The organism is Cupriavidus pauculus (genome assembly GCF_002858765.1).
In the GTDB taxonomy this organism is placed as follows: domain Bacteria; phylum Pseudomonadota; class Gammaproteobacteria; order Burkholderiales; family Burkholderiaceae; genus Cupriavidus; species Cupriavidus pauculus_B.
Genome location: NZ_PJRP01000017.1, coordinates 57,125 through 114,180, shown reverse-complemented (window position 1 = coordinate 114,180; position 57,056 = coordinate 57,125). Strand labels below are relative to the sequence as shown.

Annotated in this window: 51 protein-coding genes and 2 pseudogenes; 25 read left to right on the top strand and 28 right to left on the bottom strand. The window is 62.7% G+C overall.

Annotation, left to right across the window (positions count from 1 at the left end):
• Positions 1 to 409: 409 nt before the first annotated feature.
• Together CYJ10_RS27015 and CYJ10_RS27010 are read left to right on the top strand one after the other, a co-directional pair.
• Positions 410 to 649 (top strand): annotated as a pseudogene (locus CYJ10_RS27015) (ATP-binding cassette domain-containing protein); the annotation flags it as partial.
• A gap of 156 nt (positions 650 to 805) precedes the next feature.
• Entirely contained in the window at positions 806 to 1,177 is a 372-nt protein-coding gene (locus CYJ10_RS27010; protein ID WP_101684511.1) for a single-stranded DNA-binding protein, read from the top strand.
• A 290-nt stretch (positions 1,178 to 1,467) separates the two neighbouring features.
• On the opposite strand, the gene CYJ10_RS27000 is transcribed toward CYJ10_RS27010, so the two are convergent.
• Together CYJ10_RS27000 and CYJ10_RS26995 are read right to left on the bottom strand one after the other, a co-directional pair.
• Positions 1,468 to 2,586, bottom strand: coding sequence for a dipeptidase (locus CYJ10_RS27000; protein WP_257993562.1), 1,119 nt, complete (start codon positions 2,584 to 2,586; stop codon positions 1,468 to 1,470).
• A gap of 73 nt (positions 2,587 to 2,659) precedes the next feature.
• Positions 2,660 to 2,914: a hypothetical protein gene (locus CYJ10_RS26995; RefSeq protein ID WP_101684510.1), complete on the bottom strand. Its 255-nt coding sequence runs from the start codon at positions 2,912 to 2,914 to the stop codon at positions 2,660 to 2,662.
• Positions 2,915 to 3,105: 191 nt separating this feature from the next.
• Here CYJ10_RS26995 and CYJ10_RS26990 point away from each other — a divergent pair, with 191 nt between their 5' ends.
• Entirely contained in the window at positions 3,106 to 3,522 is a 417-nt protein-coding gene (locus CYJ10_RS26990; protein WP_101684509.1) for a hypothetical protein, read from the top strand.
• A gap of 351 nt (positions 3,523 to 3,873) precedes the next feature.
• Positions 3,874 to 4,338, top strand: a complete 465-nt coding sequence (locus tag CYJ10_RS26985; protein ID WP_101684508.1) for a YaiI/YqxD family protein — start codon at positions 3,874 to 3,876, stop codon at positions 4,336 to 4,338.
• Positions 4,339 to 4,548: 210 nt separating this feature from the next.
• Here CYJ10_RS26985 and CYJ10_RS26980 read toward each other — a convergent pair whose 3' ends face one another.
• Together CYJ10_RS26980 and CYJ10_RS26975 are read right to left on the bottom strand one after the other, a co-directional pair.
• Entirely contained in the window at positions 4,549 to 6,063 is a 1,515-nt protein-coding gene (locus tag CYJ10_RS26980) for an N-acyl-D-amino-acid deacylase family protein (protein ID WP_257993561.1), read from the bottom strand.
• A gap of 209 nt (positions 6,064 to 6,272) precedes the next feature.
• Positions 6,273 to 6,623 (bottom strand): hypothetical protein, encoded by a 351-nt coding sequence (locus CYJ10_RS26975; protein ID WP_101684506.1) that lies wholly within the window; start codon positions 6,621 to 6,623, stop codon positions 6,273 to 6,275.
• 146 nt (positions 6,624 to 6,769) lie between these two features.
• Between CYJ10_RS26975 and CYJ10_RS26970 the strand changes: the two genes are divergently transcribed.
• The 3 genes from CYJ10_RS26970 to CYJ10_RS26960 all read left to right on the top strand — a co-directional run bounded on the left by CYJ10_RS26970 (position 6,770) and on the right by CYJ10_RS26960 (position 10,399).
• Complete coding sequence (locus tag CYJ10_RS26970; protein ID WP_101684505.1) at positions 6,770 to 8,155, top strand: GntP family permease; 1,386 nt, start codon at positions 6,770 to 6,772, stop codon at positions 8,153 to 8,155.
• Between the two features lie 207 nt (positions 8,156 to 8,362).
• On the top strand, positions 8,363 to 8,578 hold the full coding sequence (locus CYJ10_RS26965; RefSeq protein WP_146002128.1) for a hypothetical protein: 216 nt from the start codon (positions 8,363 to 8,365) through the stop codon (positions 8,576 to 8,578).
• 582 nt (positions 8,579 to 9,160) lie between these two features.
• A complete protein-coding gene (locus tag CYJ10_RS26960) occupies positions 9,161 to 10,399 on the top strand; it encodes an NHL repeat-containing protein (RefSeq protein ID WP_219621531.1) in 1,239 nt (412 codons plus the stop codon).
• Positions 10,400 to 10,474: 75 nt separating this feature from the next.
• Here CYJ10_RS26960 and CYJ10_RS26955 read toward each other — a convergent pair whose 3' ends face one another.
• The 5 genes from CYJ10_RS26955 to CYJ10_RS26935 are packed head-to-tail and all read right to left on the bottom strand — an operon-like array spanning position 10,475 to position 16,618.
• Complete coding sequence (locus CYJ10_RS26955) at positions 10,475 to 11,293, bottom strand: enoyl-CoA hydratase (RefSeq protein ID WP_101684503.1); 819 nt, start codon at positions 11,291 to 11,293, stop codon at positions 10,475 to 10,477.
• A 17-nt stretch (positions 11,294 to 11,310) separates the two neighbouring features.
• Positions 11,311 to 12,738 carry an aldehyde dehydrogenase family protein gene (locus tag CYJ10_RS26950; RefSeq protein WP_101684502.1) on the bottom strand — a complete coding sequence of 476 codons (1,428 nt, stop codon included), beginning with the start codon at positions 12,736 to 12,738 and terminating at the stop codon, positions 11,311 to 11,313.
• Complete coding sequence (locus CYJ10_RS26945; protein WP_101684501.1) at positions 12,735 to 13,505, bottom strand: enoyl-CoA hydratase/isomerase family protein; 771 nt, start codon at positions 13,503 to 13,505, stop codon at positions 12,735 to 12,737. The genes CYJ10_RS26950 and CYJ10_RS26945 overlap by 4 nt, the downstream gene beginning before the upstream one ends.
• Position 13,506: 1 nt before the next feature.
• On the bottom strand, positions 13,507 to 15,597 hold the full coding sequence (locus tag CYJ10_RS26940; RefSeq protein ID WP_101684500.1) for an acetate--CoA ligase family protein: 2,091 nt from the start codon (positions 15,595 to 15,597) through the stop codon (positions 13,507 to 13,509).
• Positions 15,590 to 16,618, bottom strand: a complete 1,029-nt coding sequence (locus tag CYJ10_RS26935; protein WP_101684499.1) for a Bug family tripartite tricarboxylate transporter substrate binding protein — start codon at positions 16,616 to 16,618, stop codon at positions 15,590 to 15,592. The genes CYJ10_RS26940 and CYJ10_RS26935 overlap by 8 nt, the downstream gene beginning before the upstream one ends.
• A gap of 127 nt (positions 16,619 to 16,745) precedes the next feature.
• On the opposite strand from CYJ10_RS26935, the gene CYJ10_RS26930 reads away from it, so the two are divergent.
• The 3 genes from CYJ10_RS26930 (at position 16,746) to CYJ10_RS26920 (ending at position 20,132) form a co-directional block, all read left to right on the top strand.
• On the top strand, positions 16,746 to 17,672 hold the full coding sequence (locus CYJ10_RS26930) for a LysR family transcriptional regulator (protein ID WP_101684498.1): 927 nt from the start codon (positions 16,746 to 16,748) through the stop codon (positions 17,670 to 17,672).
• Positions 17,673 to 18,471: 799 nt separating this feature from the next.
• Positions 18,472 to 18,912: a helix-turn-helix transcriptional regulator gene (locus tag CYJ10_RS26925; RefSeq protein WP_219621529.1), complete on the top strand. Its 441-nt coding sequence runs from the start codon at positions 18,472 to 18,474 to the stop codon at positions 18,910 to 18,912.
• Complete coding sequence (locus CYJ10_RS26920) at positions 18,909 to 20,132, top strand: type II toxin-antitoxin system HipA family toxin (RefSeq protein ID WP_101684496.1); 1,224 nt, start codon at positions 18,909 to 18,911, stop codon at positions 20,130 to 20,132. Before CYJ10_RS26925 ends, CYJ10_RS26920 begins: the two co-directional genes overlap by 4 nt.
• Before the next feature lie 346 nt (positions 20,133 to 20,478).
• Here CYJ10_RS26920 and CYJ10_RS26915 read toward each other — a convergent pair whose 3' ends face one another.
• Positions 20,479 to 21,702 (bottom strand): glycosyltransferase family 87 protein, encoded by a 1,224-nt coding sequence (locus CYJ10_RS26915; RefSeq protein WP_101684495.1) that lies wholly within the window; start codon positions 21,700 to 21,702, stop codon positions 20,479 to 20,481.
• 298 nt (positions 21,703 to 22,000) lie between these two features.
• Between CYJ10_RS26915 and CYJ10_RS26910 the strand changes: the two genes are divergently transcribed.
• Both CYJ10_RS26910 and CYJ10_RS26905 read left to right on the top strand, forming a co-directional pair.
• Entirely contained in the window at positions 22,001 to 22,423 is a 423-nt protein-coding gene (locus CYJ10_RS26910; protein WP_101684494.1) for a hypothetical protein, read from the top strand.
• Positions 22,424 to 22,488: 65 nt separating this feature from the next.
• Positions 22,489 to 22,833: a hypothetical protein gene (locus CYJ10_RS26905; protein ID WP_101684493.1), complete on the top strand. Its 345-nt coding sequence runs from the start codon at positions 22,489 to 22,491 to the stop codon at positions 22,831 to 22,833.
• A gap of 101 nt (positions 22,834 to 22,934) precedes the next feature.
• On the opposite strand, the gene CYJ10_RS26900 is transcribed toward CYJ10_RS26905, so the two are convergent.
• Positions 22,935 to 23,339, bottom strand: a complete 405-nt coding sequence (locus tag CYJ10_RS26900) for a hypothetical protein (protein WP_101684492.1) — start codon at positions 23,337 to 23,339, stop codon at positions 22,935 to 22,937.
• 910 nt (positions 23,340 to 24,249) lie between these two features.
• Here CYJ10_RS26900 and CYJ10_RS26895 point away from each other — a divergent pair.
• From CYJ10_RS26895 to CYJ10_RS26865, 6 genes are all read left to right on the top strand, one after another.
• A complete protein-coding gene (locus tag CYJ10_RS26895; protein WP_101684491.1) occupies positions 24,250 to 24,663 on the top strand; it encodes a hypothetical protein in 414 nt (137 codons plus the stop codon).
• Positions 24,664 to 25,346: 683 nt separating this feature from the next.
• Entirely contained in the window at positions 25,347 to 25,661 is a 315-nt protein-coding gene (locus CYJ10_RS26890; protein ID WP_146002127.1) for a hypothetical protein, read from the top strand.
• Complete coding sequence (locus tag CYJ10_RS26885; protein ID WP_257993560.1) at positions 25,658 to 26,242, top strand: RNA 2'-phosphotransferase; 585 nt, start codon at positions 25,658 to 25,660, stop codon at positions 26,240 to 26,242. The genes CYJ10_RS26890 and CYJ10_RS26885 overlap by 4 nt, the downstream gene beginning before the upstream one ends.
• A complete protein-coding gene (locus tag CYJ10_RS26880) occupies positions 26,217 to 26,540 on the top strand; it encodes a hypothetical protein (RefSeq protein ID WP_101684488.1) in 324 nt (107 codons plus the stop codon). Before CYJ10_RS26885 ends, CYJ10_RS26880 begins: the two co-directional genes overlap by 26 nt.
• 548 nt (positions 26,541 to 27,088) lie before the next feature.
• Positions 27,089 to 27,535 (top strand): hypothetical protein, encoded by a 447-nt coding sequence (locus CYJ10_RS26875; protein WP_101684487.1) that lies wholly within the window; start codon positions 27,089 to 27,091, stop codon positions 27,533 to 27,535.
• 1,469 nt (positions 27,536 to 29,004) lie between these two features.
• A complete protein-coding gene (locus CYJ10_RS26865) occupies positions 29,005 to 29,748 on the top strand; it encodes a phosphatase PAP2 family protein (protein ID WP_101684486.1) in 744 nt (247 codons plus the stop codon).
• Positions 29,749 to 29,774: 26 nt separating this feature from the next.
• Here CYJ10_RS26865 and CYJ10_RS26860 read toward each other — a convergent pair.
• Positions 29,775 to 30,128 (bottom strand): annotated as a pseudogene (locus CYJ10_RS26860) (GntT/GntP/DsdX family permease); the annotation flags it as partial.
• Between the two features lie 404 nt (positions 30,129 to 30,532).
• Between CYJ10_RS26860 and CYJ10_RS26850 the strand changes: the two are divergent.
• Complete coding sequence (locus CYJ10_RS26850; RefSeq protein ID WP_257993559.1) at positions 30,533 to 31,801, top strand: right-handed parallel beta-helix repeat-containing protein; 1,269 nt, start codon at positions 30,533 to 30,535, stop codon at positions 31,799 to 31,801.
• 64 nt (positions 31,802 to 31,865) lie between these two features.
• Here the strand turns inward: CYJ10_RS26850 and rfbA are convergent, their stop codons facing one another.
• From rfbA to CYJ10_RS26795, 11 genes are read right to left on the bottom strand one after another with little or no spacing between them, the layout of a single operon-like run.
• The gene (gene rfbA, locus CYJ10_RS26845; RefSeq protein WP_101684484.1) at positions 31,866 to 32,753 is read right to left on the bottom strand and encodes a glucose-1-phosphate thymidylyltransferase RfbA; all 888 of its coding nucleotides are present in this window, start codon (positions 32,751 to 32,753) and stop codon (positions 31,866 to 31,868) included.
• Complete coding sequence (locus CYJ10_RS26840) at positions 32,750 to 34,042, bottom strand: oligosaccharide flippase family protein (protein WP_101684483.1); 1,293 nt, start codon at positions 34,040 to 34,042, stop codon at positions 32,750 to 32,752. The genes rfbA and CYJ10_RS26840 overlap by 4 nt, the downstream gene beginning before the upstream one ends.
• 18 nt (positions 34,043 to 34,060) lie before the next feature.
• Positions 34,061 to 35,362, bottom strand: a complete 1,302-nt coding sequence (locus tag CYJ10_RS26835; protein WP_180863071.1) for an oligosaccharide repeat unit polymerase — start codon at positions 35,360 to 35,362, stop codon at positions 34,061 to 34,063.
• An 8-nt stretch (positions 35,363 to 35,370) separates the two neighbouring features.
• Complete coding sequence (locus tag CYJ10_RS26830; protein ID WP_101684482.1) at positions 35,371 to 36,615, bottom strand: glycosyltransferase family 4 protein; 1,245 nt, start codon at positions 36,613 to 36,615, stop codon at positions 35,371 to 35,373.
• On the bottom strand, positions 36,597 to 37,706 hold the full coding sequence (locus CYJ10_RS26825) for a glycosyltransferase family 4 protein (RefSeq protein ID WP_101684481.1): 1,110 nt from the start codon (positions 37,704 to 37,706) through the stop codon (positions 36,597 to 36,599). The genes CYJ10_RS26830 and CYJ10_RS26825 overlap by 19 nt, the downstream gene beginning before the upstream one ends.
• A gap of 11 nt (positions 37,707 to 37,717) precedes the next feature.
• The gene (locus CYJ10_RS26820; protein WP_101684480.1) at positions 37,718 to 38,749 is read right to left on the bottom strand and encodes a glycosyltransferase family 2 protein; all 1,032 of its coding nucleotides are present in this window, start codon (positions 38,747 to 38,749) and stop codon (positions 37,718 to 37,720) included.
• A gap of 24 nt (positions 38,750 to 38,773) precedes the next feature.
• Positions 38,774 to 39,787, bottom strand: a complete 1,014-nt coding sequence (locus CYJ10_RS26815; protein WP_101684479.1) for a glycosyltransferase — start codon at positions 39,785 to 39,787, stop codon at positions 38,774 to 38,776.
• Positions 39,788 to 39,801: 14 nt separating this feature from the next.
• Complete coding sequence (locus CYJ10_RS26810) at positions 39,802 to 42,003, bottom strand: GNVR domain-containing protein (RefSeq protein ID WP_101684478.1); 2,202 nt, start codon at positions 42,001 to 42,003, stop codon at positions 39,802 to 39,804.
• A gap of 29 nt (positions 42,004 to 42,032) precedes the next feature.
• The gene (locus tag CYJ10_RS26805; RefSeq protein ID WP_101684477.1) at positions 42,033 to 43,232 is read right to left on the bottom strand and encodes a polysaccharide biosynthesis/export family protein; all 1,200 of its coding nucleotides are present in this window, start codon (positions 43,230 to 43,232) and stop codon (positions 42,033 to 42,035) included.
• On the bottom strand, positions 43,213 to 43,959 hold the full coding sequence (locus CYJ10_RS26800; RefSeq protein ID WP_101684476.1) for a sugar transferase: 747 nt from the start codon (positions 43,957 to 43,959) through the stop codon (positions 43,213 to 43,215). The genes CYJ10_RS26805 and CYJ10_RS26800 overlap by 20 nt, the downstream gene beginning before the upstream one ends.
• Before the next feature lie 44 nt (positions 43,960 to 44,003).
• A complete protein-coding gene (locus CYJ10_RS26795; RefSeq protein WP_101684573.1) occupies positions 44,004 to 45,515 on the bottom strand; it encodes a mannose-1-phosphate guanylyltransferase/mannose-6-phosphate isomerase in 1,512 nt (503 codons plus the stop codon).
• Positions 45,516 to 46,196: 681 nt separating this feature from the next.
• On the opposite strand from CYJ10_RS26795, the gene CYJ10_RS26790 reads away from it, so the two are divergent.
• The 5 genes from CYJ10_RS26790 to rfbC are packed head-to-tail and all read left to right on the top strand — an operon-like array spanning position 46,197 to position 50,474.
• Positions 46,197 to 47,081: a helix-turn-helix domain-containing protein gene (locus tag CYJ10_RS26790; protein ID WP_180863070.1), complete on the top strand. Its 885-nt coding sequence runs from the start codon at positions 46,197 to 46,199 to the stop codon at positions 47,079 to 47,081.
• 12 nt (positions 47,082 to 47,093) lie between these two features.
• Positions 47,094 to 47,897, top strand: a complete 804-nt coding sequence (locus CYJ10_RS26785; protein WP_101684474.1) for a 2OG-Fe(II) oxygenase — start codon at positions 47,094 to 47,096, stop codon at positions 47,895 to 47,897.
• Positions 47,898 to 47,915: 18 nt separating this feature from the next.
• A complete protein-coding gene (rfbB, locus tag CYJ10_RS26780) occupies positions 47,916 to 48,995 on the top strand; it encodes a dTDP-glucose 4,6-dehydratase (protein WP_101684473.1) in 1,080 nt (359 codons plus the stop codon).
• Complete coding sequence (rfbD, locus tag CYJ10_RS26775) at positions 48,985 to 49,926, top strand: dTDP-4-dehydrorhamnose reductase (RefSeq protein ID WP_101684472.1); 942 nt, start codon at positions 48,985 to 48,987, stop codon at positions 49,924 to 49,926. The genes rfbB and rfbD overlap by 11 nt, the downstream gene beginning before the upstream one ends.
• Positions 49,923 to 50,474: a dTDP-4-dehydrorhamnose 3,5-epimerase gene (gene rfbC, locus CYJ10_RS26770; protein WP_101684471.1), complete on the top strand. Its 552-nt coding sequence runs from the start codon at positions 49,923 to 49,925 to the stop codon at positions 50,472 to 50,474. Before rfbD ends, rfbC begins: the two co-directional genes overlap by 4 nt.
• Positions 50,475 to 50,603: 129 nt before the next feature.
• On the opposite strand, the gene CYJ10_RS26765 is transcribed toward rfbC, so the two are convergent.
• Entirely contained in the window at positions 50,604 to 51,851 is a 1,248-nt protein-coding gene (locus CYJ10_RS26765; protein ID WP_101684470.1) for an MFS transporter, read from the bottom strand.
• A 34-nt stretch (positions 51,852 to 51,885) separates the two neighbouring features.
• Positions 51,886 to 52,899, bottom strand: a complete 1,014-nt coding sequence (locus CYJ10_RS26760; protein ID WP_101684469.1) for an aldo/keto reductase — start codon at positions 52,897 to 52,899, stop codon at positions 51,886 to 51,888.
• A 107-nt stretch (positions 52,900 to 53,006) separates the two neighbouring features.
• Here CYJ10_RS26760 and CYJ10_RS26755 point away from each other — a divergent pair, with 107 nt between their 5' ends.
• Positions 53,007 to 53,903 (top strand): LysR family transcriptional regulator, encoded by an 897-nt coding sequence (locus tag CYJ10_RS26755; protein WP_101684468.1) that lies wholly within the window; start codon positions 53,007 to 53,009, stop codon positions 53,901 to 53,903.
• Between the two features lie 394 nt (positions 53,904 to 54,297).
• Here CYJ10_RS26755 and CYJ10_RS26750 read toward each other — a convergent pair whose 3' ends face one another.
• From CYJ10_RS26750 to CYJ10_RS26740, 3 genes are all read right to left on the bottom strand, one after another.
• Positions 54,298 to 55,287 carry an alpha/beta fold hydrolase gene (locus CYJ10_RS26750; RefSeq protein WP_101684467.1) on the bottom strand — a complete coding sequence of 330 codons (990 nt, stop codon included), beginning with the start codon at positions 55,285 to 55,287 and terminating at the stop codon, positions 54,298 to 54,300.
• A gap of 54 nt (positions 55,288 to 55,341) precedes the next feature.
• Positions 55,342 to 55,692, bottom strand: coding sequence for a hypothetical protein (locus tag CYJ10_RS26745; RefSeq protein WP_101684466.1), 351 nt, complete (start codon positions 55,690 to 55,692; stop codon positions 55,342 to 55,344).
• A gap of 152 nt (positions 55,693 to 55,844) precedes the next feature.
• Positions 55,845 to 57,056, bottom strand: a 1,212-nt coding sequence (locus CYJ10_RS26740; RefSeq protein ID WP_101684572.1) for a catalase, incomplete at its 5' end; no start/stop codon positions are given.

Here is a 57,056-nt window from a genome sequence, read left to right as displayed (position 1 = left end):
TATAGAAACCAAAGGTATCGCCGGCTACGGAAGCACCTTCATACCTGCTATCTCCTCATGTCATGGTTTCGTCGTTCGCCTATAATCTGCGCCGACCATATTCCCACACAGAGTTTTCGCCTTAATCATCATATTACTTTGAATCGCAATATCACACGATAATCTATACGTATAAATAGCCGCCTCAATACGTATATCGAATTAATTCGGAAAATAGTCGTTGGCCGTTGTGTTGCCTGAAGAATCACCGCACGGGTCCGAACTATCCATGGGGCTCTCTACCCGTTCTGACCACCCATGGCGCGGCAAATGCTGAGAAGCGGACCCACCACCATTGTCGTGGCCGGCGCCTCTAGCGGCATCGACAGGCTCCGGCGGAGGTGTTTGCGTGCTGTGGTCCTGGTTTTGCGCCGATGGACTATCGGGGGGCGAGGCGCAGCGTATCAAGCTGGCCACCGAGTTGCAGCGCGCGCAGCGCGGCGCCACGCTGTACGTGCTCGACGAGCCACCAAATGGCTTGAATCCGGCCGATGTGCACCGCCTGCTCGCGCAGTTGCAGACGCTGGTGGACGCTGGCAACACCGTGGTTGTGGTCGAACACGATATGCGCGTGGTGGCGCAGGCCGAATGGGTCATCGACATCGGACCCCGGGAAATCCTTTGAGCATGGTAGTCTGCCGCGGAAATCGGGTGCACCCACCCCGTTGCGGGGCGTGATAATCGACAACTGCCCCATGCACCGGCGGTTGCGGTTAAGGTTCAATTGAAACCTGGGCGGTAGTCGCCCGGGACAGCGAGGTGAAGAATGATTGATGGTCTGATTGGTGGAAAGGTTTACGGAAAGTCCGCAGAGCGCCAAGGGCAAGGCGGCAAGGCCTATGTCACAACGAAGGTGCTCGCCCCCGCTGGCGACGGCGAATCGCTGTTCGTCAACGTCATTGCGTTTAGCGACGAAGTACGGGCAGCCCTGCTCGCGCTGGATGACGGAGATTCAGTTGCCCTGTCTGGCACGCTCACACCGAAGGTATGGACTGACAAGAACGGCGATACACGCCCAGCGCTGGACATGGTGGCCCATGCAGTGCTGACGCCCTACCACATCAACCGAAAGCGGGAAGCTGTCCAACAGCAGTCAGCACCGACTGGCGCAGAAGGCCTGGAGGACAGGTCTGTCTAAAGCAGCGGCGAATAGATAAACGGCGGGGAGTCAGCCCCGCGTTTTGGAATGCGAATCTGCCAGTCGATGATCGTCAAGAACGAGGCCGTCGTGATCAAGCGCTGTCTGCGCGCGGTGCGTCCGCATATCCACGCCTGTCGATTTCGGATACGGGATCGACAGGTCGCACGCAAAACACCATCCGAACCATGCTGGCGGACCTGCCGGGAGAGTTAGTCAAGCGGCCATGGGTCGATTTCTAGACCAACCGCAATGAACTTGGCATCCGCGCTGGCGTAGCACTGAAAAACTCAGCCCGAGACTGAAGTCTCGAACACGCGCCGATAATTGCCGCCGAGCATCTGCTCGGTTTCTGATTGCGAGAAGCCTGCCTTGAGCAAGGCGTTGCCCAGCGTCGGCAATTGCTCGTAACTTTGGAATACCGGTGGGGAAATAAAGCCGAGCATGTCCGTGCCGAGTCCCACGTGATCTACACCCACAATATCGGCCAAGCGTTTGAAGCCGTTGGCCATGTCCTGCAGATCGCGAAACGTACCGGCGTTCGGCCAGATGCCGATGACCCCGCCGCTAGACGCGACAACACGCGCATGATCGGGCGTGATCAGACGACTGCGCGTGCCTGGATGCGTGGCCAGCGCCGTATGCGACAGCACCAACGGCTTGGTCGTCACCGACGCAGCGCGCTTCACCAGATCGTACGTGCCGTGCGCCACATCGATGACGATGCCCAGCGTATTGCAACGGCGAATTACATCCGCACCGAAATCGGTCAAGCCGCCATGAACGGGCGTTTCCGTCTGGATGTCACCGACTTCGTTGACCCGATAGTGGGTCAGTTGCAACTGCCGCAACTGGTGCTGATGGAAGGCTTCATCAACGCGATCCAGCCGACCCTCAATAAAATCGGCACCTTCCGACGCGATGATGGCGCGTGGCGCAGCGACATCCGCAGACCGCAACGCGCTGCCCTGCGTGATAACGTCGAGCCCTTCATGCTGAACGAGTGCCTTCGCACGCTCGAATGCCTGCTGCGACATCCGGTACAACTCGCCAGGCTCCGGCTGACGCCACGCTTCGAAACGCTTGCGATCGGACGAGACACGCGTGACAGGCGTATCCATGACCACGGCAAAGCAGACCACGTTCATGCCGCCCGCCCGCATCTGCGCACCGACAGGCAGGAACGGACGGTTACCCCCCAGAGCCGGATCACGCGACATCGTCAACCGTCCCGCATGGCTATGCATGTCGATGGTCACGGCGCCGGCAGAGGCATGCCAAGGCGTGTCGCTTCCCATGCGCCCGGAGGTGCAAGCAGCAACTCCCGCCGCCGCACCCAATGCCAGAAACGCGCGACGGCTCATGAGCATCGATGATATCGGGCAAGCACTGGGGTTGTCGTTTTGCATGGGGCTGGACGCAAATCGGTTGAGCAAGAGGTATGGCTTCCTCCGGGAATATCGCCAAGGCCGAGATCAGCCGCTAGCGATCGTCTTCTGTGTCACGTCGATTAGCGCCTTGCAATTGCGCTTGCGCCAGATTGACCATCCGCAATGCCTCCGAAAAGACCGAATCAAGTCTCTTCCCGCTTTCGGTCGCGGACGCCGCTGCCTGGTCTGCCGAAATGCCTTCTGTCATCTGCAGCAGCATCCCCGGCCGCTGGGACTCCAGTCGCTGTAACAACATATGCAGAATATAGACACAGGCGCCGACTTGATCGTCCTTCGTGGAAGTCATGAATCGACATCATATGGTAGTTGAATCCTGAATCGTAACGCGGAACTCGCTTCCAAGTTTGTAAGGACAATGATTGGATAGAGTGGGTGGCAGTTGGCACGTGTCGCGGAGGGGGACGACTGAGGACGGCCAACGGGCGGTCGGGATAAACTCCGGCTTTCGCGCCTGAACGACCGAACGCCTCTCTCGCTATGCCTCGGACTACCGTCGAAATCGCTGATGACATCGCCGCCTTTTTACCCAAAGACGACAACTGGCTTCCCTTGGATTCGCTCGTTGCCGAACTCTGGCAGGCAGGGTATCCCGAGCAAGCAATACCCCAGCTTCTGAGCGTATTTGAGCGCTACCCAGAGGAAGACGGCTCCGGCGTGGCATGGACCGTTCTCCACGGACTTGAGTCGTTGCGAAACTATGAGCCGGAGCTACTTCGCTCCCTTGCTCGGCAGCCCAGCGAATTCGGCATTCTCATGGTTGGGCGGCTGATCAATGCAGGCATACGGGAGGTTGACGGCGTTTCGTTGAGCGATACGCTGCGAGAGTTGTCTGCAACAGCGAGGTCCCAGCGACTCCGCAAGACCGCAGCAAGCTTTGCATCCCGAGGCGACTGACTCGTCGTGCCATCGAAGCGGTTTCGGGGCACTGCCGCTGAGGGCTCAGTTCCGATCGAACTTCCGAGGTCGGCCAACAACAGTCGACGATATATGGACACTGGCTTCCGACGTCGACCCTTGGGCCACTGCCACGATGGCTGGGCCCTTATTTTCTCCGTGCGCCGTTCTCGTCACTGAGCGTGGCGCCTCCGAAAGGCGTTTCGTCATACAAGTCGGTAGCGAGTTCCGAGCGTCCCAAGTTTCCCCGCCACGCGCCGGCCAATAAACGGGATAGCGCAACCGCCAGGTAATCGTGCCTTGAAGGCATTATCATGGTGCACCCTGCCTTTCTCACCTGGAACCCTTGCGATGCAAATACTAGTTGACGCCGATGCCTGCCCCGTTGTCGTCAAGGACATGTTGTATCGGGCCGCGCAGCGCGTCAGCGTATGCGTGACACTTGTGGCGAACCAATACCTCCGTACGCCGCCCTCCCGTCACATCAAACTCGTGCAGGTGCCAGCGGGATTTGACAGCGCCGATGACCGTATCGTGGAGTTGGCCAACGCCGGTGACCTCGTGATTACCGCCGACATCCCGCTGGCCTCTGCTGCCTTGGCGAAGGGGGCCCAAGTGCTGGATCCCCGAGGGAACTGGTTCAGCCTAGAAAATATCCAGGAGCGCCTGACGATGCGTGAGGTCATGGACCAACTACGGGCCTGTGGCATTGACACCGGAGGGCCTGCGCCGTATGGGCCACAAGACAGCAAGGCCTTTGCTGCTCGGTTGGACCAATTTCTGGTGCGCCATGCCACGCCAAAGGCCGCGCCCTGACACTTACCCAATGGCTTATTGAGACACGACTTCCCGAAACGCGCCGATCAGCCGTCCCGCGACGGTCGCTGCGATTCCAACAAGCTGTTGCATCGACCGCTTGAACTCGCAGACCATGAAAAGACGTTTGACCCCTCGCGTGCGCCGCCATAGAGAAGGCCGGCACGCCCATCGCGTCGCCGGCCCCATCTCGTTTTACTTAACTGCCGATCAAGCCGCCGGACATAGCTTCGCATCCACCGTGCGCAGCAGCGGGCGTCCCGAAGCCTTGCCGGTCGTTGCGCCGTTCTCCACCGTCGGCTGGCCGTTGACTAACGTCATTACCACGCCCACCGACAACTGCGCCGGTGAGGTGTAGGTGGCCATGGCCTTGTACTTCGCCGGGTCGAGCACTACCACATCGGCAAAGTAATCCGCCTTCAACCGCCCACGCCCTGTCAGCCCCAGCGTGTCGGCGGTGAGCGCCGAACTGCTGTGGACGAACTGGGCTAGCGTGATGGTCTTCTGCCTGACCACATACTCGGCGTACTTCTGCGCAAACGATCCATAGGCGCGCGGATGGCCGGTCGAGGAATCCGATGAGGTGATGACCCACGGTTGCACCATGAAGGTCCGCACGTCAGCGTCGCTCTGGTTGAAGTTGGCCACCAACATTTCTGAGCCGCGCAGGACCGTCATCACCGCGTCCACCGGCGCCACGCCAGCGGTCGTTGCCACATCCGCCAGCGTCTTGCCGACGTACGCCGGATTGCCCGCCGCGAACAGCAGGGCCGCCGCACCGCCGCGCACGCGGATATTCTCCGCGATATCGGTCTTGAGCTGGGTCAGCACGGTTGCATCGTTGAAGCGGGCGAGCATCGCGGTGCGTCCACCGGCCAGCGCCCAGAATGGGATCACGGCCGCTGAGAAATACGTGCTTGACGCGAGCCACGGGTACTGGTCTGCCGTGATCTTGCGGCCCTTGGCCTGCTCGGCCTGGATCAGCTTGATGATATCCGGCGCCTGCCCCTGAACGTCCACGCCCAGCGCCTTGATATGCGAGATGTTGACAGGCATGCCGGCCTCGGCGCCGATGCGCAGCGCTTCGGCCACGGCCGCCTTCAGGCCGATGTTGCTGGAGCCTTCATCGCGCATGTGGGTGTCGTACAGCCCACCGAACCGTGCGGCCACCTTCGCCACCTCAATCACCTCTTCGGTCGTCGAGAAGTTCTGCGGCGTGTAGTAGAGCCCCGCCGACAAGCCCAGCGCGCCTTGGCACATCGCATCGGCCACGTGTCCCTTCATGATCTCGAGCTGCGCTGCCGTGGGCGCCACGTTATCATCGGCCAACTGGCTTTGCCGCACTGGGCCGAATCCCACATACATCGCGATGTTGGTGCCCGGCGGCGCCGCACGCAGCTTGGCGGCCTGCGCGGCAATATCGTAGCCGCCGTAGCCATCGTTGCCGATCACCGCAGTGGTCACGCCCTGCGTGGTGAACGGCGCGTTGAGGCGCTTGGCGGCGTCGGTGGAGAACACATCGGTGTCTACGTGCGAGTGGGCGTCGATAAACCCTGGCGCCACCACCATCCCCTGCGCGCTGACCGTGCGCGCCGCCACCACCTTCCGTTGCGTCGTCCCCACGAACGCAATGCGGTCGCCCACGATGCCCACATCACCCACCACAGGCTGGTCCGAATCGCCGTCATAGATCATCCCGCCCTGGATCAGCAGTTCAACAGCCAACGGCTCCGCTGCGGGCGCGGTCGTCGCGACCGCATCGGATTCGCTTCCTCCACAACCCCCGAAAATCACGATTGCCGCGACTGCCGACGTCGCTGCCAACTTTCCCTTCTTGTTCTTCATCTAGCTCCCCTGTGTCGATCAAGTTGAATGACTGCGGTGCCGTGGGTAAATCACCGAATTCGCAAGAAATGCGGTGCGGCGCGAGGATTCTAGGTTTCGGACAAAGTTGTCTGCAAATAGCAGGAAGTCGAAAGGTATGCCATCGCGACATGGGACGGCGTCATCCCGGTGCAACACCCTGCCGGCATGGCACTGCAAGCCGGGAAAAGCTGCACCAACACGATGATTCCGGCCGCTGCGTACTGCAAGGCAGCGCAATGGACCCGTGTTAAAGCACGGTAGAGCAATTGCTCTAGTGCTTGAGCGTCTATGGCACTGAACGTGGTCCAGGCGTGCGAGAAACACTGGCAGCCGCGGTAGAAGTGAACCAGCCCGCGAATATGGTTGCTGACCATCGTGGTGGAAATGTCCAATTGGTCGGCGGCCGTGGTGAACTTCACACAACCGACCAGGCGGACGCGTAGACCGTCATGCGGTTCATCAGATCCACGGCGACGGCTTGTTTGGGCGTCCTATGAGGCGAACGTTCCTCGCGAATGACAATGGAACGATAATGGATACCTTTGCGGTCTCGCCTTTAAACCTCATGACGTCCCTGGATCTACAACTCTTGCTGACCGCCCTCGTCAGCGTGCTCGCGCTCGTCGCCCTAATCGTGTCGCGGATTAGAATGCATCCGCTATTGGCGCTCCTCATCGTTTCCGTTGGCGTTGGTTTCGCGACTGGCATGGCCCCGGAAAGCATCGTCAAGCATCTGGTCGATGGTGCAGGCAAAACGCTCGGCGCGGTCGGTGTCGTGATTGCGCTCGGTGCGATGCTCGGCAAGATCCTTGCCGATGCGGGGACCACCGAGCAGATTGCCGATGCGATTCTGAAGCGTGCCTCCGATCGGATGATCCCGTGGGCGATGACGCTGGTTGCCTTTGTGGTCGGGATTCCGATGTTCTTCGAAGTCGGACTAGTGGTGATGCTGCCGTTGATCTTCAGTGTTGCCCGCAAACTCGAGGACAAGGGCCGCTTCAAGGGTTCGGCCTATGTCTATGTGGGCGTCCCGGTCATTTCCGCGCTGGCCGCGATGCATGGCATGGTACCGCCCCACCCGGGTCCGCTAACAGCGATCGCCAGTCTGAAGACGTCCGTGGGCCCCACGATGCTGTACGGCTTTCTCGCGGCGATTCCCGCAATGATTCTTGGCGGCCCACTCTACGGCGCCTTCATGTCACCCCGCATGAGCACGCGGCCCGATCAAGCCCTGCTGGACCAGTTCACCCTCGCGGAGCAACCCGAGGCCGGCCGGCAGCCTGGCGTCGCGACCGGCGTGCTGGCAGCATTGCTGCCCGCGATCCTGATGCTTGTGCATGCCATTGCCGAGACGTTGCTGCCCAAGGGAAGTGCCGCGCTGCACGTGGCAAGTTTTCTCGGCAACCCGTTGATCGCCATGTTGTTGGGCGTGCTGTTCGCGATCGTGGCGCTGGTGATTTCCCGAGGCGGTGATGCGGAGAAACTGCGGAGCGCGCTGGGCAACAGCCTCAAGCCCATTGCCTCGATCATCATGATCATCGCAGGCGGCGGCGCGTTCCAGCAAATGCTCACCAGCGCCAAGGTGGGTGATGCCATCGTGCATCTGACGCAGCAGCTCGCATTTCCGCCACTGGTCCTAGGCTGGCTGATCGCGATGCTGCTATCGGTCTCGACCGGGTCGGCCACCGTGGGCATCGTCGGCGCGGCGGGCCTGCTGGCGCCGCTGGCTGGCAGCGATCCGAACCTCAACCTGCCGTTGCTGGCATTGTCGATCGGCTGCGGATCGCTGTTCTTCAACTACGCCAATCACGCGGGGTTCTGGATGGTCAAGGAATCGTTCGGCATGACCATGAGCGAAGCGACCAAGACCATCTCGGTGGTCCAGTCAATCGTTGCGGTCGTAGGATTGATTATGGTACTGATATTCAATGCGATGATTCCCGTGCATTGAAAGACGTGCGGCGGTTCGGACCGCCGCACGTGGCCCCGGGATTGCCTTGGTGGGCCGCGCTTCGGCAACGCGCTGGTCGCGCGCAATATTGCCACTGCGGGGGGAGCGTCCATTTACGCGCAGAATGTCCAACTGGCCAACAGCACAGTCACCGCGAACCGGAGTGAGGGATTGCGCATTGAGGCGGGAGGGACGAGCGGCGCGCGCATGGCGAACGTGATTCTCTCGGGCAATGCGAAGAACTGCGCTGGCATGTTCGCAAAGCTGGGGCTGGACGGCGCGAACGTTCAATACCCGGACGGGAGTTGTGGCGCGGCAATCTCCATTGCTGATCCGGCGCTCGACTCGCGCTTCGCGCCGGCGATCTTCAGCGCGGCGCGCAATGCGGGTACGGTGCGTTTCGAAGGCGGGTCTCGGCCATGAGCGGACGTTTACGGTGGCGGTCCAAATGAGCGAAAGCAACGAGCGTCCGCAAGCGGGTCCTCCCAACCGCCCATACCTCGCCCCTCGTTCGAGGGGTTCAGCCCCAGTGGCTTTCTGCCGTTTTACGCGGGATTACGTCTGATATTCACCAACGTCGCATTGGCTGACGATGGGCTCCTCCATCGCTGACAAAGTTCTTGGTGCGACGGATACCTATGCCTCTCCGACGGCGAGGGCAGGGTAAAGGCCCCTCCTTGATTGAAGGATGGCCTGAATCGCCAAGGTTATATAGGTTTCGACCCAAACTAAGCAAAAACCTATAGGGGTCGGGATTGAATCTATACGCCATCCGTGCGTGGTGGGTAGCAGCAGGTGAGGCGGCGGACACGGCAGCGACAACCCCAAGCATAGGCGCGCCCAACCGGACCCATTGCACAACTCCCAATCCACATCGAACCGCTGACCATGATCATACCCACGACGTCTTCCCTGCGCCCCCTGGCTGCCACGATCCTCTCACTGCTCCTCGCCGCCTGTGGTGGCAATGATTCAGGCGCGCCGGAAACTGGGACTCCCGCAGTCGTGGCCAGCTATACCATCGGCGGCACGGTGACCGGCCTGCCCGCCTCCGAAAAGCTGACGCTGCTGAACAACGGCGCCGATTCCCTGACGCTGGGCGCCCCGGGGCCCTTCACCTTTGTCATGCCGGTCGCGCCCAGCAACGCGTATGTGGTCACGGTCGGCACACAACCGCTGTGGCAATACTGCACGGTGGCCAATGGCACCGGTACCGCCACGGCAAATGTGTCGAATGTGGGCGTTGCCTGCACGACCGCCAACGCGAAGGTCTCGACCTTGGCCGGCTCCGGGTCGTCCGGCGCGGCCAACGGCATCGGTGCCGCCGCCTCGTTTTACTTCCCGTTCGGCGTGGCGGTCGACGCCAGCGGCAACGTCTACGTGGCCGATCAAGGCAACAACTTGATCCGTAAAATCACGCCGACAGGGGTGGTAAGCACCTTGGCCGGCTCCGGGTCGTCCGGCTCGGCCGACGGCACCGGTGCCGCCGCCTCGTTCAGCTACCCGTACGGCGTGGCGGTCGACGCCAGCGGCACCGTCTACGTGGCCGACACATTCAATCACGAGATCCGCAAAATCACGTCAACCGGTGTGGTGAGCACCTTGGCCGGCTCCGGGTCGTCCGGCTCGGCCGACGGCACCGGCACCGCCGCCTCGTTCAGCACCCCGTTCGGCGTGGCGGTCGACGCCAGCGGTAACGTCTACGTGGCAGATCAAGGCAACCAATTGATCCGCAAGATCACGCCGACGGGGGTGGTGAGCACCTTGGCCGGCTCCGGGTCGCTCGGCTCGACCGACGGCATCGGCACCGCCGCCTCGTTCAACGCCCCGTCCGGCATCGCGGTCGACGCCAGCGGCAACGTCTACGTCGTCGATCAAGGCAGCCATGCGATCCGCAAGATCACGCCGACCGGGGTGGTGAGCACCTTGGCCGGCTCCGGTTCGTCCGGCTCGGCCGACGGCATCGGCACCGCCGCCTCGTTCAGCTCCCCGTTCGGCGTAGCGGTCGACGCCAGCGCCAACGTCTACGTCGCCGATCAAGGCAGCCATGCGATCCGAAAAATCACGCCGGCGGGGGTGGTGAGCACCTTGGCCGGCTCCGGGTCGGGCGGGGCAGCCGACGGCATTGGCACCGCCGCATCGTTCAACCTCCCGCTCGGCGTGGCGGTCGATGCCAGCGGCAACGTCTACGTGGCCGATACACGCAACCACGAGATCCGCAAGATCACGCCGGTTGTACCGTAGGCACGCCAGCGCAAGACGGGGCCTGCCAGGGCCCCGCCCCTAGCGGGCAGCCAGGTTGGTTGAGGAGATTCACCGTCACCGCCCACTGAACCGTGCCTGGCGGCGTTCGATGAAATGGGCCACACCTTCGGTGAAATCCTCGCTCTGGATACTCTCAAACATCTCGGCATTGGCCATTTGCGTGGCGTCGGCCAGCGTCTGGAACGGCTGCTCCCAGAGTTGGCGCTTCATGACACGAATCGAGCGCGGCGAGACATTCTCCGCCAGGTCGGCCGCGTATTCCAGCGTGTAGGCCATGAGATCGTCGGGCTCGCATACGCGGTCCACCAGCCGCATTTGCAGCGCCTCGTCGGCCAGCACCTTGCGCGCGGAGTAGAGCAGATCGGCCGCATGCCCTGGGCCCACCACGCGTGGCAGCAGCCATGAGATACCATGCTCCGCAATCAGGCCGCGTCGCGCGAAAGCGGTGCTAAAAGCGGCCTTGCTGCTGGCAAAGCGCATGTCGCTGTACAGCGCAAAGACGAGTCCTAGACCTGCTGCCGCGCCATTGATGGCTGAGATCACGGGCTTGCGCATTGCGGGAAAGTAGCCGTAGCGGGTCTGATAGTCGGCCCGGCGGTTCATGTCGTAAGGGCGCATCCACTGGGCCGCCCGGATGTCGCCTGGCGGCAGAATTTCAAGCTCGTTGATGTCCATGCCCGCACAGAAGCCCTTGCCGGCGCCGGTCAGCACCACCACGCGGATGGTGTCGTCGCGGTCAGCGGCTTCCATCGCCTCGCGCAGTTCGGCTTCCATGACCTTAGTCAGAGCGTTGAGTTTGTCCGGGCGGTTCATCGTCACGATAACAACGTGCGGATTGCGCTCCGACCGGGTCACTGAAATTTCTCGGTACATACTGAATATCCTGAAGATCAATCGGATGAGCGCGGCAGTTGGACAGCACGTGGCTCCAGGAACTCTTCGAGTCCGTAGATGCCCCCTTCGCGACCCACGCCAGACATGCCAAAGCCACCAAACGGTGCCGCCGCATTAAACCGGGCGCCATTGACATCGACTTGTCCGGCGCGCAGCGCATTGGCCACGACCTCCCCGCCGAATTCGTCGGCGGCCCAAACCGCAGCAGCCAATCCATAGCGGGTGCCATTGGCCAGCGCGATGGCCTCCTCCACCGCGTCGTAACAGAGCACCGCCAGCACGGGGCCAAAGACTTCTTCGTTGGCGAGCCGGCTTTCTGCCGACACATTGCCGTAAACCGTAGGCGCAACGAAGTAGCCGCGTGCAGGCACCACCGCGTCCAGGCCGCCCGCGATGCGGTCGAAGCCGGCCTGCTCGGCATCAGCGATGTGGGACAGCACGCGTTCGCGTTGCAATGCCGACAGCAGCGGCCCGATGCGTGTTGATGCATCGGCCGGATCGCCCATCGGCATTGCCGCCACAGCCTCGGCGACAAGCTCGCGGCATTTCGGGTAGTCTTCCCGCGACACGATCAGCCGTGTGATGGCGCTACACGTCTGTCCGGAGTTAAGAAAGCAGGAGGCCACCGTGGCCTTGACCGCACGACTCAGATCCGCGCCAGGCAGCACCACTGCAGCCGATTTCCCGCCCAATTCCATCGACACCCGTTTCATTTCGCCCGCCGCCAGTGCCGCCACCTTGCGCCCCACTGCCGTCGAGCCGGTAAACGACACCATCTGTACATCGGGATGAGTCACCAGTGAGTGACCCACCTCAGCATCGCCTTGCACGATATTGACCACACCCGGCGGCAGGCCCGCCTGTTCGCAGGCTGCCATCAAGCAAGCCGACGCGGCGGGTGCCAGCTCCGATGGCTTCAGCACGACGGTGCAGCCGGCCAGCAACGCTGGCGCCAGCTTGCCCGTGATCTGGTGCAGCGGATAGTTCCACGGCGTGATCGCCGCGACCACACCTACCGGCACCATCGTTACCCGCGAATTACCCATCTCTCTGACAAACGTAAAGGTGTCCGCGAGCGCGGCTGTCGCCCGCCATGCAGCAACCGGCGCATCCACCTGGATGCGTTGCGACAACTTCAGCGGCATGCCGACTTCGCGCGAGATGTCTCGCGCAAGCGCCTGGCCCATGCTCTCCAGCGCGTCGGCCAGTGCGTACAGCATTGACGCCCGAGCCTGGGTGCCAATCCGCTGCCACGCCGGCAAAGCCTGCCGGGCGGCCGCCACGGCATCGTCGACATCACCTGCGCTACCCAGATGGACTTCGCCCAGCGGCGCTTCGGTCGCGGCATCGTGAATCCGCACCATGCGTCCGTTGCCGACCTGACATCGTGCGCCGTTAATGAAGTGTTCGTTCCACTGGATCATTGCGACTCCCTTGCATTCCGTTTGCTGAGAAATTCGGCCATCACGCGCTGCGGCTCGCCATCGGCATAGCATTCGAGCTGCGCGCGGATACCCGCCACGCATGCGTCGTCGAAGCCCGGTTGCGTCATCGCGCGCAAGCGCTGCTTGGACAGGCGTACCGATGTAGGCGGCAAGGCCGCGAGCGTGCGGGCGCGCGTCAGCGCCGCCTCCGGCAGCTCCGCCTCCGTATGCAAGCCGCTCACCAAGCCAATCTCGTAGGCGCGCTGCCCCGAGATCAGTTCGCCCGACAGCGACATTTGCACGTTGTGGGTATGCCCCACGTGCAGCGTCATCAGGTAGGAGCCGACGATGCTGGCAAGCCCCGCCTTGACCTCAGGCTGGCCCCAGCGACTTGCCGGCGTGGTCAGGCGCCAATCGGCGCACAGCGCGAGCTGGAAGCCCGCCCCGGCTGCCACGCCACGTACCACCGCCACGCAGGGCTTGTCGAGATCGCGCACGGCCTGGTACATGGCGCGCTGACGGTTCAGCCAGGGGACGATCTGCTGCCAGGTCACCGCCGCCGCCTCGTCGAGATCCTGGCCCGCACAGAAGGCGCGGTCGCCCGCCCCGGCCAGCACCACCGCGCGCACGGCGGGGTCGGCGTTGAGCCGGGCCAGCGTATCGATCAGCATGCCGCGCAGCGCATCGTTGACGGCGTTCATCCGCTCAGGACGATTCAGCGTGACGATGGCCACGCTGCCATCGCATTCCACAAGCACGGGTTCCATATCAGGTTCCTTGCAGTTCTACCACCGCATCCACGGCCACCACCCCCTCGCCGGCCGCCATCGCTATCAGCGGATTAATGTCCACTGATTTCAGTGCCTCCCGATGGCGCAGCGCCCAGTTGCCGAGCGCCACGGCCGCCGCGGCCAGCGCGTCGAGATCGAGCGCCGGGATATCGCGATAGCCGTCGAACAGTGGGGCCAGCCGCAGCCGGGCGCAGGCCGCCTTCACCTCCGCCTCGCCAAAGGGCGCCAGCAGCGATACGATGTCGCGGCGAAGTTCCAGCAACGTGCCGCCCTCGCCGATCATCACCAGCGGGCCGAACACGGGATCAACCGACACGCCCAGTGCAAACTCGTGACGCCCCTTCACCATCGCGGCCACCACTACCCGTGCCGCCTGCACGCCGAGATTGCGCAGCTTGGACAGGCAGTCCTGCGCCACGCTGGCGACGCTTGCGGCGTCGCTCAGCCGCAGATGAACCAGTCCGTGCTCGCTCTTGTGCGGCACCGCTGCGGCACACCCCTTGACCACGACCATGCCACCGCCAAGCGCCGTAAACGCCGCCACTGCTTCATCGGCGCTGCTGCAAAAGCGATACGGCACCACGGGGACACCGGCCTCCGCCAGTAGAGACAGGCTGCGGGCTTCGTCCTGCAGTCCGCTGCCATCGAGCACGACTGGTGTGGGCGATTCGGGTGATGCGAGCACGCCTGCCGACACCTCGATGCGGGCGTGTGCGGCGTACTGGGCCAGCGCAGCAATGGCATCGCCTTCCGTGATGAAGGTCGGCACGCCATGACGCAAGAAGACATCGCGCACGCTTTGCTGGGGCGCGCTGGCCACCAGCGGCTTGCCAAGCCGGCGGGTGAACGCGGCCGCATCGCGCGCCAGTGCCTCCACGTCGTAGCCGGGCCCGGCTACCGGAATCCCGACCATGACCATGTCGGCCTGCTGATCCTCGCCCAGCGCATCCAGCACGCGGGGGAACATGTCACCCTTGCCCATCAGCGCGGCGGTCATGTCGAGCGGATTGCTGGCAGTGCCAAACTCCGGGAGGATCGCGCCGAGCCGGTCCAGCGTGGGCGGCTGCAGTTCCGTCAGCGGCAGGTCATGGCGCTCGGCCAGGTCGGCCGCCATGACGCCCACGGCGCCGCTATGGCTCATTACGACGGTACGCCCCTGCCCCGGCGCGCGGTTTTGCAGGTACAACGGCACGGCACGCACCAGTTCGCCGATATCGCGGGCGCGCCAGATGCCGTGGCGAGCCAGGAAGGCATCAATGGCCGCGTCGTTGCCGACCAGTGCGCCGGTATGCGACGCCGCCGCGCGCGCGCCGCGCTGACTGTTGCCCGCCTTGATCGCAATGATGCTGGCGCCCCGGCTGCGCGCCAGGGTTGCGGCCCGCGCCAGCGCTTGCGGGTCGGTGACCGATTCCAGGTACACCAGGATCAGCCGGACTTCCGGGTCCTCGGCCACGGCCGCCGTCATGGCGCAGGCATCGAGATCGGCATCATTACCGGTGGCCACCAGATAGCGCACGCCCAGCCCGGCCTGCCGCAGCAGCGCGTAGGGCATGACGCTGGCCGCACCGCTCTGGCTGATGATTGCGATAGGCCCATCCTTCGGCGCCACCTCCATGAACATGGTGGAGAAGTTCAGCACCGCACCGCTGGCGAAATTGGCCGTGCCCTGCGCATTGGGCCCTACCAGGCGCATGCCGCCCGCGTGGGCCACATCCACCAGTTGCTGCTGGCGTAGCCGTCCGGCCTCTCCCGTTTCCGCAAACCCGGAGGCCATGATCACAGCGGCCTGCACGCCGGCATCGGCGCAAACGCGCACCTGCTCCAGTGTGGCGTCACCCGACACCGCAATCACCACGGCGTCCGGTGTCTTGCCGATATCGCCGAGTGTCGGATAGGCGCGATAGCCCTGAATAGTCGCTCGCCCCGGGTTCACGGGAAAGACTTCGCCCGTATAGCCGAACGTGCGCATATAGTGGATCGGGCGACCACCGACCTTATTGGGATTGTCCGAGGCGCCGATGACGGCCACCGAGGCCGGAGCGAACAGGGCGTTGAACGTCTCAGTCAAGGGTCGCTCCCGAAGCCTTCACCACCGGCGCCCACTTGGCCACGTCACGCTGGATCAGTTTGTCGAAATCAGCAGGGGTGCCCGGCAGCGGGCTGGCGCCCAGCGCGGCAAGCTGCTTTTTCACGTCCGCCTGCGCCAGCACCTTCTGCAATTCGCCATTGAGCCGATGCACCGCGTCGGGCGGGGTGCCCTTGGGCGCGGACAGGCCGAACCAGATCGTCACGTCAAACCCGGGCAGGCCAGACTCGGCAATCGTCGGCACCTTCGGCAATGCGTCGGATCGCGCTGCGCCCGTGACGCCCAGCGCCTTGACCTTGCCGCTGCCGATGTACTGCACCTGGCTCGACACCGTGTCGAACATCATCGAGATGCGTCCGCCAAGCAAATCGGTGAAGGCCGCTGCCGAGCCCTTGTACGGCACGTGGACGATGTCGATGCCCGCCATCGACTTGAACAACTCGCCCGACAGATGATTTGAGCTGCCGTTACCGGCAGACCCGAACGTCAGCGCACCGGGCTTCTGCTTTGCCAGCGCCACGAGCTCCTTGACATTGCCGGCCGGCAGACCGTTCGGCACCACGAGCACATTGGTGGTCGAGGCGACCGAGCCCACCGCATCGAATGCCTTGACCGGATCGACCTTCAGCGAATGGTAGAGCGACGGGTTGATCGCCATGGTCCCCGTCGTGGAAAACAGCAGCGTATAGCCGTCGGGGGTGGCTGCGGCCACGGCCTCGGTGGCGATGGTGCCGCCCGCGCCGCCCCGGTTGTCGACCACCACCGGCTGTCCCAGTTGCTGAGACAGGTGCTGGCCGATCAGCCGTGCCATGCCGTCCGTGGGGCCACCCGCCGGAAACGGCACGATCAGACGGATAGGTTTGGTGGGGTAGCTGGCGGCCGCGCTAGCGACGCCGCAGAGCGTTAGCGGCGCCGTGATCAGCACCAGGGCGGCCAGCCACCGGCGCGCCGTCAGCCCTATCTTGCGCGCTGCAAGGGGCTTGGTCGTGGAAAAACTTGCCATGTTGTCTCCATATTGTTCGCGACCCTTCTCTGCCTGGAAGGATGTCTGCAGTGTATGGAGACTTCAGCTAGCGCAAAAGTGTATATTCTGAGATACCTGATTTCCATTTTTTGCATGGATCGGAAAAGTGAACCTGAAGCAACTGGAAACCGTGGCCCTGGTGGCCAAGCTCGGGTCGCTCTCGCGCGCGGCGCGTGCGCTCGGCACCGCGCAATCGCTGGTCAGCCGCAGCATCGGACAGATCGAATCGGAATGGGGCGACCGCCTGTTCGAGCGCACCGGGCGCGGCATGGTCCTGTCCGAATTCGGCAAGCGGATCTTTCCGGAGATCGAGTTGCTGCTCGCCCAGTCGGCGCGGCTGCATGACGAGATCCGCAATGCAGCGGGCGTGCCGGCGGGGATGGTCAGGATCGGCGTCCTGCCATCGATGACACGGCGGTTGATTCCCAGGCTATTTGCCGATCTGCGTGAGACCGCGCCGGGCGTCCGTCTACGTGTGGTGGAGGGATTCAGTGGCCAGCTCGACGAACAGCTCGATTCGGGCCACCTCGATCTCGCCGTCATCAACCGCTATGGCCCCAGCCCGCGCCAGAACGAGGATGTCCTGGCGACGGTGGCGAACTATCTGGTCGGTGCGCCGGACCATCCGCTGGCCAAGCGGCCGGTGGTGGATTTCAAGGACCTGGATGGCGTGCCGCTGGTGCTACCGCCGGCGCCCAACGGGTTACGACTGATTCTGGACCAGCATGCGCGCCAGCAGGGCGTGACGCTGGACGTGGCGATCGAGGTTGAATCCCTGAATACGATGAAGGAAGTGGCGCTGTCCGGTCACGCCCTGACGATCTTGCCCCAACTGGCGGTCGACGACGAGGTCAGCGCCGGACGACTGGCCGCCGCAGAGATCGTCAATCCGAAGCTGCCGCGCTCAATCAGCCTCGGTCTCACGCAGCATCATCCGCTGTCGCGCGCGGCGAGGCTCGTCCTGTCCCGCCTGCATGAACTGATCCCTCCGATGACGCGCCCCGACTGGATGGAAAAAGGAGCGCGTCGGTAGCACCTGGCTTGCGGCGCGGGGCATCGGAGGTCAGGGAAAGGCGAGAGGGCTGCAGGCATGTACACGCCGGCATAGCGAAGCGATGTGGCTTCAATCCAGAGCGCTACCTGCGCCGCTTGCTGGCGCGAATCGCTGATCCCTCCTTCAATCGGATCGCCGAACACCTGCCATGGGCTGTCGCTGCCGAACTGCAGCTGACAATCGGCAACCGCATGCGCTTAACGACTGGTCCCGCCAACTGGACAAGAGGGTATGCGTTGGACCGTTACGCTGATATCGCAACCCCCTGCGGCCATCGGACGCGACGTTTAGAGACGCCCTGCTCTATACAAGCTCAGGGAACCAAAGGCAGTTCTCGGCCAGAAGCGGTCGACCTTGCCATCCAATTCGAATAGCCGAGGTGTCGTTCGCCCCGGCTCAACGACCGGTTTCCGGCGAGCGAATTGCCGGCTGCGCTGCCCCAAGGCGGCCAATAGCGGACAAATCCTCATACTCCCAAATCCGGAGAACTTTCAAATTTCCACGAGACTCCTGGTGCACCGACGCCTAGTTGCTCCCGCGCCTTCTCCATCATGGCTTTCCCGTGTCCAGTGCCGACACTCATCACGTAGCGCTCCACGGCCTGCCGGTGTCAACACTAGGCCGCCCCCGCCTCGAATTGCGAACTCAGTTTCGGAAGTCAAAAAAAATTGACATGGACTATGATGTCAATTATTGTTGACATCAGATTTGCTGAATCCAACCCGGTTAAGGGGGGCAAATGGACCATCGACGAGAGCTAGATGATAAAGCGGACGCAATGCGCCGCAAAATCGGGGAAGCCTTGCGCTCCGCGCGCGAGCGACAAGGTAGCAAGCAATCCGACATCGCCCAGAAAGTGGGCGTGTCTCGGGCAACCGTCATTGCAATCGAGAGCGGCCAAAGCGTCTCGACGTTGAATCTGCTCCTGATGGCGGCTGCGGTCGGCGTGAACCTTAACCCTCAACCAGACCCGGCGATCGTCACGCCACCACGTCGCCCCATGCTCAGGGAAATGATGCGAGCGGAGCGGGAGCGCCAGGCAATGCTCCAGGCGAAATTACCCAGCCGGCAGCGCGTGGGATCGGCGTCCATTGCCGCCCCAGTTTCCTACCCGGAAAGCAACGTAAGGCGTCGCCCCACGCTCAGGGAAATGATGCGAGCGGAGCGGGAGCGCCAGGCAATGCTCCAGACGAATCCCTTGCACAAAGTATCTCAATGAGTAGCGAACTCGAGGTTTTCGTTTCGGACTATCCTGTCGGCTTGCTCAGTGAAGACATCGAGACAGGCCTGATTGATTTCCGTTACCTTCCGGATGTCCCGGATCAAATGACAGTCTCGTTACTGATGCCGCCGAGCGCGCCAGCAGAAGAGTATCTTGGTTTCAACGGGGTGCCCCCACCCTTTCAGATATCTCTGCCCGAAGGCATCGTGCTGGAAGCCATTAGAACCCGCTTCGCCAAGCATATCGACGTTGATAACGATATGTCGCTGCTCCGTCTTGTCGGTCGTCACACTATCGGCCGCACTACCTTCGGCGGCCCGCTGGACCCAGACGCCACACTTCAACAAAACATTCTGGATGCCGCCAGAACTGAGGGTGCGGCACAGCGGCTGATCGAAATTCTGAAGACATCTCCGGAGATGTGTGGCGTGTCTGGCGTCATGCCCAAGATGTCGACATTCCAGACGGAAAAGACTCGCCCCGGGACTGTCGCCGCGCACGGCTCCATCGTTAAATTCGACTCGCCCCATTTTGTTGGCGCGAGTTTGGTTGAGTATGCATGCTTGAAAGCATGCTCGGCAGCGGGACTAGACGTTCCTGCGATTGAATTAAGCCCGGATCGCACATCACTGACGATGAGTCGATTTGATATCGTCCCTGACGGATCACGTCGCGGATTCGAAGATGCATGTGCGCTGTCGGGCTTGTTTCGTAGTGGGAAATATAACGGATCGATTGAACACCTGTTTGATATGATCCGCTTTTTCGTACATCCAGACGACCAGGCGACAGATCTCGTGGCCATGCTGAAACTGGTCATGATGAACGACGCACTACGCAACGGCGATGCACATCTAAAAAACTTTGGTTTGGTCTATGACGATGTCATGCGCCCGCGGCTCTCCCCCGTGTACGACGTACTCACCACTCAGGTATGGTTTCCGCAAGAGGTGCCCGCGCTGGCGATGCAAAAGACCGACCCGAGGGGTACGGAAAAATGGCTGGATCAGCTTGAACTGGAGCGCCTCGCCTCTCTCAGTCATTGCCACAATGTTGACGTCGTTCAAATGCAAGCACAGTGTCGCGAGATCGCATTGCAGAGCATGGCGACGACCTTGGATGAGTGCCCAAAATGCCCGCCGCGCAAAGCGCTTGAGCACGCCTTGAAGATCATCGAGGGGACACTGCCTGTGCCATCATCATCTGCTAAAACATAGTTGAATTATAATGGTTTAAGTAACAGTGTTGCTTCCACTCCTAGCTCAATAAAAGCGTCACTTCGGCTCAAAGTCCGTATTAAATCTGACACTTTGCGTCACCGCAGGCCTTGCCGGAATTTCAGCGGCTTGATCAGCAAGAGTCCAGTTTCGTCGAAAAACGCGGCTACATCGCTGATACCCGTTAGCGACAGGGCCGCGCTTTTTCGGCAAGATCGTCGCATGCATGCCGCTATCAGTGGCCGCTCTCGGGCGATACGTCTGGCACTAGCCGGCCATGCGCCGACGTTCATAGGGTGCCCAGGACAGATGTTGGCGGTCGCGTTGTGCCATATGCATGGCCAACTCAACAACTGCGCCGCGATGTCGCGACGTAAGCGTTTGTGATGTCGGGTACCGTCGCCAGATGCCGCCGGACCACGATCACGAGCAAGGCGATCATCACGGCGGGGAGAATGTTCAGGTATTGGTGAAGGTATGCTGAGAGGACTGCTTGTGCTGGCGCCACCCACGCTGCAGCGATGACAATCCACTCCATGCGCCTCAGCGCATGCGCTCTGGCGTCACGCATGAGCAGGACGAGCGGCACGATCAGCCACACCAGGTCATAGAACATGATGTAGGGCTGCATCAGCAACGTGGCGATAATGAACGAGGCCGCCCGAAGTTCGAATCTGGCCCGCCTCATCCACAGGTAAGCCATCGCAAGGACTGCGGGTGCCGCAACCACGCCGTGCAACAGGTAAGAAGCACTGACTGACAAGCCGGCACTACGGCCAAGCGCGAAGGCAGTTGGCATACCTGGCCACATCATGATGCCACCCTGCTCTACCGCCAGCGTGCTGAATTGCGGTAGGAATTCCGCAAATGCCCGCCAGGCATCTACGCCGAATACCACAAGGCTAGCCCCGACAATTGCAAGGGTGCAAAGTGTGGAAACGCCGAACGTCTTCCATTGCCTGGCACAGACGAGAGCCAGGGGGAACAGGATGCCAAATTGCGGCTTGACGGCGAGCATGGCGATGCATACTCCCGCAAGAGCGGTCTCAACCTCGATCATCGCCAGTGCCGCTCCGGCAGCCGCAATCGTGAACAGGGAGTTCTGTCCAAGCCCGATAGCAATGGCGACACCGGGGAATGCCAGCAGCAGCGGCAGATAGGCGTGGTCGATCCCGCGGCAGAAGCGCGCGAGCACCACCCCATAGGCCAGTAAGCCGAGCAAGGAGTAAATGGACAGCGCAATGCCAAAGGGCAACCGCCCGAACGGCAAGACTGCCAGCAGAAATGTCGGGGGATACGGCCAGGGTGAATAACTGTCGATCCCCAGCGCGAGCTCCATCGGCTGCATCCACTGCGGCGAAAAGACGGAGACGGCCCCATGCGCCATAGCCACCTTTGCCGCAGACCAGAAAATGGCAAAGTCGAAACCGACCATCGGGGATGCGTGATCTTCGAGGATGTAGAAACGGACGATCCATATCCCCAGGACAAGGATCTGGATGGCGAGGGCCGCTAAGGCGTAGACCGTCAGTCGGCGCGTGACCGGGCGCTCGTTGTTCGTCGACGACATAGGCTCCCTTCGGGACGTCTCGTTCGTGGAGTCTACTTCCTCGAATACCGCTCCGACATCGCCCGGTGGGGGGAAGTGTTTTCCCTCACCGCCGCACGCGCCCAAACGGAAACCGGCGACGCCCCGAAGCGGGTCTCAGCGAGCGCCCCGGCCACGGACGTATGTGCCGAGGACCGGGATCGGCCAGAAGCAGCCGCTCGACATGCATCTCTAAATTGCACACAATCTCAAGGTTCGCGACGACAGGAAGCTGTCCTAGCCCAACGTCCGGCCGCAAAATCAGAAGTCAGGCACCCACATGCAACTAGCTAGCTATCTAGGCAAACATCTGAAGAGCGACTTCGTCATCGAAGAGCTGGAGCACTTTGACATGGACGTTATCTATGACTTCGACCGCTTGCACGAAAACGCCGCTGATAGCTACAGTTCGTCTGCGGAGTCAGCGGGCTTTGAGTTTCGCTTCGACGAGAGACAAGTTCTCTCGGTTATCTGGTGCTACATTCGACCTCGCTCCGGATTTTCTGCAATCAATACGGATGCCATAGGAGCTCCCTGCTTCCACGACTTCGCTGAAGCCAAGGCTCACGCGACGAGCGCCGGCATCAAAACGTCGCAGTCAAAGGGTGACTCCGCGTGGATTCGATTCGAACATGACGGCCTGTGGATCCACTACGAGTATTCAGGTGGCAAATTGGCACTCATAACATTGACACTACCGTAAGCACCGGCTCATACCGGCCAATTGCGGTCGCTCACGGGTGGTAAATTTCGGGCAGGCTGGAGATCATGAAAATTGTTAAACCAGCGAAGGCCACCTGTCACACCGACGACAGTTGGTGGCATATACTCAAAGACGAGGATCGCTGGATGACCATATACGGGACACTTCTCGCGCAAGGCGCGCAGGAAATCAGGCGGCACACCCACGACGCGGGGTGGAGCTCGGATTGGCTCGAGAAGATCGCTGTTCGAATGGAAGGTGCCAGCGCACTTGCAACTGAGGTCGCGCAAGAGCGCGAGATCGCAACCATTTCGAGAACGCTGATCGATTCCGGCCCGTTGGACAAAAGCGCTTCACCGTCATTTTGGGCTGCGGTGGACGCTATGCAACGCGCCGCCAAACGTAGATAGCGTGACGTCCGCTTTCGGGCGCTGAATTCGGCAAATCGAATGAGTACAATGGGTCGGACGGCGACCAGCGTGGCCTAGCGATTGCCGGCCACGAGCGGACGTTAGTCCAGAGGGGCGAGCATATCCAATTCCTCCGGAAGGCCCGATGCCCCATTGAGCTTAGTGATGTTCCACCTTGTGGGGTCGTTCCACTCGTAGTCCATCCGATAGCTGAACCGAGAATTAGCACGAAGGAGACCAACGCAGAATTTTCTGCCGTTGTTCGATAGCGCTTCGCGCAGTTGTGACCCGATACGCATGATGTCGTCAATGAATTCGCGGTGCTTCATCGTATCGATTAGCACGACGCTGCTCGCCATAGCGTAGGACGCTCGCACGCCGCACTGCGAATCGCTGGGCGCGTCAAAGCGGATATAGACCTCGTTCCAACCCGGAAAGGTGCTTTGCATCTTACCTACGACGTGTCTGGCCAGTGCAATCACCAGTTCTGGTGCTTCATCGTTCATTATTTTGTCCCGGTGAGCAAATCAAAACGGATCGTAAATAGCGGGCTGTACGCCGTCAATACTGGGCGGCACATACAGAGCTAAATGGAACGGCAGCTTTCGGGAGTGTGACTGTCTCCTCCGGGTCGACGACGGAAATCCCACAGTGCACAAGGGCCGGCGGATCGTCGGCCCGCGACGGATTTCCGCAGTCGGCCACAAGCGGCCATTTGTCAGGGCCACCTAACTTGTGTCAATCTTCGTAGATACTGCCCTCCCGTCCAACTGACGGGAACGACCTCTGCCAGCTTTCTCAATTGCGAGCGGTGGCGTGAATGTCGTAGTTGTTTACCGCACGACAAATGACGCTTGACGCTTAAGCTAACTACCTATTTGACAACGAAGGTGCAGCATTGCTTCCCAACAATATTGAGGCTGTCGTCACCCTAGCACTCAGTGTGCTGAGCGACACCGATCAGAGGATGCTTGTAGCGAAAGCTGAGGAGAACCTGATAAGGCTTAGCCCGATACTCGGAGTAAAGCTTCGAAACGAAGTTGGATTGTGGCGACCCGAGGCTGATGGGTTGTGCAGTCTGCTAGCGTCGAGCGTGCCGTCATATTTTGGCGTTATAGAATGGCATCCGGGTGACTACACAATAGACCCCGATGGGGCCTCCGGCATTCTGCTGCTCTTGGTCAGGCGAAGGCTGCTGTCCGCTGAAAATGGATAACGATCCAGTATTGCCCGAAGCTTCGGGGCGACAACTGCTACGGGGGCCAGCCCTTGCTCAGGTAGGCCGAGGGTCGCGATCGGCCACAAACAGCCATTGAGGATCTTGGTTGCATTGTGTGCAGTTTCGCCCGGAGCTACACTGCCTTGCGTACTGCGATTTTTCCGGACTCGTTGAGCCAGAATGTTGGAGCAGCCTGAATGAATTTCTTCGATGAACTCTTTGCGATCATCGCGAAAAGAAGTGACTCCATCTCAGTGAGTGCGTTTATCACTAAGCACGAACTGCTTGATGTGTATGAGGCACCGCCCTTTAGGCGCTATGTGGGCTCCTCGACAAGAGGGATTGACCTTCTTCTTGATAACGACGACCTCTTAGACGTGCAGATCTTCGTGCGCCCCACTAACACTCATGCTGCTTTCTCGGACGACCTTCCATTCGGCATACAGGCCGACATGGGGCGTGCTGAGATACATGCATTGCTCGGTACTCCAGAGTCCGAAGACAGCACAGGTCGCAAGTATTCTGTGCTTGATGGCGCCGCCGTACTTACAGTTGAATTCAACAAGACGGACTCGGTTCGATATCTGAGCATCAAGCGAAGAATTCATTGAGCGCTACTAACCTCAACGTCCGTTATCGGAAGCTCTGACAGGCCGCTAAGGGTCGGAGGCTGCCATTTGAGGCGGCACCGGCCGGCGGTCATCGGCCAGCAACAGCCACTCAACATGCTCACCTAGATTGCACGCAATCCGACGTTCTCGATCGCAATAAAGTCCGATGTCCCAGTTGACGCTACTTCCACCTGAACTCGCACAACAATCGATATCTCAAATTGAGATCGTCTTGCCGCTTAATGCAGCCGTCGAGGCAGTTAGTTACGGTGCCCGCAAGAAAGTGCAGATCCTAGGCTGGGAAGGATGGATCCGAGCCTAAGATGGACGGGTCGGACACAGGAATGCACCGCAGGGGACCGCGAGTCTCGGGCATCTATCGACGCAGGATGCGGCCGATTTTTGTCGTCGAACAATTCAGGCCGCAGCTCTGGAGTGGTCGCAAGAAAATCCTGAGACAACAGATCATCTTCATTTTTGCATCACCATTGCTAGGTCGGAAGCGGACGACGTCCGCCTGCGTATGGATTGAAAGCTGCGACCGAACGGTTCGGGAAACATCGAGTGGCAGTGATGAGTTGGAGACCGCCTATGTTCCGTCGACACGCATCGTTGCACCCGGCTACAATTGAACGTTCGAGTTCGCCATTAGCCAAGAATGGCCGCTTGTGAAAGGTATATGCATGGAGTGGCTTGAACCATGGTGGTCCACTGAAAATATGGACAATCAGTTTCACGAAACCTTCGCGCGACAGCTCGCGCTAGAGGTTCCTCCGGGGCACGAATTGTTCGAGCTGCCTGCAAGGCTTATCGGAAGGGGCTTGGGCGACGACGCTTTGTTTGAAATTCTCGATGGAAGTGGTCGGGTTGCGGTGGTTCATCTAACTTGGTCGAAGTCGCGCGAGCGCTTGCCCTGGCCCATCACCGTTTTCTACACCGACATGGAGAACTGGATCGAGACATGCATGCTTCCGGAGCATCAGGAGTGGGCGAATTGAGCGAAGACCTGACATCCATCAGCAAATTCCTTAGTTTGGTGCTCAGACACGCTCCGGAAACGATAGGTCTTTCGCTGAATGAAGCCGGTTGGGCAAATGTCGAGTTGCTTCTCCGGCAAGCCAACGCGCACGGAAAGCGAATTGATCGTGCGATGCTTGAAAAGATCGTGGCGACCAGCGACAAGAGACGGTTTGCCATCAGCGGCGACGGGCTGATGATCCGAGCCAACCAAGGACACTCAGTTGATGTGAATCTTGGTCTCAAAGCGCTAAAGCCGCCTGCCCAACTTTTTCACGGCACGGCAAGCAGGTTCGTTCCTGCCATTGCGGAGCAGGGCCTGAAACCGCAGAGCAGGCAGCACGTACATCTGTCGGCAGACATCGCTACTGCGCTTGCCGTTGGGCGTCGGCACGGCAGTCCTATAGTGTTGAGAGTGGATTCCGCGAAGATGTACGAGTTGGGTCACGCCTTCTTCCAATCACAGAACGGTGTTTGGCTCACACAAGCGGTGCCGTCTCAGTTCGTACACCCGATCCACTTGCCAAAGCTTGCGGATGATGCGACTCAACACCCCCTTTGACTGGGCCAGGACTTCCACCTATCTGCGCGAAGCGAGAGCCAACCTTTCCGAAGCTGCGGAGGGAGTCTGCGTTGACGAGATTAAGGAGTTCGAAGAGTACTTAAGCCACAACGAACTCGAGTTAGCGCTGGATGTGCTCGAGGCCGCATTCGAGAAAGGTGACGATGCCAATTGGCGGGTTCTTGAAATTATGGGTAAAGCGGCTTTGAGCATGCAGTTGCATGACAGGCAGCGACGATACGATGCTCGCCTGACACAGGCGCGAGGTTGGAGCTACGAAACCTCCTTGTCACGATAGGTCTCTGCTGGTCGAACGGCTGCTATCTGGACATTCGACCGTCCGTTCAGGGTCGACCAGAGACTGCCGGCCATGATGGCGACGAGCCGGTCGGCCGAGTCCGCAGCCAGAAGCGGCCAGTGCTATGGCACCCAAACATTATTTGACCTTGCGACCCACCGTTCTATTCCGATGAACTTCGGCAGGGGATGTCGCTGCTTCGCAACGCCCCACGTCAAGAAACACTCGGCTAAGGGAGCAATTTGCTACTCTCTCTTCGCTCGTATTGCAAGCATCGACCAAAGAGGGAGTTTGCACCCTCACATCAACGTTTCTGTAGTCAAAGAATGAACCCACTCGCGATATGTGTCCTTACTGTTGGCTGTTGCGCCGCCTCACTCTCGATCGCATGCGGCCCCCAACAGTCTACGCGGAACCTGGATAGGCACTGCGTACAGTTCGACAATCGCACTTCTCTTATGAACGAGAAGTCCAGCCAAATACCGCGAGGCATTCAACCGAGCTACGTAAGCGGAACGCGCGTAATTCTCAGCAAGGCGAGTCCTCGCGTGCGCGAAACCTATGAGATACGACTCGCCCAGTACATGGCTGTCTCGAAGGGGTTGGAGTTCGTACTTGCAGTTTCACCTAACGCAGTCGTCGAGCCTGCGGTTATTGCCCGACTACAGAAGAACGGCGGTCGGCTTCATCGTGAGGCACTGAGGCACTACTCGGTGTATGTCGGGCGAACTAAGCCGGACGGCACCGAGGAAGGTTGGGTACTCGGTGACGAACTAGTCTTCGATTCGCTTATTCGAGCACTCCGGGATCCCAGTCTTGTTCAGCGTTTCCGACTCGGTGCAGTATGGAAAGAAGAAGAACTCGGGGACCTCGCGCGCGAGTGGGCCGCCCAGAGGCTATCTCTGAAGAATCTTGATGGAGAGGACGTCTATGAGGCCTTCAGCAGCTTGATTGAAGAAACGCGACGTGACGGCGGTTCGTTGTTTGTCGAGTAGGGATGTCGTCAGGAATAGCTGACGGCAAGGCCAGATGACTAGCGATGCCTCCTGGAGTGTCCGCTTTGACGCGATCCGATCGGCGGCTTAGGGTCGGCTACAGCCGGTCGCCTCCAGCAGGTCGGCTGCCGACTCGATCAGGCTCTTCCCGGCCATGAGCTGCCAATGGATGTCGACAATTGAGCGACTCAACTGGGACCGATTGCAGTCATCTACGGGCGACAAGGCGTCCGTCAGGACTGTGGCTCACGGCATGCATGGCCTCGAACTGGATCCTGTCTGGGCCAACATGGATGGCGGCATTACCAATGGGGCGTCCTCTCGGCGCAATCATCGCGCCACCCAGTATATTGGGGGAGGCAGGCATCGCCACCAGTCTGGAACGGTCTTGAAACATGGCGCACCGCGTCGCGGACCACTCCTGTCGAGTCGCGCGTTACCCGTACGCGTGATCGTCTATGCCCCTGCCGGCGGTCATCAGTGCCCGCCGCACCATGTCAACGTTGATGAACCGGGTCTGCTCGTTGCCCACGCCTGCCTGCTACCGTCCCGAAACGCTCGAGACTGGCAGTCGGATCCCGGTCGGCTGCTGCCACGCACGCCGGCATGCTTAAGGCAAGAATAATAAATGCGAGCGTTGGCTGGTTAGTAGCGCGCAGAACGTCACCGAACATGATTGCCAGATCCCAGGGTACCTTTGTCAGGCTGTCCCAAATCTAGAAATCTAGCAATCCATTCAGGTCGGCGATGTCAGACGAACGCCAAATCGCAGCTACCGTCGGGCTGGCATCTCGAGCTCGTCGATAGTCATCATATCGTCTTTATGGGTCATTCCACCGAGCCCAGCAGATGGCAGGTAATGGCGAAGACCGGCACTGCGCGTGCCGGCTTCGGCCGGGAGTTCCTATCGACCTCATACCCCAAATACGTAAACGAATGCTTCTCGATGTCATCCTCGGCGAGCGGTAGGCAACATTGCCGAATGTTTACTTAACCCTCGTCCTTTAGAATGCCTGCACATCAATGGAGGTCGCCGTGCGAGCAGAGAGCTACAGGGGCTACATCGTCAGAGGATTCGCCTGGGCCTTCGGCAGCGGATTCTTTGTGGCGTCTTGGGGCGTAGACAAAGACAGCCGTCGCATCATCGAGTCGGAAGAGATCGCCTGCTATCCATCTATGGAAGAAGCTGCAAATGTAGGGCTGCTCTGGGCTAAAGGCTGGGTTGACATGCATGGCGAGTCTCGGGATCCTGTGCCGAGCAAAAGCCGCGCCCAGCGCGAACAGGCTACACCTCGGAGCTGTACGTAGGCTCTCGTCTATTTTCACATCATTCGAAGATTAACCGCTGATTAACCAGTGTGGGGATACCCACATGCGCCCCCCCCCCGGCCAGGCATCGGAGGGGCGGCTGCGACCCTATACTTCGGCCCCATAGAACTGGACCATCTCAAGCGCAGCCGAGAACCGCCATGAATTCATTTGACGCCAGCCTGTTGCACGCGCTGAACCACCTTGCGTTCCGCTCGGAACTGTTCGATCGGCTGGCCATGGCGACCACGCAGTTCTACCTGCTGCGCGGCGTGCCGCTCGTCGCTATCCTCTGGTGGCTCTGGTTCCATGAGTCGGACCCCGCCCGGCGCGACAGGAACCGGGAGATCATCATCGCGACCGTAATGGCAGGGCTGTGCGCGTTGGCGATCGGCCGTCTCCTCGCCCATTGGGTGCCGTTCCGCCTCCGGCCGTTCGCCAATCCGCAGCTCGGCCTGCACTTCCTTATGTCGTCCGAGGACCGGATCCGTACGTGGAGCGCTTTTCCCAGCGACCACGCCACGCTTTGGTTCGCCATTGCCACGGGCATCTGGGTAGCTTCGAGGCGGCTCGGCATTGCGGCACTGCTCTACACGCTGGTATTCATCTGCTTGTCGCGGGTGTACGTGGGCCTGCACCATCCGACCGATTTATTGGGCGGCGGCGTCATCGGCATTGGCGTTTCCCTAATAATGACGCGCCCCTTCTGTCGCCGGCTCCTCGCCGAGCCTTTCCTGGCCTTGTCCCGACGATTCGAAGCCACGTTCTACGTTTGTATGTTTCTGCTCAGCTTCGGGCTTGCGACACATTTCGACGAGGCGCTAGTGCTCGGGTCGGGCGTCCTCAAGACCCTCCACAGCGACCACGAACGGCCACGGGCCCCCTCAGCCAGCGCTCGGTTGTAGGAAACGCCGATCGATGCCTTGAAGAGTCAATGCACCGGAAACGCCGCATTGAAGATCAGCACCATGATCAGTCCTACCACCGCACCGATCGACTGGACCACCGAGGTGGTCCTGGTCGCTTCGCTCATGCTCATGCCCAACGATTCCTTGACCATCCAGAACCCAGCGTGATTGGCATAGTTGAAGAACAGCGATCCGCAACCGATTGACAATGCCAGCAACGGCAGGTTTAGGCTCGGATCGCTGCCGGCCAGCGGCGCTAGCAGGCCCGCAGCGCCGACGATGCCCACAGTCGCCGACCCCGTCGAGACCGACAGCAGCATCGAAATCAGCCAGCCAGGGATCAGCGGCGGAAATGCGAGCTACTGGGTCAGATGCACGCAACGCCGATGGCCAAGGATTTCGGCGTCTCCACGCCGACGACCTTTGCCGCATTCAGCGTCGCCCTGGTGGTGTCGGCATTGCTGGGACCCGCCCCCCCCCCGCATGAGCTACGGTTCGATTGCTTTCGAACGACCGCACTGAGACGGTTCCCTGCCACTCGAAGCGAAGTCGCTGACTGGCGGAGATGGGTCGGGTACCGCCTCTAATTTCCGCCAACCTATCGCCCTTTTCGGACAACATGCCCTCGGGCGCCTGTCGCACCACCTGCGCGCTGCGGCAGGCCGGTATGCTGCTTTGAACCCGGGCAGCACAGCGCCCCGGCCAGGCAAAAGGTAGCAGCGATGAAACATCCTTGCGAAGCGGTCACCCAAGCAGTAGCGGCGATGCCAGGTGGCCGCAGATGAAACCCGGCAACCGCCCCATGCGCCGCCGGCTGGGCATTGCCGCCGCGATCGTTGCCGGAGTCGCCGGCGGGATCGCCCTGCTAGCGCATTGGCCACAAATGCCGGTGCCGGTATCCCCGGCGACTGGCGCGCCAGCCGATGTCATCGTGCAGCCAGGCGCCAGCGGCATCGACCAGGCTGATGTCCTGCAGGCCGCGCTCGACAACCTCCAACCGGGACAACGGCTCGTGCTCGCGCCCGGCAGCTATATGGTCGGCCGGGTGCTGGCGGTGCGCCGCGAACAGGTCGCGGTTTCCGGCTACGACGCCACGCTGATTGCCTTGAATCCGGACCAGCAGGCCATCCAGATCACCGGGGCGAATTCGACGCTGGTGGGCGTGACGCTCAAGGGAACAGGCACGCAGCGGCTCGAATCCGCCACGTCGGCCAAGGTGATTGTCGATGGCACGGGCATACAGGTGCTGGATGTGACCATCGAAGGCGGCGCCAGCGCCGGCATCTTCGTGTCGCGCGGGGTTGACATCGCCCTTGTTGGCGACAAGATCAGTGGCACGCTGGCCGATGGCATCCACATCACAGGAGGCTCGCAGGACGTGCTCGTGCAGAATTCGTCCGTCACCGCCACCGGCGACGACATGGTGGGCATCGTCAGCTACCAGCGCGACAACGCGCAGACCCGGAACATCTATGTCACAAGCAATTACCTGGCTGGCAATGCCTGGGGACGCGGCGTGGCAGTCGTCGGAGGTGCCGATGTCACAGTTGCCGGAAATTGGATCCAGGGCGTGCAGAAAGCCGCCGCCGTAATGGTCGCGCAGGAAGACGGCTATCGCACCGCCGACACCACCAACGTGCTGATCGCAAGCAATATGATAGCCGACGACCAGAACGCCACGGAGCCCGGCAACAACCGCATGGCAACGGGACATGCAGCCATCGATATCAATACCGGCAGCGGCAGCGTGACACGCGTGCAGGTAACCGGCAATCAGGTCTCGCGCACGCGCTTTGACGGCTATCGCGCGCAGGGCAATATCTGCCAGGCCGACATCAGCAACAACCGCTTCGCGGCCATCGGCGGCGCGGCCATCGCGCTGCAGTATCGCAATTGCACGGCGGACCAGTTCACCTGCGGCACCAATACGCTCGATGGCGCACCCCTGCCGCCACCGTCTGGATGCTCCGGCGCGGGATCGATCCAGGCCGCCGGCGCGGACGCGAGCCGCCTCCCTCAAGTACGGACTTATCTGCGGCGCGCGCGGTAATCCCTGCCAAGCCCCTGCGGGCCTGGCAACGCACACCGTTGCGACACTGGCTCCCCATCCCGGCTCACCTGACGCGCGGCGATTCTGCCAGCAGCCGCTGCAGGTACTTGCCGTAGTGGCTCTTGCCAAGCGGCGCTGCCAATCGCGCTACCTGCTCCTCGTCGATCCAGCGACGTCGGTAGGCGATTTCCTCGGGACACGCCACCATCAGGCCCTGCCGCTTCTGCAGGGTCGCCACCATCTGCGCGGCGTCGATCAGCGAATCGTGCGTACCGGTATCGAACCACGCGAAGCCGCGCCCCATGATGTCGACGGCCAGCTTGCCGGCATCCAGGTAGCGGGCGTTGACTTCGGTGATTTCCAGTTCGCCACGTGCCGACGGCCGAATGTCGGCGGCAATATCGCAAACGCGGTTGTCATAGAAGTAAAGCCCCGTCACAGCATAGTTCGATCGGGGCTGCACCGGCTTTTCCTCGATGGACAGCGCACGAAAGTCTTCATCGAATTCCACCACGCCATAGCGCTCGGGATCGTCCACGTGATACGCGAACACGGTGGCGCCGTCCTCGCGACGGCTGGAGCGGGCCAGCATGCGGGCCAGGTCATGCCCATAGTAGATGTTGTCGCCCAGGATCAGCGTCGACGGATCGCGCCCCACGAAGTCACGGCCGATGATGAACGCCTGTGCCAGGCCGTCCGGCGACGGCTGCTCCGCGTACTGCAGGTTCAGCCCCCACTGCCGGCCATCGCCGAGCAAGGCCGAAAAACGTGGAGTGTCCTGCGGCGTCGAAATGACCAGCACATCGCGGATGCCGGCCACCATCAGCGTGGAGAGCGGGTAGTAGATCATGGGCTTGTCATAGACCGGCAGCAGCTGCTTGGAGACGCAGTGCGTGACGGGATAGAGCCGCGTGCCGGAGCCTCCGGCGAGAATGATGCCTTTGCGCGTCATGCTTGCATCTCCTTGGCAGTGGGGGATTCCTGTGCAACCGGCGTGGGCGCCGGGGCGCCAGCCGTGGTCTCGCGCCGGTAGCAAAGATAGAAGGCGATGGCGCCAGCGGCCTCGGTGATCAACACCGATATCACCGTGCCCCTGGCGCCCATGTACATCACGAAAGGCACCGCGTAAATCAGGTGCATGACTGTCACGGTGGCATAGATATTTCGCACGGCGCGGTGCCGCCCGGACGCCATCAGGCCGAGATTTCCGAAGATGAATGCCACGCTAGTCAGTGGCAGCAGCACGCCCTCCAGCCGCAGCAGTAGGATGGTGTCGTGGAACGGCTCACCCAGCCACATGCGGATGCCGACGCCGGCAAACAGCTCCACCGCGACGAACATCACGCCCGAACAGGCAAAGACAACTACCATCGCGCGACGCATCAGCGCACGCGCCGCCGGCGGATCGGTGACGTTGTATTGACTGATGCGCGGATAGAACGCCGTGCCGATGACCGTAAAGATCGTCTGCCCGGCAATGCGGATCTTGTCGGCCATCGAGAACTGCCCCACCGCTACCGGACCGTGGAAATGGTTCAGCAGAATCGCGTTGAAGTTCACGTAGAAGCTGACCAGCACCAGCGACAGGAACATCGGAAATCCCTCGCGCAACGAGGCCATGGCCGCTTCCGCCGGGACCCTGACCAGCGTCGCCAGTCGCCTGTGCCATACGCCCCAAAGCGCCGCGACGGCCAGGATCAGCGTGCCGACGCTGATGCCCAGCGCGGCCAGTGCAGCGTCGCCGGGCGATCTCACCCATGCCACCACGCAGGCCAGACTGATGGCCTTGGACGCGAAATTCGGCAATACCAGCACCCTCATCCGTTCCAGGCCCTGGTAGAGCCAGATCGGCGTCACGGCGTTGGCCACCACGCCCACGAACGCCGCGGCTAGGATAGCCCGATGTTCGCGCAGGTCCGGCGCCCACCACAACGCGCCAGCCAGCAGCAACGCTGCGCCCAGCGTGAGCAGCAGCTTGGTCGCCATCGTGGCCGAAAACACCGCCGCGACAGCGGCGGGATCATCGCGCCTGAGCGATACCAGCCGTGTCGCCGACAGATTGTGGCCGTAGTCGGTCAGCAGGATCAGGTACTGCGCCAGCGCTTGGCAGTAGGCCAGCACACCGAACTCGCGCACGCCGAGCTTGTGACCGAGAAACGGCAACAGCATCAAGGGAAACAGGTAGTTGCCGCCCTGGATCAGCAGCAGATAGGTGGCAGTGGAGCGTATGGATGGCGGCATCGAGCGTGGGCTTTGGGTTCAGCGTGGACCGGCGGTCGGCAGGTTCGAGCGGCCGTAAAGCGAGCGCACGCCCGCAGGTGCCGCGCTGGCAGCCGGCCGCCCCAGGCACCGGAACACCAGCCACAGCAGCGCCAACGGCACGAAGTTGCGGCCGCTGAACAGGTTCGGCACGCGCAAAATCTCCATCAGCGACACCAGCAGTACAGCATGGGCACAGCACCAAAATCCGTGGCCGGCGCGCCATCCCGCGTAGCTGCGCCCCAGCAGCCACCCCATCAGCGCGGCTTCCAGCAGCGCGAACCCGCCCCACTCGTAGAAATGCACGAAGATGCCCGACGGGTTGTTGAACTCCGGATCACCGAAGGTGTTGAGGAACATGCTGTATCCATCGTCCGCGCCGACCAGCGGACGGAAGCTCTCGCCGATGATCGGAAACCGGATCAGCCAGTCGAAGGTGAACGTCGGCGCCCCGGTGCCCCATCCCATGATCGTCAGCAAGCCCGAACCGTTGTTGATGGCCGTCGAGTAGTACAGACCCAGCCGTTCCAGCGCGAAGTCGAAGATGTTGTCGTAGATGTTGACGTAGTACGTTTCCCACGACCGGTTGTATTCGTTCGCGATGAAGAATCCGATCAGCGGCGGGATGGCGGCAAACGGCCCGAGTGCCAGCAGCGCCGCGCGCAGCGACCCGCGCGGCGGCCGCAAGCGGAAGCGCGCCATCATCAGGGCCCAGGGCAACACCACTTCCACCAGCGCCAGCCGCTCGGCAAAAATGAAGCTGCGCAATAACGTCAGCACAAACAGCACGCCCAGGTAGGCCTGGTAGCGGTTCAGACCGCGAGGCGCGGTGCGGAAGATGACGAAGTACAGAGGCACGTAGGCCACCGAAGCCTGGGTCAGCGTGCTGATGCCCACCACGCGCCCTTTCAGTTCCAGCACGTCGTAGGTACTGGCAGCCCCGTTCAAATACGAAAGCAGCATCGCCGGCCGGGCGATCACGCCGCCCATCATCACCACGTAGCCGATGCAGGCCAGCCAGAACAGCGCATCGAGCACCGGCGCAGACAGCACCACCGGCGCGTCGACGTCGCGCGGGGCCAGCACACGCTCTCCGAGCGCACCCGCCGCAATCGCAAGCAGGAACAGCGCGCCGGCCATCGCATAGGTGCCGCTGAAGTAGATATGGTCGATGGACTTCTGGTCGCCCAGCAGTTCCACCGACACAAGCCCATACAGTGGCAGGATAAAGCACAGGAGCAGCCGCGCGGGATCGTCCCACCAGTAGCCGTCGTACGCGTTACAGGCGCCAGGCATCGTCATCGGCGCGCTCAGTTCGAGGCCACCACCAGCGGTTCGGCCACCGGCAGTCCCGGTGCCGAAGGTACCGCAGGCGGCGCGGCGACTGCATCCCGCATCATGGCCGCATGCACCAGCGCCCGGAATTCCCGCCGAAACCTCTCGGGCGAGAACTGCAGCGCATTGCGGCGGCATGCCGCTGGCAGGAATGGTCCGCTTTCTTCAAACCGGCATACCGCGCGAACGATATCCTCGACGGTCTGGCGCGGAAAGAACACGCCGGTGCGCAAATCGCGATCACGGCTGTCGATCACCGTCTCGCGGGCCCCGCCCTGTCCCAGCGCAATCACCGGCGTCCCGCAGGCCTGGGCCTCCACGGCGACGATCCCGAAATCCTCTTCCGCCGCAAACACAAAGGCCTTTGCGCGCTGCATGTGCGCCACCAACACATCGGCAGGCTGGTATCCCAGGATGCGAACGTTAGGGGTCGCCATTTCGCGGATGCGCTCCAGGTCCGGGCCGTCGCCGATCACCACCAGTTGCTTGTCCGGCATCGCCGCGAATGCCTCGACGATCAGGCTCACCCGCTTGTAGGGCACCAGCCGCGATGCGGTCAGGAAGAAGTCCTCGCGCTGCTCGCAAAGACTGAACTGGTCGATATCGACGGGCGGATATATCACGGCCGCATCGCGCCCATAGACCTTACGGATGCGCCGCCCCACATAGGCGGAGTTGGCGACGAACACGTCCACGCCATGCGCGGTGCGATGGTCCCACATCCGCATGTAGTGCAGGATTGCCCGCGCCAGCCAGCTTTTCAGGCCGCGCGTCAGCTTCGACTCGCTCAGGTATTGATGCTGCAAGTCCCATGCATAGCGGATCGGGGAATGGACATAGCTGACATGCAACTGCCCCGGCCCGGTGATCACCCCCTTGGCAACAGCGTGGCTCGACGAGATCACGAGGTCGTAGGCGGACAGGTCCAGTTGCTCCACGGCCAATGGCATCAGCGGCAGGTACGACCGGAACGACTTGCGGGCGCGGGGCAGCTTCTGGATAAAGGTGGTCGTCGCATGCTTGCCCTGCAGCACCCCACGTTGTGCATCCGGAAAGAAGTCGACCACGCTGAACAGGTCGGCCTGGGGCCATATCTTCAGGATCTGTTCAAGTACCCGTTCGGAACCGGCATACGTGGCGAGCCATTCGTGGACGACGGCGACCTTGCCGAAGGCGGCGTCATCGGTGTCGTGTCGTGGGTTCATCGTTGTGGAAGGCATGGAGATATCTCGCCAAGTAGCCGCGCGGCGGTGTCGCGCCAGGAGTACCGTTGCACATGGGCGTAGCCGCGCTGCCGCATCGCATCGCGCAACGTGCCGTCCCGCATCACATACGTAAGCAACTCGCCGAACTCGGCCGGGCTGGTAGGCCGGAAATAGAGCGCAGCAGTGCCACACGCCTCGCGCACCGAGGGCAGGTTCGACGCCAGCACGGGGCAGCCCAGCGTCATGGCCTCCACGGGCGGCAAGCCGTAGCCTTCATATAACGAAGGGAAGACAAAACAGGCAGCATTGCGGAACAGCGCCTTCAGGTCAGCATCGTCGACATAGCCAAGTCGCATGACCGGCGCCGCGTCCTCATTGTTGAGCGACCGGAACACGTTTGCCGAACCGCCAACGATCACCACGTCATAGTCGGCGCCATGCAGCATGCTCACGGCCTCCACCACCAGCCGGAAGTTCTTGTGATAGCTGGCGCTGCTGACGGCCAGCACATAGGGCCGATCCGACAGCCCGTACTTGCGCCGAATACCGGACACCTCCGGCAAGCGCAACATATGATCGCCACTGAGCGGCAGCACGCCGATCTTCCGCCCCGGGATGCGATACGCGTCCACAATTTCCCGGCGCGAAAATTCCGATACGGTCAGCACCCTGCGTGCCACACGCCCGACGCACGGCGCCATGACGCGATACCACGAACGGAACGCACGCGAATACGCCTGCGGCACGCGCACCGGCGCCGCATCGTGCATGACGGTCACCTGGTTCCGATACAGCAATGGCGCCGCGTTGCACAGGTTCAGCAACAGCGCCCCGCGCGCCGCCAGCGGCAGGCTGACCTGCTCCCAAAGCTGCCCGCTACGGCGCCCGATGGCATGCCCCACCGTACGCACATGCACGTGCGGGAACTCGCCCGGATCCACTTCCACGCCTGGCGGCACGAGCAGCTCGAACGACAGGCCGACCGTGGTGTGATCGTTGTCGGCCACCAGCCGGTCGATGGCGCGCACTACCTCGTGCGCGAAACGGTCGACACCGGTCGCGCGCCGCCCCAGGAAGCGCCCATTGATGGCAATGGTCTTTGGCATCGCGTGCGCTCCTAGTGGCTGGCCCGCGCGAGCGGGTTGGCGATGTATCGCACCACACGGTTGCTGAAGGGCCCCACCGGTAACAGGCAAAGCGTGGTCAGGCAACCCACGGCCACCTTCTTGCGCAGGCTCCAGAACGGATTGGCGACGATGGTGTGGAAATACCGTCCCGATTCATGCTGGAACCAGTGCCACCGACGCGCCAACGTCGCGCCATACACGTGCTGCGCGAACCGGGCTTTCTCCACGGAGAAATCGAGCACGCCCGGCGGCAGGTCGACGCCGAGCCGATCCTTGGCAAGGCCGCGCAGGATCTGCCAGCGCCGTGCCGACTGCAGGGCGCCGGTCATCGCGTCCTCGGCATTGGCGAGCGACAGGTCGCTGCCCGGTGCGTCGCCGTGCGTGGGCCGGTGCACCCGGTAGCCGCCCAGCGCCGCCTCGACCGCACCGACGTCGCCCAGCAGCGCCACGCCGTAGATGGCGTAGAAATCCGCGCCATGCATGTTGTCTGCACCCACCGGCACCGGGAAGATGCGGCGTAGCGCATCCACGCGATACGCATTGCCCGAGCCGGGTGGCGACGGATACAGCCATCCGGCTCGCAACATCCGCCCGCAACCGTCTGCGCGGATCGACTGCGGCACCTGGACGCCGGTGGGCGCGCCATCGGCCGTCATGACGTCGAGCCGGTACTGCACCTTGACCGGGTCGCCCTTATCGAAAGTCGCCAGGACCGTGGCAGCGGCTTCGGGATACAACGTGTCGTCGGCATCCAGAAATAGCACATACGGTGTGCGGACACGTTCGAGCGCATGGTTGTACGCGGCTACCTGCCCGCCGTTTCGCTGGAACACGGCTTCCACGCGCGCGCCATAGCCCTCAATGATCGCGCGAGAGCCATCGGTGGAGCCGTCGTCGACCACCATGACATGCACGGGTGTGAACTGTCCCAGCGCCGAATCAATGGCGCCCGCAACGTACTGCGCATAGTTGTAGTTGGCAATCACGACGGTGAGCGCGGGCGATGCAATAGGGTCCGGCATGGTGGCCTCCGTGAAAAGTGGGCGCTACAGCGAGTAGTCGGCGTGGAAACCCAGCCGGCTGGCCTCGCCATCAGCAATCGCGCGCTCAAGCAGCTGCAGCCGCGCGCCGGCGTTGCGGCGTCTGCCATACAGGCGCAGCAGCCGCAGGAACACGAAGCGGTTGAGCCGGTACATCAGTCCGGATGTGGACCAGTGGTTGCGGTCGAACCATGCCTGGTTGCGGCTGCTGTAGTAGGCGCGGAAATCCGAACCGCTCAGCAACATGCATTCGAAGTGGTTCTTCCAGTTGCGCTTGACGTTCCAGGAGCCTTCCAGGTCTTCGAGACGCGCGGCCGTGACCAACGCGATACATCCGCCACGCGCCGTCAGCCGCCACGTGTACTCGGTATCGTCGGCGTACAGCACCAGCTCGGGCTCCGGCAGCCCCAGGTCTACGTACATCTCGCGATGTCCCAGCAGGCCGCCGTACGGCGCGAACGGCAGATGCACCACATCGGGAATCGCATCGGACCGTGGCCTGCCCCACGGCGTACGCCGCCAGATCTTGTATGGGATGCGCCCCACGTGAAAGCCGAAGTAGCTCGAGCGCGGCGGCATCGCCAGGCCCACCGGCACGCCCGCCGCGATGTCGCCCTGGTGATCAGGACGGAACCCGAGCACCGCCGCGCGGCGCCGGCCCTGCTTGCGCGTGAGCAGGTCCAGTTGATGGCAGAGCACGTCAAGCGCGCCCTCGCATGGCGCGTTGTCGTCGTCCATCAGCCAGATGTAGTCGGTGCTATCGCGTTCCAGCGCCCGGGCAATGCCCACCGCATAACCGTTGGCCGAACCCGTGTTCGCGGCGAGCCGCACGATGGTGACGCGCTTGCCCCAGGCAACCTCCAGCGGTGACAGATCGGCGCAGGCGTTGTTGCTGACGACGATGGCGTGCGACACGCCTTCGTGCCCGAGGCTGCGCCGCAGCAATTCGGCACAGTAGTGCAGGCGGTCGCCGTAGGTGACGGTTACCAGCGTGATGCGCTTGTGGTGCAGATGCGCCATGTCGGTTCTCCGTGTCAGGCTGACGTGCCAGGATGGCCTTCGGTAGCGCCGTAGGCGTAGCTGTAGCGATGCAGCGCGCCGGTGAAGTCGTTAAAGATCACCCCGCGCACCGTGACACTGGCCTGGGCCAGCCGCCGTGTGCTTTCATCGATCTGTTCGACCGTGGTCACCCGGTGGCGCGCCACCATGAACACCGTGCCGGCGAGACGCCCAAGGACCAACGCATCGGCAACGGGCAGCAGCGGCGGGCCGTCGAGCACCACCATGTCATATTGCGCGGCCACCCGCTGAACCAGTGCCGACAACTCGGGCTGCAGCAGCAATTCACTTGGACCAGCGGTGAGCGCGCCAGTCGGCAGGAAGTCCAGGCCATGCGCCACGTCACGCCGGATCGCGTCATCGGCTTCGTAGGCGCCGGTCAGCACTTCGGCCAGGCCGGGTCCGCGATCGACCCGGAATCGCTTGTGCAGCACGCCATTACGCAGGTCAGCATCGATCAGCAGCACGCGCCGCTTCGACTCGCCGGCCAGCGTCGCCAGGTTCGCTGCCACGAACGACTTGCCCACCCCCGCGGTGGGCCCCGTGATCAGCACCACGCGGTTGGGGGCATCGCTGAGCGCAAAATGCAGGGTCGTCCGCACCGCGCGCAGGCTTTCGATGGCCGCATCGGGCAGTTGCGCGTGGCCGCCGCGCAGGTGGGTCCGCGCCGTGCCCAGCGGCCCCGTCAGGCGGCTGCGCGGCACCGTCGCATAGACGGGAATGCCCGTGGCGATCTCGATCTCCTCACGATCCTGCACCGTGCCCACGATACGGCGACGCGCCATCGCCAGCACGATGCCCGCCAGCAGCCCCGTCAGCAGGGACCCCGCCACGGCCACGCCGCGCCGGGGCTTGATCGGTGTCTCGGGCGGCGTGGCCGGATCGATAAGCCGCACGTTCGCCACCTTGCCGGCGCGCACCAGCGTCAGTTGCTGGCGAGCGTTCAGCCGGTTCGTGTACAGCTCCGTATCCACCTGCATGTCGCGTTGCAGTTGCAGGACCTTCTGCTCGATCAGTGGCAACTGGCGCGTTCGCCCCTGTACGACGGAGAACGCGGCCTGCGCCTCGCGCAACTGGCCGTCAATGGCCAGCAAAGCCGGGTGCTTCTCGGTGTACTGCGTCAGCAGTTCCTGGCGCTTCTGGCGCAGGTCCACAAGCCGGGTCTCGGCCTCCACGCTTTGCTGCAGCAGCGCCCGGGCCTCTTGGCTGGTATCGACCGTACCCTGCTGGGCGCGAAAGGCGTTGTAGCGGCTTTCGGATTCCCCCAGCTGCTTCTTCAGTTGCGGCAGCTGCTCGTCCAGGAAGCGGATCGACTTGTCCGCTTCCTCGGAGCGGCGGCGCACATTTTGGTCGACATACTCCCGGCCGATCTCGTTGAGGATGCGCGACGCCTGGACCGGATCGACACTGTCCAGCGATATGCCGATGATGTTCGACTGCTTGCCGCGTTCACCAATCGCCAGCGTTTTCTGCAGCCATTCAGTGGTGGCGGTCTCCGAATAGCGCTTCAGGGTAAAGCTGGCGCCGGGCTGCCCATCCGCAGCGCGTACCAGCAGCGCCAGCGGCCCGCGCGGCGTGTCGGCTCGCAGCAGCATGCCGACGCGGCCTTGCAGCGACACCACCGGGGTGCCGAACGTCGACGACAACTCCAAGGTGAAGGCGCCATGCTCGCCCAGCGTGAGCGTGAATGGCTGGCCCTGATAGGCCGCGGGCACGTCGAAGGTCGTGACGTCGATACGTTCCTTGCCATAGACGTGGCCGCCAATCGGGCGCGAGTAGCCTTGGGCACGCTCGGCCAGCCACCAGCCGATCACCGGCAGGTAGCGCGGCGTGACGTCGAGATGGAGCCGGAGCGCTTCTACCGCACGGGAAACTACCATGCGCGAACTGATGACCTGGATCTCGGACGTAGTGTCGGGCTTTATCTCGGGCGTGAGCTTCGGGTCCCCTGACGTGGAACGGTTTTCGATGGTGCTCGGCTCTACCTGGATCAGCATGTCCGAGCGGTAGACCGGGCGCGTGAACACGGCATAGGCAATCCCAGCCAGCAGACAGGCCGATGTCGTGCACACGATCAGCCACCGGCTTGCCGACAGCGTCGTCAGCGGGTTCATGGCGCGCGCCGCCGGGCGGGACGCAGTCTCATATGCCGGATTTGCCAGGTACGAAGTGTTCATGACCGCGTGTCTCCAGGAACTCGAAAGGCCTACGGCGCCAACGCCCGGCTTGCCGTCGCGGTCTGCGCGGTCGGCAGGAGCAGGTTGACCACCCGGCTCCAGCGCACGAGCGACGACGTGTCGACGAACACCACGTCGTTCGCCTGCAGCGCAAAACCGTCAGCCAGCGCCATCGCCGAAGGCGTGCTGGCATCCAGATGGAAGACCCGGGGCTGAGTGCCGCCGTTGCCGCGCACCACATACACTTGCTGCGCATCGCCCGAATACTGGCTCACGCCGCCCGCGTCGCCCAGCGCCTGATTCAGGCTCAACTTTCCATTGTTCATCGTCAGCGCGGCGTTGCGTGCCACCTCGCCAATCACATAGACCTTGCTGTCGTTCGCGGCATAGACACGCACGAGGTCGCCATCGCGCAGCAGGATGTCAGACGGATTCGCGCCTTTCGCGATCAGGTCGGGCAGACTCACGCGCGCCGTTTGCTCACCGCGCGTGACGGCAATCCAGGAGCGATCCGCCGCCGCGCTGAACCCGCCGGCGCGGTTGATGGCCTCGGGCAGCGTCATCGGCACGTCGTTGATGATCTGCAGGCCCGCCTGTTGCACGGCGCCGTCCATGTACACGCGCTTGCTGCGATACGCCTGGATGCGCAGCGTCACCTGTGGATTGCGCACGTACTCGGCCAGCCGCTGCGTGAGCCGGTCGCGCGCTTCGGCCTCGGTCAGCCCCGCAACCGGCACCATGCCGACAAACGCGTACTGAACATTGCCGCGCGCGTCGACGGTGTACCCCGTGACCACGGCATTCGACCCCGACGTATCGACGCCGCTAGTCACCTGCAGCGCAGGCAGGTTCAGTTCGGGATGCCCCCAAACCACGATGCTGAGCACATCGCCGGGGCCCAGGACGTAGGGCCGCGGCTTGTCGAACAGCGCGCGCACCGCGGGCGCCACACCGTCGGGTTGTGCCGCACGCTGCGACGCAAGCAGCGCGCTGTCGATCTCGACCAGGCTGTCGCGCGACACGGACTGCACGCCCTGTATCGGCGGCAGACTGGATGCCGGCGCGCCCGGCTGCGCCGATTCCTCGCCCGGCTGCGGCGCCGTCGTGGTGGCCTTGTACGTCATGCCAGGCGCCATGGCGCAGCCGCCCAGGAAGTGCAGGACCACGCCCCAGAGCAGGACGGCCGCCAGGCGCTTACGCCAGGGCAGGTCAGTATGCGCCGCGACCATGGATCACCACGCCAATTGTTTTGAACAGGATCACGATATCGCCGGCAAAGGTCCAGTTGCGGACGTAGGCCACATCAAGCGTCACACGCTTGTCGTAGTCGGCATCGTTGCGTCCGCTGACCTGCCAGAGCCCGGTGATGCCGGGCAGTACGCGCAGGTAGTACGACGCCGATTCGCCGTAGCGTTCGAGCTCCTTTTCCACTACCGGGCGCGGCCCCACCAGGCTCATGTCGCCGCGCACCACGTTCCATAGCTGCGGCAACTCGTCGATGCTGGTCTTGCGGATAAAGCGCCCCAGCGCCGTGACGCGCACATCGTTGCGCAGCTTGAAATCCTTCTCCCATTCGGCGCGTGCCACCGGATCACTGGCGAGCAGTTCCTTGAGCACCGCATCGGCATCGCGCACCATCGAGCGAAATTTGAGGCAAGAGAACTTGCGGCCGCCCATCCCGACCCGGGTATGACCGAACACGCACGGGCCACCGTCGCGCATCACGAGCAGGGCCACCGTCAGCATCAGCGGCGACAGCAGGAGCAACAGCACCAGCGCCGCGCCAACATCGAACGCGCGCTTGGCGGCCTGACCGTAAGCGCCGGCGTAACGCTGGCCGGCGTGGTGCGAGGGCGCCAAGCCATCGGCCAGGCCCGGCGACAAGGCCGACGACGCGGCGGTAAAGCGCGTGGGCAGGATGCCCGATCTGGCAAGCAATGATTTGATGAAACGCATGACGCCTTCTCCCGTGAGCCAAAGGGTGACCGATGGCGCGCGACTCAGGCGCAGCGCCCGTAGGTATCGGCGATGCGGACGATGTCGTCCTCGCCCAGGTAGGCCCCCGATTGCACCTCAATGACTTCGAGCGGCAGCTTCCCGGGGTTTTCCAGCCGGTGCGTGACGCCAATCGGGATATAGGTCGACTCGTTCTCGCTCAACAGGAACTGCTCTTCGCCACGCGTGACGCGCGCCGTGCCCCGCACGACGGTCCAGTGTTCGGCGCGGTGGTGGTGTAGCTGCAGCGACAGCGATGCTCCTGGGTGCACGACGATGTGCTTGACCTGAAAGCGCTCGCCCTGATCAAGCGAGTCGTAGCAGCCCCACGGCCGCTGCACCTTGCGATGGTTCTCGGCCTCGCTGCCCTGCTGCCTGGCAAGCCGCTCCACCAGCCCCTTGACGCCCTGCACCTGGGAGCGATCCACTACCAACACGGCATCGGGCGTTTCCACGACGATCAGGTTCGTGGTGCCCACGCACGCCACCAGCCGGCCGTCAGCGTGGACATAGCACGAGGTGGCGCCTTCGTACATCACGCGGCCGCGCGCGGCATTGCCGTCGTCGTCCTTGTCGATGGCATCCCACACTGCGTCCCACGAGCCCAGGTCCGACCAGCCTGCCACCAACGGCATCACCACGCCCTGCACGCCGTCGGTGCGCGCCAGGTGCTCCATGACGGCGTAGTCGATCGAGTCAGACGGGATTGCCGCGAACGCCGTGGCATCGGGGTAGAAGTACGGGCCGTCCTGACGGCCCTGCGCGAAGGCACCTGAGCACGCCGCATGCATGTCTGGCTGCAGGCGCTGCAGCGTCGCCAGCCAGGTGCTGGCGCGTACGACGAAGATGCCGCTGTTCCACCAGTACTCGCCAGACGCCACGTACTGCTGCGCAAGCTCGGCGGCAGGCTTTTCGACAAAACTGTCGATGGTGCGCGCCGCGTCGCCCAGCGCCGCGCCGATGCGGATGTAGCCGTAGCCGGTGTCCGCGCGGGTGGGCGGCACGCCAAGCGTCACGATGGCGCCGTGCTCCGCGAACCGGGCGGCATGTGCAATGGCGTAGCCGAATGCCTCCGTATCGGCAATGACATGGTCGGCTGGCATGACCACGAGGATGCCGTCTTCCCCCTGCGCCGTCGCCAGCAGCGCAGCCAGTGTCAGGGCCGGCGCCGTGTTGCGCCCGGCGGGCTCGACCACGATCTGCGCTTCGGTGCCGGACGCCGCAAGCTGCTGCGCCGTCATGAACCGATGTGGCTCGCCGCACACGATGATCGCGGCGGCGGGGGCATGACGACCGTCGTCGCGTAGCACCGCCATGCGCCGCACCGTGGACTGCAAGAGGGAGTCGCGCCCGATCACATCGATCAGCTGCTTCGGACAGTGCTTGCGGGACAGCGGCCAAAGCCGTGTACCTGAGCCCCCCGCCAGTACCACGGGTCGGATCCGCAGCGCGCTCTGGACGTCGTCGGACGTGACGGGGGCGTGGGAAGGAAGATCGGCGGGGGCAGTGATAGGCATCCTGGGCTCCTGTTCGGGCAGCGCATACGGCATGAACCGTTTTGCTGCACTGAAGCATAGATGCGCAAGAATGCATCATTTCCCCGATGGCCGATAATGCAGAAGATTTGACCGATGCAACTTGAAAATACACTTCAAAACGTATTTTTGTTGATACAAAGTCATTATGTCATCGGCTCGTCTTGCATATATGTGTGCACGGTTCCCGTCCACGGTGCGCGAATGCCCCGCAATATGGCCACGCATCATCCGCATTGCACAATGACGGGGAAGTCGCTGATTTTCTTGATACTTTTATCATATACACATACAGAAACGGTCAGACGTGGCGTAACAATTACCATATCTGATTCATTTTTGATAATCGTGCTGCGGCGCTTGGCGCATATTTTCACTGATTTTCAATGACACCCGCGTCGATCAGCCAACATCACGGAAAATTCAGCCAGGCACCATTGTGCATCGCCGCAAATTGCATATGATGCAATGCAATAGATTCGTTTTTGAATCGCCTTCGCAAGGGGTGGACACGCCATGGATCACCTTGTCGAGATGCCTGCGCCGACTCGGCCCCCGGGGCCTTTTCTCATCGGCGGAAACGCCCAGACGCAACGCATTGGTCTGCTGTTGTTCGATGGATGCTCGCTCCTGACCGCAGGCATCATTGCGGAGGCCTTCCGCGTGGCTAACGAGCTTGAACTGCAACGTAACGGCCGACCGTTCTATCAGTTGTCATTGCTGTCGTATCGCGGCGGCAACATCGCGTGCTCCTCGTCGGTGCGCATCTGGACACAGGGTCTCGATGCGGCGGGTCAGCGAGGCTTTGGCGCCGTGTTCATCGCCTGCAGCGAGCGCGAGCCAGCAAGCGAGCGCGATGCCCGCGTGACCAGCGCCATCATGGAAGTCAGCGCATCGACGCTGGAGCGCAGCACGCGGGGCCGCGAGATGCTGGCACCACGCGTGTCGCGTGCCGAGGGGGCAAGCGGCCAGGAAGGGGGTGCTGGGGCGGCCGCGTCGGTCTTCTGGTGCCGGGGGGGCGCCGACCATGCGCCCGAAATCATGCCATCGGCCATCGACATGGCGCTCGCCCAGATCGAGGCAGACCTGGGCCCCGAGGTGGCCGGCGAGGTGGCCCGGCAACTCGATCCACGCCGCGAGACGATGCCCGAGATCGAGCCCTACGACATCGACGACACGCCAGATCTGTCGACCGCCACAGCAAACAAGATCCTGGCCTCAGCGCGCTGGATCGCCGAACACTACATGGAGCCCATTTCGGTTGCCGACGCCGCGCGCTTTGCCGCGATGAGCGAGCGTAACTATCTGCGCCGCTTCAAGTTCACGATCGGCATGACGCCGTCGGAATACCTGTTGCAGACGCGGCTCGACATGATTTGCCAGTTGCTGGTCAAGACAACGCTGCCGGTGGACAAGGTGGCCCGGCGCTGCGGCATGGGCAACGGCGACCGGCTCGGCAAGATCTTCCGCAAACGGTTTGCATTGTCGCCCACGGAGTATCGGAACCAGGGGCCGGCGAGCCCAGGGTCGGATCCAACCGCAACCTGAGGAGTGCTGAGCATGCGTAACGACTTGCTTGACCTGGCCAAACTCGACTGGATGGCGCGCGAACTCGCCGAGCCGTACAAGACCGCTCCGCCCTTCCCGCATGCCTGTATCGACGACTTCCTTGACCCGGACATCTACCACGAAGCCAGCGATGCGTTCCCGAGCCGGAAGGAGGGCGCCTGGTTCAAGTATCAGTCGGCTACCGAGAACCTCAAGCTCCAGATCCAGGACTTCTATGCCATCCCGCCCGCGCTGCGCGCCTTGATCGTCGAACTGAACGGCCCTGGCTTCGTTCGCTTTCTGGAGACGCTGACCGGCGTGCGCGGGCTGGTGCCCGATCCTCACCTGCATGGCGGCGGGCTGCACCAGACGCTGCCCGGCGGCCACCTGGGCCTGCATATCGACTACAACTACCACCTTGAATGGAAGCTCGACCGACGGGTGAACGTACTGCTCTACCTCAACGACACCTGGGAGGATAGCTGGGCCGGCCACCTGCAACTGTGGGACGAGAGCGTGCAGCATTGCGTGCGCAAGATCGCGCCGATTGGCAACCGGCTGGTCGTCTTCAGTACGAACGAATGTTCCTGGCACGGGCACCCCGTGCCGCTGGCCTGCCCGCAAGGCGTCTCGCGGCGTTCGATCGCGCTCTACTACTATTCGAACGGCCGCCCCGAGGACGAGGTGGCCGACGTTCACACGACGCGCTTCCAGGCGGCACCCGGCACCGACTTTCCACTGACTGCACGGGACATCCTGACTGGAATTACCCCGCCTTACGCCAAGGCGTTGGCGCGACGCATCGTCGGCCGCTGACCGGCGCGAGGGGGTCACATGTCATCCATACTCGTCACCGGTGGCGCCGGCTTCATCGGCACCAACTTCGTGCTCGACTGGCTGCGCCGTCCGGCCGCCGGTCCCGCCGAGGCCGACCGTATCATCAACGTCGACAAGCTCACCTACGCCGGAAACCGGCGCAGCCTGGACGAACTCGATGGCGACGCGCGCCACATCTTCGTCCAGGCCGACATCGGCGATCGGGCGGCGATGGACAGCCTGCTTGCCCGGTACCGCCCGCGCGCGGTCATCCACTTTGCGGCAGAAAGCCATGTCGACCGGTCCATACTGGGGCCGGTGGCCTTCATCGATACCAATATCGGCGGCACCTATACGCTGCTGGAAGCCGTGCGCGGCTATTGGTGCGGATTGCCCGACGCCGAACAGGCGGGCTTCCGCTTCCTGCACGTCTCCACCGACGAGGTGTTCGGCTCCCTGGGGCCCGCTGACGCCCCGTTCTCGGAGACCACCAGCTACGCGCCAAACAGCCCCTACTCGGCGTCGAAGGCGGCTTCCGACCATCTCGTGCGCGCCTGGCACCACACCTATGGGCTGCCCGTCCTCACGACAAACTGCTCGAACAACTACGGTCCGTACCAGTTTCCGGAAAAACTGGTGCCGCTGGTGATCGCCAACGCGCTGGCGGGACAGCCGCTGCCGGTGTACGGTGACGGCGCAAATGTGCGCGACTGGCTCTATGTCGGCGACCACTGCGCCGCGATCCGCGAAGTGCTGACGCGCGGACGAGTCGGCGACACCTACAACGTAGGCGGCTGGAACGAGAAAACGAACCTCGAAGTCGTCCACGCGCTGTGCGACCAGCTCGACGCGCTGCAACCGCGCACCGCCGGCTCCTATCGCGAACAGATCCGTTTCGTGAAGGACCGGCCCGGCCACGACCGCCGCTACGCAATCGATGCCCGCAAGCTCGAAAGCGAACTAGGCTGGCGCCCCTCCGAAACCTTCAAAACCGGCCTGGCCAAGACAGTCGCCTGGTACCTCAACAACCAGCCATGGGTACGTGACGTCATGTCGGGCGAGTACCGCAAATGGGTGCAAACGCAATATGCCGCGTGACAACCTCAGCGTGCCCACGCTGCTCGTGACGGGCTGCAACGGCCAGATTGGCTTCGAACTGTGCCGCAGCCTTGCCCCGCTTGGCCACGTGATCGCGCTGGACCACGCGGCATGCGACCTGACCGATACCGCCCGATTGCGCGAGCTTGTGCGGGACATCGCGCCCAACGTTATCGTCAATGCTGCGGCCTATACGGCAGTCGACAAGGCGGAAAAAGACGCCGCACTTGCATTCGCCGTCAATGGCGATGCACCCGGTATCCTCGCCGAGGAGGCGAGCGTTCTGGACGCCCTGCTCGTGCACTATTCCACCGACTACGTGTTCGATGGCACAGCGGATGGCCCGTACTCCGAAACGGATGCACCCAATCCTTTATCGGTCTACGGAGAAAGCAAGCTGGCCGGCGAAGAAGCGGTGCTCGCAACGAAGGCGACAGCGCTTGTTTTGCGCACAAGCTGGGTCTTCGGCGCGTATGGCAGCAACTTCGCGAAAACCATGCTGAAACTGGGTCGTGACCGCGACACCCTGCGCATCGTTTCGGACCAGTTTGGCGCTCCGACACCTGCTGGCCTCGTGGCCGATGTCACCGCGCACATCGTGGCCCGACACTGGATCTTCGGCGACCGTGCCGTGTTCCCGGCGGGTCTCTATCACCTTGCCGCTGGCGGAGACACGAACTGGCATGCCTATGCCTCGGAAGTGCTGAGGCAGGCTGCCGAGCGCGGGGTAGTACTTAAAGTCCAACCCCAGGACATCCAGCCGATTGACGCAGCCGACTATCCGTTGCCGGCCCGTCGCCCCGCGAATTCTCGGCTTGCCACGGCAAAACTGCGCGAGACGTTCGGCCTGCACCTACCGCACTGGCGGGACGGATTAAGCCTCGTCATGAAGCAAATACTGTCCGAAACTCCTCCTAGAGGTGCGCCATGACCATGAATCTTGTTCCTACCCGGATCCCCGATGTGCTGATCGTCGAACCCAAAGTGTTTGGCGACGAGCGGGGATTCTTCTTCGAGAGCTTCAACGGAATCGAGTTTGAAGCCGCCACCGGGGTGAAACGCAATTTCGTCCAGGACAATCACTCCCGGTCGTCCCGGAACGTGCTCCGCGGGCTGCACTACCAGATTCGACATCCCCAGGCCAAGCTCGTGCGCGTCGTGGCGGGTGCGGTATTTGACGTGGCCGTGGACCTGCGCAGCAGTTCGCCAACATTCTGCAAGTGGGTCGGCGAGGTGTTGTCCGCCGAAAACAAGCGCCAGCTATGGATTCCGGAAGGATTTGCGCACGGGTTTCTCGTGCTGTCGGACTACGCGGAATTCCTCTACAAGACCACGGACACCTGGCACCCGGAGCACGAACGCTCACTGCATTGGAACGACGGACGTATTGCCATCGAATGGCCGCTTTCCGGCACGCCGATAGTGGCTGCCAAGGACGCTGCCGGGCGCACCCTTGACGAAGCGGAGGTATTCGCCTAGCCGCGCCGCTCGCCTCGTTAGCGACGTCGCGGCGCGATGCTGCATGCAACCAGGTGAGTTTCTGTTCTGGCCGCGACCAATCATCGCAGCGACCACCAGAAGACAGGCCAGTCGGATCATCGCCATGCCCTAAACCGGGCAGGCCTCATTCGCCTGGTCAACGCTGGCGGGATCGCGTGAGATCTGCACGAACAGCACGAGACCGGCCAAGGTCAGCGCAAAGCCGGCCCACACTGCAGACAGCAGCCCGTGGCCATGCGCGATGGCCTGCCCGCCCGTCCAGGCGCCAACGGCGTTCGCCACGTTAAGGGCAGCCAGATTCATGGCCCCCATCAGCGTCGGTGCATCTGGCGCGGCCTGCGTCAGCCGGACCTGGATGGTTGGGATCGCAACCATCATCGTTGCGCCCACGGCAAACAGCCCGGCCATGAGGACACCAGCGTTCCGACCGCCCATCGCCAGGAGGGCCATGGCGACCAACGCGCTGCCAAAACCGGCTACCAGGCCCCGCGTGGGGTGACGGTCGGCCAGCCAGCCGCCGACGACGTTGCCCGCCGTCATGCCGACGCCGAAGATGCCCAGCGCAACCGGAATCCAGCGCTCGCCGAGCAGCGCGCCGTCGGTAACGAGGGGGCCAATGAACGTGTAGACGGCGAAGATGCTGGCCACGCCCAGGGCGGCCACGGCCACCATTGCCCAGACGGCAGGACGGTTCAGGGCCCGAAGCTCCTGCAGCACCGGCCCACCGTTCAGTGCGCTGGATCGGGGCACCCACGCCCATAGCGCCAGCAGCGACAACAGGCCCAGTGCCGACACGGCAAGATAGGCATTGCGCCAGCCGAGCGTCTGGCCCATCAGCGTGGCCAGCGGCGACCCCACTATGGTGGCGACGGTCAGGCCCGTCATCACCAGCGCAAAGGCGCGCCCACCCTGCCCCGGCCCGACGATGTAGGAGGCCACCACGGCACCGGCGCCAAAGTAGGCCCCTTGTGGAATACCGCTCAGGAAGCGCGCCAGCGTGAAGCTGACCAGCCCGGTCGCCACCGCCGACAGCACATTGCCCAGCACGAAGACGCCCATCAAGGCCAGTAACAGGTGCTTGCGGTTCAGCTTGGCGGCCAGGATCGTGACAGCGGGACCGCCGAGCACCACGCCCAGGGCGTAGGCCTCGATGGCGTGCGTGGCGGTGGTCAGGTCAAGTTCCAGGCCCGCAGCAAACTGCTGGAGCAGGCCCATGCTGGCGAATTCGGACGTACCGATCGAGAAGGTGCCGAGCGCCAATGCCAGCAGCGTCAATGTCCTGCGGCTGACCTGGGGTACTTCGGTGGGGTACGTCCCTGTCGAGGCGCGCGGAGTTTCGGAAACCTGATTGAGCATGACGGTCTTCCTGAGTGGTGATGCGAGACGTGTTTCAGATGCCATGCGGCAGCGGTGCGTCCGGATGCACCAGTCCGGCCTGGCGCAGTTCGCGCCAGAAGTCGACCGGCACCTGCGCCTCCAAGGCAGCGCGATCTTCGGCGATGCGTTCCGGCCGGCTGGCACCAGGGATCACGGCTGCCACTGCCGGATGGGCCAGCGAGAACTGCAGGCCTGCGGCCTTCATCGTCACGCTGTGGCGATCGGCAATCGTCTTGATCGCCTGCACCCGCTCCAGGATCACCGGCGTCGCCGGGGCGTACTCGAAGTTGGGGCCGCCGACCAGCGCGCCTGAACTGTAGGGCCCGCCGACCACGATGCCCAGACCGCGGTTGGCCACCTGTGGCATCACGCGCTGCAAGGCCCGCGAATGGTCCAGCAGCGTGTAGCGGCCGGCGAGCAGGAAGCCGTCCGGCTGCGGGCCCTGCAGGTCAAGCAGCAGTTCGATGGGCTCGACCCGGTTCACGCCCAGTCCCCAGGCGCGGATCACGCCTTCGTCACGCAGGCGGTCCAGCGCCTTGAAGGCCCCCTTTCTTGCGGTCTCGAACATGCCAAGCCACTCGTCACCATAGAAGTCCTGCGCAACGTCGTGCACCCATACGATGTCAAGCCGATCAGTCTTCAGGCGCTGCAGGCTGTCCTCGATCGAGCGCAGCGTCGCCGCCTCGGAATAGTCGTTGACGATCCGGTTGGCGCGGCCGTGCCGGAACACGTCGCCCTTCTCGCCAAGGTCTCGGGCGGCGACATCCTCGACCTCGTCCAGGACCAGACGGCCGACCTTGGTGGCCAGCACGATGCTGTCGCGGTCACGGCCGGCCAGCACGTCGCCCAAGCGCGCCTCCGCCAGGCCGGCGCCGTAGAACGGCGCGGTGTCAAAGAAGCGGATGCCGTCCTGCCAAGCGGCATCGACAGTTGCCTGCGCCTCGGCTTCGGGAATGGCGCGGAACATGTTGCCGAGTGGGGCGGTGCCAAAGCCCAGGCGGCCAGGGATGAGGTTCTTGAGGGTCATGGTGCTCTCCGGTTCGGTAGTGGGATGAGCGAATAATGGGCGCCGACAAGTGATTCATCCAATTTATTTCCTATAATCCAGTTTTATTGCCTGCGATATATGTGTCGATGCGGTACGACCTGAACCTGCTGCCGATATTTGTGGCGCTGATGGAGGAACGCAGCGTGACCCGTGCTGCCGACCGCCTGGGTATGACGCAGGCGGCGCTTTCGAACGCACTGTCGCGCCTGCGCATCGTGTTGCAGGACCCGCTGTTCATCCGTGAACGCTATGGCATGCGGCCCACCGCGAAGGCCGAGCAGCTCGCACCGGCCCTGACCCAGGCGCTGGCTGCGATGGATACGGTGGTACTCGGACAACGGGCCTTCGACCCATCGCGCGCCGATCAGGTCATCACGATCGCGCCGAACAGCTACGTGGAGTTCGTGCTGGTGCCCGCGCTGGTCGCCCGGCTGGGCGCACTCGCGCCAGGTATTCAACTGCGTTTACTGCCCTTCGGCACCGACCTTGCCGAGACGGGCGTGACTTCAGGCCCCACCGCGATGGTGCTGGGCCGGCTCAGCGATACGCCTGACAATCTCGTCGTCCAACACATTGCGGACGACGGCCTGGCCTGCGTGGTGCGTGCCGATCATCCGACGATCGACAGCCGGATCACGAAGACACAATACGAGCGACTGAAGCACGTCAATGTGCTGCCCCCGGGCCGCCTGCGCGCCGGCCTCTTCCAGGCCTTGGACCGTCAGGGGCTCAAGCGTGAAGTGGTGGTGTCGGTCACGCACTTCGCGACCATCTCCGAGATTGTCGCGGCCACCGACTACTGCGCGACGCTCCCCAAACTGATTTGCCGACGCCTGGCCCACGACCCGCGCCTGAAAGTCGTGCCCGCGCCGGTCGACCTCGGAACCTTTCCGCTGCACATGGCATGGCACGTGCGCTATCGGCAGGACCCGGCGCACATCTGGCTGCGGACCCTCGTCGCCGACGTGGCGAGTTCCCTTTGACGGTGGCCGGTCTGCATTCATCGGATCGCCTATGGCTCGCGCCCTCGACACATTAAAGCCCACGCCTCACAGCCGAGGACAATCGCCGGCCACCGGCGGGCCGTTTGCTTGCATACGTACGTGCAGACGCACGTCTATTATCGGCCATAAAGGGACATCGCCAGTATGCGAGCTCAATGACCGTTGGTGAACCTAGTGGTGTCGCTCGCTCGATCGCTCGGAAGGGCAAAAAAAGTCCGATGCCCGGGAGACACCGGTCACGCGACCTTACGATCGCGTTCCCACTACTATTGACGGTCCAACTCGGCGAAGAAGATGAAACTAGAGAAGCGGTCGCGGGCCTGCCGAGCACGACCGTTTCGTTTCGCACATGGCGTTAGTGCATCTGCGGGCGTCAGGCGTTCAGGAAGGCCAGCAGATCGGCATTGACCTGGTCGGCGTTGACCACGCACATGCCGTGCGAGGCGCCCGGGTAGACCTTCAGCTTGGCGTTCTTGACGATCTTGGCCGACAGCTTGGCGGCGTTGTCGATCGGCACGATCTGGTCGTCGTCGCCGTGCAGGATCAGCGTGGGGACGTCGATCTTCTTCAGGTCCTCGGTGTAGTCCACTTCCGAGAACTCCTTGATGCACAGGTACTGGCCCAGGATGCCGCCGGCCATGCCCTGCGCCCAGAAGGCGTCGATGGTGCCTTGCGACGTCTTGGCGTTCGGACGGTTGAAGCCGAAGAACGGCACGGCCAGGTCCTTGTAGAACTGCGAGCGGTTCTCGGCAACGCCCTTGCGGATGTTGTCGAACACTTCCATCGGCAGGCCGTTCGGGTAGGCGGCGCTCTTGGCCATGGTCGGCGGCACGGCGCCGATCAGCACGGCCTTGGCCACGCGCTTGGTGCCGTGGCGGCCGATGTAGCGGGCCACTTCGCCGCCGCCGGTGGAGTGACCCACCAGCGTGGCGCCCTTGATGTCCAGCGCGTCGAGCACGGCGGCCAGGTCATCGGCGTAGGTGTTCATGTCGTTGCCCTGGGCCGGCTGGTCCGAGCGGCCATGGCCGCGGCGGTCGTGGGCGATCACACGGAAGCCCTTCTGCACCAGGAACAGCATCTGGGCGTCCCAGGCGTCGGCGTCGAGCGGCCAGCCGTGCGAGAACACCACCGGACGGCCCGAACCCCAATCCTTGTAGAAGATGCGCGTGCCGTCCTTGGTGGTCACGTAGTGACCCTGCTTCGACTGGCGGCCAGCGGCCGGCGCGGCTTCTGCGGCGGCCGGCGTCAGCGCGGCGATCGAAGCCAGCGATGCGGCGGCGGCGCCCACCGTGCTGCCGACCAGCAGCTTGCGGCGCGACGCGTCCAGTTGTTCAGCGTTTTGTTGAGGGACGATGTTCGACATGAGCTTTTCCTGCAAAACTTGATTCAAGTTATTTGATTACGCCGTAACCGGCCCTTACTTTTGCGTCTTGCGCGAACCGTCGGTGTACGGGTCAGGCTTGCCAACCTTGGCGCCATCCGTGTACGGATCACGGGCGCCGTTATTTTCCCCTCGCGTATAGGCTTTTGCCTTGTCATCGACCAAGTGGGAGCCCGCCGTCGAATGTGCGCCGTCCGTGTATGTATCGAACTTCTCCGACTTTGCGCCATCGGTGTACGGGTCCGCTTTCCCGATTCGCGCACCCTGTGTATAGGGGTCCGGGTTCTTAATCTGTTGCGCTATTGCCTTTTGCGCCGGCAAGGTCAACGCGCCTACGGCCAGAAAGCTGGGGAGCAGAATTTTTCGTAGTGAGAAGAAGTTTGTCATAGCGATTATTGGACGGTTATCTCAGAAAAAATGTGGGCCAATGCACCAACGAACGGAACGCATCGCGTCGATTCTGACGGGAGGAGCCTGCGCGCCGGGCTCCCGGCGCGCAGCTCCAGTTCATACAACGATCGCGGGTCATCCAGGGATAATTACTTCGCTTCGATCTTCTCGATGGCGGCCGCGACACCGGCGCCGTAGGACGCATCGGCCTGCGTGCAGTGGTCGATGTGCTTGCGCTGGACGGGCTTCGACACGCCCTTGATCGCGCGGGCCGTGTTGTCGAACAGCGTCTGCTGCTGGGCCGGCGACATCAGGCGGAACAGGTCGCCCGCCTGCGAGAAGTAGTCGTCGTCCACGCGGTGGTTCCAGTGGTCGGCGGCACCGTCGACCGACAGCGGCGGCTCACGGAAATCGGGCTGCTCGGCCCACTCGCCACGGGTGTTCGGCTCGTAGGCAATGGTGCCGGCCCCGTTGCCGTCCGTGCGGCCTCGGCCGTCGCGGTGATAGCTGTTGACGTATCGGGCGGCCTTCGGCGAGTTCACCGGAATGAGGTGGTGGTTCACGCCCAGGCGGTAGCGCTCGGCATCGCCGTACGAGAACAGGCGGCCATGCAGCATCTTGTCCGGCGAAAAGCCGACGCCCGGCACAATCGTCGACGGCGCGAACGCGGCCTGTTCCACCTCGGCGAAATGGTTCTCCGGATTACGGTTCAGTTCCATCACGCCCACTTCGATCAGCGGGTAGTCCTTCTTCGACCAGATCTTGGTCAGGTCGAACGGGTTGTGGCGATACTTGGCGGCGTCGGCCTCGGGCATGATCTGCACGAACAGCTTCCAGCGCGGGAATTCGTTGCGCTCGATGGCTTCGTACAGGTCGCGCTGATGGTATTCGCGGTCGCGGCCGGTCACCTCGGCGGCTTCGGCATCGGTCAGGTTCTGCACGCCCTGCTGGGTCACGAAGTGGAACTTCACCCAATGGCGCTGCATGTCCTTGCTGATGAAGCTGTACGTATGGCTGCCGAAGCCGTGCATATGGCGCCAGCTACGCGGGATGCCCCGCTCGCTCATGGTGATGGTGACCTGGTGGAACGACTCGGGCAGGCTGGTCCAGAAATCCCAGTTGTTCTCGGCGCTGCGCATGCCCGTGCGCGGGTCGCGCTTGACAGCATGGTTCAGGTCGGGGAACTTGAGCGGATCGCGCAGGAAGAAGACCGGCGTGTTGTTGCCCACCAGATCCCAGTTGCCTTCCTCGGTATAGAACTTGATGGCGAAGCCGCGAATGTCGCGCTCGGCATCGGCGGCGCCGCGTTCGCCGGCCACCGACGAGAAACGCAGGAAGAGATCGGTCTTCTTGCCGATCTC

Coding starts and splice junctions, on each gene's coding strand:
- CYJ10_RS26825 (WP_101684481.1), bottom strand. CDS start 37,706: ATGCCAAAGACCATTGCCATCAATGGGCGCTTCCTGGGGCGGCGCGCG.
- CYJ10_RS26920 (WP_101684496.1), top strand. CDS start 18,909: ATGAGTAGCGAACTCGAGGTTTTCGTTTCGGACTATCCTGTCGGCTTG.
- rfbD (WP_101684472.1), top strand. CDS start 48,985: ATGCCGCGTGACAACCTCAGCGTGCCCACGCTGCTCGTGACGGGCTGC.
- CYJ10_RS26915 (WP_101684495.1), bottom strand. CDS start 21,702: ATGTCGTCGACGAACAACGAGCGCCCGGTCACGCGCCGACTGACGGTC.
- CYJ10_RS26835 (WP_180863071.1), bottom strand. CDS start 35,362: ATGACGATGCCTGGCGCCTGTAACGCGTACGACGGCTACTGGTGGGAC.
- CYJ10_RS26765 (WP_101684470.1), bottom strand. CDS start 51,851: ATGCTCAATCAGGTTTCCGAAACTCCGCGCGCCTCGACAGGGACGTAC.
- CYJ10_RS26865 (WP_101684486.1), top strand. CDS start 29,005: ATGAATTCATTTGACGCCAGCCTGTTGCACGCGCTGAACCACCTTGCG.
- CYJ10_RS26755 (WP_101684468.1), top strand. CDS start 53,007: ATGCGGTACGACCTGAACCTGCTGCCGATATTTGTGGCGCTGATGGAG.
- rfbC (WP_101684471.1), top strand. CDS start 49,923: ATGACCATGAATCTTGTTCCTACCCGGATCCCCGATGTGCTGATCGTC.
- CYJ10_RS26955 (WP_101684503.1), bottom strand. CDS start 11,293: ATGTACCGAGAAATTTCAGTGACCCGGTCGGAGCGCAATCCGCACGTT.
- CYJ10_RS26815 (WP_101684479.1), bottom strand. CDS start 39,787: ATGGCGCATCTGCACCACAAGCGCATCACGCTGGTAACCGTCACCTAC.
- CYJ10_RS26945 (WP_101684501.1), bottom strand. CDS start 13,505: ATGGAACCCGTGCTTGTGGAATGCGATGGCAGCGTGGCCATCGTCACG.
- CYJ10_RS26750 (WP_101684467.1), bottom strand. CDS start 55,287: ATGTCGAACATCGTCCCTCAACAAAACGCTGAACAACTGGACGCGTCG.
- CYJ10_RS26925 (WP_219621529.1), top strand. CDS start 18,472: ATGCGCCGCAAAATCGGGGAAGCCTTGCGCTCCGCGCGCGAGCGACAA.
- CYJ10_RS26745 (WP_101684466.1), bottom strand. CDS start 55,692: ATGACAAACTTCTTCTCACTACGAAAAATTCTGCTCCCCAGCTTTCTG.
- CYJ10_RS26810 (WP_101684478.1), bottom strand. CDS start 42,003: ATGAACACTTCGTACCTGGCAAATCCGGCATATGAGACTGCGTCCCGC.
- CYJ10_RS26820 (WP_101684480.1), bottom strand. CDS start 38,749: ATGCCGGACCCTATTGCATCGCCCGCGCTCACCGTCGTGATTGCCAAC.
- CYJ10_RS26970 (WP_101684505.1), top strand. CDS start 6,770: ATGACGTCCCTGGATCTACAACTCTTGCTGACCGCCCTCGTCAGCGTG.
- CYJ10_RS26965 (WP_146002128.1), top strand. CDS start 8,363: ATGGCGAACGTGATTCTCTCGGGCAATGCGAAGAACTGCGCTGGCATG.
- rfbB (WP_101684473.1), top strand. CDS start 47,916: ATGTCATCCATACTCGTCACCGGTGGCGCCGGCTTCATCGGCACCAAC.
- CYJ10_RS26895 (WP_101684491.1), top strand. CDS start 24,250: ATGAATTTCTTCGATGAACTCTTTGCGATCATCGCGAAAAGAAGTGAC.
- CYJ10_RS26805 (WP_101684477.1), bottom strand. CDS start 43,232: ATGGTCGCGGCGCATACTGACCTGCCCTGGCGTAAGCGCCTGGCGGCC.
- CYJ10_RS26900 (WP_101684492.1), bottom strand. CDS start 23,339: ATGAACGATGAAGCACCAGAACTGGTGATTGCACTGGCCAGACACGTC.
- CYJ10_RS26800 (WP_101684476.1), bottom strand. CDS start 43,959: ATGCGTTTCATCAAATCATTGCTTGCCAGATCGGGCATCCTGCCCACG.
- CYJ10_RS27010 (WP_101684511.1), top strand. CDS start 806: ATGATTGATGGTCTGATTGGTGGAAAGGTTTACGGAAAGTCCGCAGAG.
- CYJ10_RS26840 (WP_101684483.1), bottom strand. CDS start 34,042: ATGCCGCCATCCATACGCTCCACTGCCACCTATCTGCTGCTGATCCAG.
- CYJ10_RS26905 (WP_101684493.1), top strand. CDS start 22,489: ATGAAAATTGTTAAACCAGCGAAGGCCACCTGTCACACCGACGACAGT.
- CYJ10_RS26880 (WP_101684488.1), top strand. CDS start 26,217: ATGATGCGACTCAACACCCCCTTTGACTGGGCCAGGACTTCCACCTAT.
- CYJ10_RS26910 (WP_101684494.1), top strand. CDS start 22,001: ATGCAACTAGCTAGCTATCTAGGCAAACATCTGAAGAGCGACTTCGTC.
- CYJ10_RS26830 (WP_101684482.1), bottom strand. CDS start 36,615: ATGCCTTCCACAACGATGAACCCACGACACGACACCGATGACGCCGCC.
- CYJ10_RS26850 (WP_257993559.1), top strand. CDS start 30,533: ATGAAACCCGGCAACCGCCCCATGCGCCGCCGGCTGGGCATTGCCGCC.
- CYJ10_RS26890 (WP_146002127.1), top strand. CDS start 25,347: ATGGAGTGGCTTGAACCATGGTGGTCCACTGAAAATATGGACAATCAG.
- CYJ10_RS26935 (WP_101684499.1), bottom strand. CDS start 16,618: ATGGCAAGTTTTTCCACGACCAAGCCCCTTGCAGCGCGCAAGATAGGG.
- CYJ10_RS27000 (WP_257993562.1), bottom strand. CDS start 2,586: ATGCAAAACGACAACCCCAGTGCTTGCCCGATATCATCGATGCTCATG.
- CYJ10_RS26785 (WP_101684474.1), top strand. CDS start 47,094: ATGCGTAACGACTTGCTTGACCTGGCCAAACTCGACTGGATGGCGCGC.
- rfbA (WP_101684484.1), bottom strand. CDS start 32,753: ATGACGCGCAAAGGCATCATTCTCGCCGGAGGCTCCGGCACGCGGCTC.
- CYJ10_RS26995 (WP_101684510.1), bottom strand. CDS start 2,914: ATGACTTCCACGAAGGACGATCAAGTCGGCGCCTGTGTCTATATTCTG.
- CYJ10_RS26760 (WP_101684469.1), bottom strand. CDS start 52,899: ATGACCCTCAAGAACCTCATCCCTGGCCGCCTGGGCTTTGGCACCGCC.
- CYJ10_RS26795 (WP_101684573.1), bottom strand. CDS start 45,515: ATGCCTATCACTGCCCCCGCCGATCTTCCTTCCCACGCCCCCGTCACG.
- CYJ10_RS26950 (WP_101684502.1), bottom strand. CDS start 12,738: ATGATCCAGTGGAACGAACACTTCATTAACGGCGCACGATGTCAGGTC.
- CYJ10_RS26990 (WP_101684509.1), top strand. CDS start 3,106: ATGCCTCGGACTACCGTCGAAATCGCTGATGACATCGCCGCCTTTTTA.
- CYJ10_RS26985 (WP_101684508.1), top strand. CDS start 3,874: ATGCAAATACTAGTTGACGCCGATGCCTGCCCCGTTGTCGTCAAGGAC.